The organism is Parashewanella sp. 2304DJ23-3, from assembly GCF_056591695.1.
Genome location: NZ_JBWQOH010000001.1, coordinates 1,095,759 through 1,153,429 on the forward strand (window position 1 = coordinate 1,095,759; position 57,671 = coordinate 1,153,429).

At 40.1% G+C, this 57,671-nt stretch carries 46 protein-coding genes, 1 tRNA gene and 1 riboswitch (2 of these 48 cut by a window edge); of the genes, 19 read left to right on the forward strand and 28 right to left on the reverse strand.

Features of this window, described 5'->3' with window-relative positions; all coding sequences use genetic code 11:
* Together hemB and AC1EU2_RS04845 are read left to right on the forward strand one after the other, a co-directional pair.
* Positions 1-41, forward strand: partial view of a porphobilinogen synthase gene (hemB, locus tag AC1EU2_RS04840; RefSeq protein ID WP_480296855.1) — the 3' end only. Its footprint begins 970 nt before the window's first position; 41 of the gene's 1,011 nt are visible here — the last part of the coding sequence; the start codon falls outside the window, past its left edge; its stop codon occupies positions 39-41.
* Between the two features lie 195 nt (positions 42-236).
* The gene (locus AC1EU2_RS04845; RefSeq protein WP_480296856.1) at positions 237-593 is read left to right on the forward strand and encodes a cupin domain-containing protein; all 357 of its coding nucleotides are present in this window, start codon (positions 237-239) and stop codon (positions 591-593) included.
* Positions 594-621: 28 nt separating this feature from the next.
* Here the strand turns inward: AC1EU2_RS04845 and metF are convergent, their stop codons facing one another.
* The 3 genes from metF to metB form a co-directional block, all read right to left on the reverse strand.
* Entirely contained in the window at positions 622-1,518 is an 897-nt protein-coding gene (metF, locus tag AC1EU2_RS04850; protein ID WP_480296857.1) for a methylenetetrahydrofolate reductase, read from the reverse strand.
* 286 nt (positions 1,519-1,804) lie between these two features.
* The gene (gene metL / locus AC1EU2_RS04855; protein ID WP_480296858.1) at positions 1,805-4,192 is read right to left on the reverse strand and encodes a bifunctional aspartate kinase/homoserine dehydrogenase II; all 2,388 of its coding nucleotides are present in this window, start codon (positions 4,190-4,192) and stop codon (positions 1,805-1,807) included.
* Positions 4,192-5,355 (reverse strand): cystathionine gamma-synthase, encoded by a 1,164-nt coding sequence (gene metB / locus AC1EU2_RS04860; RefSeq protein WP_480296859.1) that lies wholly within the window; start codon positions 5,353-5,355, stop codon positions 4,192-4,194. Before metB ends, metL begins: the two co-directional genes overlap by 1 nt.
* Positions 5,356-5,550: 195 nt before the next feature.
* On the opposite strand from metB, the gene metJ reads away from it, so the two are divergent.
* Genes metJ through AC1EU2_RS04890 form a run of 6 tightly spaced genes read left to right on the forward strand, consistent with a single transcriptional unit; the run spans position 5,551 to position 10,184 of the window.
* Positions 5,551-5,865 (forward strand): met regulon transcriptional regulator MetJ, encoded by a 315-nt coding sequence (metJ, locus tag AC1EU2_RS04865; RefSeq protein WP_129948567.1) that lies wholly within the window; start codon positions 5,551-5,553, stop codon positions 5,863-5,865.
* Positions 5,866-5,898: 33 nt separating this feature from the next.
* Positions 5,899-6,384 (forward strand): SprT family zinc-dependent metalloprotease, encoded by a 486-nt coding sequence (locus tag AC1EU2_RS04870; RefSeq protein ID WP_480296860.1) that lies wholly within the window; start codon positions 5,899-5,901, stop codon positions 6,382-6,384.
* A 47-nt stretch (positions 6,385-6,431) separates the two neighbouring features.
* Positions 6,432-7,193, forward strand: coding sequence for an endonuclease (locus tag AC1EU2_RS04875; protein ID WP_480296861.1), 762 nt, complete (start codon positions 6,432-6,434; stop codon positions 7,191-7,193).
* The gene (gene rsmE / locus AC1EU2_RS04880; protein WP_480296862.1) at positions 7,190-7,918 is read left to right on the forward strand and encodes a 16S rRNA (uracil(1498)-N(3))-methyltransferase; all 729 of its coding nucleotides are present in this window, start codon (positions 7,190-7,192) and stop codon (positions 7,916-7,918) included. Before AC1EU2_RS04875 ends, rsmE begins: the two co-directional genes overlap by 4 nt.
* Positions 7,919-7,938: 20 nt before the next feature.
* Complete coding sequence (gene gshB, locus AC1EU2_RS04885) at positions 7,939-8,889, forward strand: glutathione synthase (protein WP_480296863.1); 951 nt, start codon at positions 7,939-7,941, stop codon at positions 8,887-8,889.
* Positions 8,890-8,891: 2 nt separating this feature from the next.
* Positions 8,892-10,184 (forward strand): alkaline phosphatase, encoded by a 1,293-nt coding sequence (locus AC1EU2_RS04890; RefSeq protein WP_480296864.1) that lies wholly within the window; start codon positions 8,892-8,894, stop codon positions 10,182-10,184.
* 54 nt (positions 10,185-10,238) lie between these two features.
* On the opposite strand, the gene AC1EU2_RS04895 is transcribed toward AC1EU2_RS04890, so the two are convergent.
* The 5 genes from AC1EU2_RS04895 to AC1EU2_RS04915 form a co-directional block, all read right to left on the reverse strand.
* Positions 10,239-11,603 carry a hypothetical protein gene (locus tag AC1EU2_RS04895; protein ID WP_480296865.1) on the reverse strand — a complete coding sequence of 455 codons (1,365 nt, stop codon included), beginning with the start codon at positions 11,601-11,603 and terminating at the stop codon, positions 10,239-10,241.
* A gap of 79 nt (positions 11,604-11,682) precedes the next feature.
* Positions 11,683-12,420: a DUF481 domain-containing protein gene (locus AC1EU2_RS04900; RefSeq protein WP_480296866.1), complete on the reverse strand. Its 738-nt coding sequence runs from the start codon at positions 12,418-12,420 to the stop codon at positions 11,683-11,685.
* A gap of 104 nt (positions 12,421-12,524) precedes the next feature.
* Entirely contained in the window at positions 12,525-13,328 is an 804-nt protein-coding gene (locus AC1EU2_RS04905; RefSeq protein ID WP_480296867.1) for an ion transporter, read from the reverse strand.
* Between the two features lie 102 nt (positions 13,329-13,430).
* A complete protein-coding gene (locus AC1EU2_RS04910; RefSeq protein WP_480296868.1) occupies positions 13,431-13,553 on the reverse strand; it encodes a hypothetical protein in 123 nt (40 codons plus the stop codon).
* On the reverse strand, positions 13,546-14,175 hold the full coding sequence (locus AC1EU2_RS04915) for a YidC/Oxa1 family membrane protein insertase (protein WP_480296869.1): 630 nt from the start codon (positions 14,173-14,175) through the stop codon (positions 13,546-13,548). The genes AC1EU2_RS04910 and AC1EU2_RS04915 overlap by 8 nt, the downstream gene beginning before the upstream one ends.
* Before the next feature lie 28 nt (positions 14,176-14,203).
* On the opposite strand from AC1EU2_RS04915, the gene AC1EU2_RS04920 reads away from it, so the two are divergent.
* Positions 14,204-14,800 (forward strand): hypothetical protein, encoded by a 597-nt coding sequence (locus AC1EU2_RS04920; RefSeq protein ID WP_480296870.1) that lies wholly within the window; start codon positions 14,204-14,206, stop codon positions 14,798-14,800.
* A gap of 50 nt (positions 14,801-14,850) precedes the next feature.
* Here AC1EU2_RS04920 and fba read toward each other — a convergent pair whose 3' ends face one another.
* The 5 genes from fba to AC1EU2_RS04945 form a co-directional block, all read right to left on the reverse strand.
* A complete protein-coding gene (gene fba, locus AC1EU2_RS04925; RefSeq protein WP_205000504.1) occupies positions 14,851-15,921 on the reverse strand; it encodes a class II fructose-bisphosphate aldolase in 1,071 nt (356 codons plus the stop codon).
* A gap of 328 nt (positions 15,922-16,249) precedes the next feature.
* On the reverse strand, positions 16,250-17,425 hold the full coding sequence (locus AC1EU2_RS04930; RefSeq protein WP_480296871.1) for a phosphoglycerate kinase: 1,176 nt from the start codon (positions 17,423-17,425) through the stop codon (positions 16,250-16,252).
* 37 nt (positions 17,426-17,462) lie between these two features.
* Positions 17,463-18,500 (reverse strand): erythrose-4-phosphate dehydrogenase, encoded by a 1,038-nt coding sequence (gene epd / locus AC1EU2_RS04935; protein WP_480296872.1) that lies wholly within the window; start codon positions 18,498-18,500, stop codon positions 17,463-17,465.
* Between the two features lie 168 nt (positions 18,501-18,668).
* Positions 18,669-20,660: a transketolase gene (gene tkt / locus AC1EU2_RS04940; RefSeq protein ID WP_480296873.1), complete on the reverse strand. Its 1,992-nt coding sequence runs from the start codon at positions 20,658-20,660 to the stop codon at positions 18,669-18,671.
* A gap of 248 nt (positions 20,661-20,908) precedes the next feature.
* Positions 20,909-23,965 (reverse strand): hypothetical protein, encoded by a 3,057-nt coding sequence (locus AC1EU2_RS04945; RefSeq protein ID WP_480296874.1) that lies wholly within the window; start codon positions 23,963-23,965, stop codon positions 20,909-20,911.
* 315 nt (positions 23,966-24,280) lie between these two features.
* Here AC1EU2_RS04945 and metK point away from each other — a divergent pair, with 315 nt between their 5' ends.
* Positions 24,281-25,432, forward strand: a complete 1,152-nt coding sequence (gene metK / locus AC1EU2_RS04950) for a methionine adenosyltransferase (protein ID WP_480296875.1) — start codon at positions 24,281-24,283, stop codon at positions 25,430-25,432.
* A 33-nt stretch (positions 25,433-25,465) separates the two neighbouring features.
* Here the strand turns inward: metK and AC1EU2_RS04955 are convergent, their stop codons facing one another.
* Positions 25,466-27,421 (reverse strand): hypothetical protein, encoded by a 1,956-nt coding sequence (locus tag AC1EU2_RS04955; protein WP_480296876.1) that lies wholly within the window; start codon positions 27,419-27,421, stop codon positions 25,466-25,468.
* A gap of 237 nt (positions 27,422-27,658) precedes the next feature.
* Here AC1EU2_RS04955 and AC1EU2_RS04960 point away from each other — a divergent pair, with 237 nt between their 5' ends.
* Both AC1EU2_RS04960 and AC1EU2_RS04965 read left to right on the forward strand, forming a co-directional pair.
* Positions 27,659-28,879, forward strand: a complete 1,221-nt coding sequence (locus tag AC1EU2_RS04960) for a sensor histidine kinase (protein ID WP_480296877.1) — start codon at positions 27,659-27,661, stop codon at positions 28,877-28,879.
* Positions 28,872-29,396, forward strand: coding sequence for a response regulator transcription factor (locus tag AC1EU2_RS04965; protein ID WP_480296878.1), 525 nt, complete (start codon positions 28,872-28,874; stop codon positions 29,394-29,396). Before AC1EU2_RS04960 ends, AC1EU2_RS04965 begins: the two co-directional genes overlap by 8 nt.
* A gap of 29 nt (positions 29,397-29,425) precedes the next feature.
* Here the strand turns inward: AC1EU2_RS04965 and AC1EU2_RS04970 are convergent, their stop codons facing one another.
* Together AC1EU2_RS04970 and AC1EU2_RS04975 are read right to left on the reverse strand one after the other, a co-directional pair.
* Positions 29,426-29,632 (reverse strand): hypothetical protein, encoded by a 207-nt coding sequence (locus AC1EU2_RS04970; RefSeq protein WP_480296879.1) that lies wholly within the window; start codon positions 29,630-29,632, stop codon positions 29,426-29,428.
* 26 nt (positions 29,633-29,658) lie between these two features.
* The gene (locus AC1EU2_RS04975; RefSeq protein WP_480296880.1) at positions 29,659-29,829 is read right to left on the reverse strand and encodes a hypothetical protein; all 171 of its coding nucleotides are present in this window, start codon (positions 29,827-29,829) and stop codon (positions 29,659-29,661) included.
* 196 nt (positions 29,830-30,025) lie between these two features.
* Here AC1EU2_RS04975 and AC1EU2_RS04980 point away from each other — a divergent pair, with 196 nt between their 5' ends.
* Positions 30,026-30,934 (forward strand): hypothetical protein, encoded by a 909-nt coding sequence (locus AC1EU2_RS04980; protein WP_480296881.1) that lies wholly within the window; start codon positions 30,026-30,028, stop codon positions 30,932-30,934.
* An 81-nt stretch (positions 30,935-31,015) separates the two neighbouring features.
* On the opposite strand, the gene AC1EU2_RS04985 is transcribed toward AC1EU2_RS04980, so the two are convergent.
* Positions 31,016-33,070, reverse strand: a complete 2,055-nt coding sequence (locus tag AC1EU2_RS04985; RefSeq protein WP_480296882.1) for a TonB-dependent receptor — start codon at positions 33,068-33,070, stop codon at positions 31,016-31,018.
* A 352-nt stretch (positions 33,071-33,422) separates the two neighbouring features.
* Here AC1EU2_RS04985 and AC1EU2_RS04990 point away from each other — a divergent pair.
* A tRNA-Leu gene (locus tag AC1EU2_RS04990) sits at positions 33,423-33,507 on the forward strand.
* A gap of 141 nt (positions 33,508-33,648) precedes the next feature.
* Here AC1EU2_RS04990 and AC1EU2_RS04995 read toward each other — a convergent pair.
* The 3 genes from AC1EU2_RS04995 to def all read right to left on the reverse strand — a co-directional run bounded on the left by AC1EU2_RS04995 (position 33,649) and on the right by def (position 36,097).
* Positions 33,649-35,151 carry a hypothetical protein gene (locus AC1EU2_RS04995; protein ID WP_480296883.1) on the reverse strand — a complete coding sequence of 501 codons (1,503 nt, stop codon included), beginning with the start codon at positions 35,149-35,151 and terminating at the stop codon, positions 33,649-33,651.
* 43 nt (positions 35,152-35,194) lie between these two features.
* A riboswitch (cyclic di-GMP riboswitch) is annotated at positions 35,195-35,278 on the reverse strand.
* Between the two features lie 74 nt (positions 35,279-35,352).
* Positions 35,353-35,565, reverse strand: coding sequence for a hypothetical protein (locus tag AC1EU2_RS05000; RefSeq protein WP_480296884.1), 213 nt, complete (start codon positions 35,563-35,565; stop codon positions 35,353-35,355).
* Between the two features lie 19 nt (positions 35,566-35,584).
* Entirely contained in the window at positions 35,585-36,097 is a 513-nt protein-coding gene (def, locus tag AC1EU2_RS05005; RefSeq protein ID WP_480296885.1) for a peptide deformylase, read from the reverse strand.
* Positions 36,098-36,323: 226 nt separating this feature from the next.
* Here def and AC1EU2_RS05010 point away from each other — a divergent pair, with 226 nt between their 5' ends.
* Together AC1EU2_RS05010 and AC1EU2_RS05015 are read left to right on the forward strand one after the other, a co-directional pair.
* On the forward strand, positions 36,324-37,550 hold the full coding sequence (locus tag AC1EU2_RS05010) for a DNA cytosine methyltransferase (protein WP_480296886.1): 1,227 nt from the start codon (positions 36,324-36,326) through the stop codon (positions 37,548-37,550).
* 59 nt (positions 37,551-37,609) lie between these two features.
* Complete coding sequence (locus tag AC1EU2_RS05015) at positions 37,610-38,191, forward strand: protein-tyrosine phosphatase family protein (RefSeq protein ID WP_480296887.1); 582 nt, start codon at positions 37,610-37,612, stop codon at positions 38,189-38,191.
* A gap of 24 nt (positions 38,192-38,215) precedes the next feature.
* Here AC1EU2_RS05015 and AC1EU2_RS05020 read toward each other — a convergent pair whose 3' ends face one another.
* Positions 38,216-42,319 (reverse strand): hypothetical protein, encoded by a 4,104-nt coding sequence (locus AC1EU2_RS05020; protein WP_480296888.1) that lies wholly within the window; start codon positions 42,317-42,319, stop codon positions 38,216-38,218.
* A 374-nt stretch (positions 42,320-42,693) separates the two neighbouring features.
* Here AC1EU2_RS05020 and AC1EU2_RS05025 point away from each other — a divergent pair, with 374 nt between their 5' ends.
* On the forward strand, positions 42,694-44,016 hold the full coding sequence (locus AC1EU2_RS05025) for an OmpH/Skp family outer membrane protein (RefSeq protein ID WP_480296889.1): 1,323 nt from the start codon (positions 42,694-42,696) through the stop codon (positions 44,014-44,016).
* A gap of 159 nt (positions 44,017-44,175) precedes the next feature.
* On the opposite strand, the gene AC1EU2_RS05030 is transcribed toward AC1EU2_RS05025, so the two are convergent.
* The 7 genes from AC1EU2_RS05030 to AC1EU2_RS05060 all read right to left on the reverse strand — a co-directional run bounded on the left by AC1EU2_RS05030 (position 44,176) and on the right by AC1EU2_RS05060 (position 55,386).
* Positions 44,176-45,291 carry a site-2 protease family protein gene (locus tag AC1EU2_RS05030; RefSeq protein WP_480296890.1) on the reverse strand — a complete coding sequence of 372 codons (1,116 nt, stop codon included), beginning with the start codon at positions 45,289-45,291 and terminating at the stop codon, positions 44,176-44,178.
* A 9-nt stretch (positions 45,292-45,300) separates the two neighbouring features.
* Entirely contained in the window at positions 45,301-46,326 is a 1,026-nt protein-coding gene (locus AC1EU2_RS05035; RefSeq protein ID WP_480296891.1) for a methyltransferase, read from the reverse strand.
* A gap of 184 nt (positions 46,327-46,510) precedes the next feature.
* Positions 46,511-48,760 (reverse strand): PAS domain-containing protein, encoded by a 2,250-nt coding sequence (locus tag AC1EU2_RS05040; protein ID WP_480296892.1) that lies wholly within the window; start codon positions 48,758-48,760, stop codon positions 46,511-46,513.
* A gap of 95 nt (positions 48,761-48,855) precedes the next feature.
* Positions 48,856-51,981, reverse strand: a complete 3,126-nt coding sequence (locus AC1EU2_RS05045; RefSeq protein WP_480296893.1) for an efflux RND transporter permease subunit — start codon at positions 51,979-51,981, stop codon at positions 48,856-48,858.
* Entirely contained in the window at positions 51,981-53,177 is a 1,197-nt protein-coding gene (locus AC1EU2_RS05050) for an efflux RND transporter periplasmic adaptor subunit (protein ID WP_480296894.1), read from the reverse strand. The genes AC1EU2_RS05045 and AC1EU2_RS05050 overlap by 1 nt, the downstream gene beginning before the upstream one ends.
* 241 nt (positions 53,178-53,418) lie before the next feature.
* A complete protein-coding gene (srmB, locus tag AC1EU2_RS05055) occupies positions 53,419-54,642 on the reverse strand; it encodes an ATP-dependent RNA helicase SrmB (RefSeq protein WP_480296895.1) in 1,224 nt (407 codons plus the stop codon).
* 39 nt (positions 54,643-54,681) lie between these two features.
* On the reverse strand, positions 54,682-55,386 hold the full coding sequence (locus AC1EU2_RS05060; protein ID WP_480297079.1) for a tRNA1(Val) (adenine(37)-N6)-methyltransferase: 705 nt from the start codon (positions 55,384-55,386) through the stop codon (positions 54,682-54,684).
* A 225-nt stretch (positions 55,387-55,611) separates the two neighbouring features.
* Here AC1EU2_RS05060 and brnQ point away from each other — a divergent pair, with 225 nt between their 5' ends.
* Both brnQ and AC1EU2_RS05070 read left to right on the forward strand, forming a co-directional pair.
* The gene (gene brnQ / locus AC1EU2_RS05065; RefSeq protein ID WP_480297080.1) at positions 55,612-56,916 is read left to right on the forward strand and encodes a branched-chain amino acid transport system II carrier protein; all 1,305 of its coding nucleotides are present in this window, start codon (positions 55,612-55,614) and stop codon (positions 56,914-56,916) included.
* A gap of 276 nt (positions 56,917-57,192) precedes the next feature.
* A protein-coding gene (locus tag AC1EU2_RS05070; protein ID WP_480296896.1) for an MFS transporter crosses the window boundary here: on the forward strand, positions 57,193-57,671 show its beginning. It continues 868 nt past the right edge of the window; the window shows 479 of its 1,347 coding nt (coding positions 1-479); its start codon is at positions 57,193-57,195; the stop codon falls past the right edge of the window.

Genomic DNA, 57,671 nt, shown 5'->3' on the forward strand with positions numbered 1-57,671 from the left:
TTGCCAAACGCGTCGCTCAGTGGCTGAAAGAAGAGAAATAGTTTCTTAATAACTGTGGTATTGCCTCAACCAGCAATACCACATTAATTATTCCAATAATTTCTTGTTGTTCTACGACATCCACGCTAAACCATTACTAATACTGACTCTAGTGATTAAGTACTCTACCCTGCCATCTCGGCACAAGAGAGAAAAGAATCACTGTAATGAGCAATAACTCTCAAGAGGATCACGTAATGAAATTAGCCACGTTATTTTTGCCACTGTTTGCCGTTTTATCTTTTCAGGCCTCAGCCCACTCAAATTGCCAAACTCATCGACACACTTTCTTCGAACAGCAAGATGTAAAGTCTTGGAAGACGACACTCTGTGAAAGTGGCCACCTCGAATATCACACCCATCAAACTGCTCGAGTGATTATTCCCAAACAAGATGGAACGATAAAAATCCATTATCAAGATGGAACTTCAAAGATTATCCCTTTAAAGAAAGATATTCCCAGTTATCTCCCAAAATCAGAAGGGTTGAAGCCGCATCAAGACATAAACCTAAGTGGTCATGATATAGACCTATTAGTTGTTGAGATCAAATAATGATGATGCTGAACCCTTTATTAAATAATTAAGCCACTTTCTGCGGACGAATGCCCAGAGTATGACAAATAGCGTATGTGAGTTCTGGGCGATTCAGTGTATAAAAATGAAAGTCTTTAACCCCTTCTCGAGCCAATACTTTCACCATATCAATAGCGATGTTTGCTCCGACTAATTGCCTTGTTTCAGGGTCATTATCTAAACCCGAAAATTGATGATGTAGCCAATCAGGGATTGAAACATTGGTGATGCCTGCAAATTTTTTCAATTGCTGAAAATTCGTTACTGGCAATATCCCCGGTACAATTTCAACTTCTATTCCAGCCGCAGCGCAACGATCTCTGAATCTAAGATACGTTTCAATATCAAAGAAAAATTGAGTAATCGCTCGTGAAGCACCAGCTTCAACTTTCCGCTTTAGGTTGACCAAATCCGATTGGGCATTCAAAGCATCAGGGTGGACTTCAGGGTAAGCAGCCACAGATATATCAAAATCGGCTACAGAGCGCAGTAGAGCCACTAAATCAGAAGCATAACGCTGTGGATTCTCGTACCCCTCAGGTATATCTCCCCTCAATGCGACAATATGGTCAATGCCAGAATTCCAGTATTGCTTGGCTAATTCTCTTAATTCACAGTCATCGGCATCAATCAATGTTAAGTGCGGAGCTGCAACTAAGCTCGTCTCATTCTGGATACGTTCAATCACATTGTGGGTTCTATCTCGCACGCCACTCAATGCTCCATACGTTACTGAAACAAATTTTGGGTCCAAAGGTGATAAACGCAGAATAGACTTCCAAAGCATTTGCTCCATCTCTGAGTTTGCTGGAGGAAAAAACTCAAACGACACATTGATGTCACCATTATGCTCAGCAAGATTTTGATTGAGCAACGATGAGTGTTGTGCATGATGGAATGCCATAATCTACCCTATGTTAAAGTTAAATGGACGTTTAGACGTCTAAATAGAAATATGACGGAGAATATTGATGATGTCAAGGTTATTTTTTAAACGTTTATTCAATTAGTGTTTCTGATAATTCATAAAAGAAAATAGACCATTATCAAAAATGGGTACGAAAAAGCATAAGGAAGGTGCAACCATTGGAGAATAATCAATAGGGAAAAATAACGCTTTGTAGGAAAACTTGAGCAGCTGTATAAAATAGAGGCCTACTCTAATCAGCCTCTACTGGTTCTTTATACAATCAATCTAGCATTAAGTCTCGGCAAATTTGTACGAGATCGGTCTGAATGGCAGCAGCAGTCACCTCTCGACCAGCACCGGGCCCTCTGATGATCAGTGGCGTACCTTTGTAAAATTCACTTTCAATGACAAAGATATTATCGCCAGGCGTTAGGTTTGCATAAGGGTGTGTGTTATCAACTCTTTCTAAAGCCACCTTTGCGTTAACTGAGTTATTATTGAGCTCAATCTTGGCAATATAACGCAATACCTTTTGTTGGCTCTGAGCTGCAGCCCATTGACCTTTGATCGATCCATCGATTTCATCAATACGCTCAAGAAACTCTTGTTTAGAGACGTGCACGAGATGTGCTGGGACCAATGATTCCAGCTCAATATCACTGAGCTCTAGATTCATTCCTAATTCTCGAGCCAAAATTAACAACTTTCGCTGCATATCTCTGCCGGAAAGATCATCTCTAGGATCTGGCTCTGTAATGCCTTGTGACTTGGCTTTTAATACGAGTGATGAAAAAGGCTCACTGTCGTCATAATGCTCAAACAGCCAACACAGAGTGCCTGAGAATATGCCTCCTACACTATGAATATCGTCACCACCATTTTTGAGCTCAGCCAATGTCGTCTGAATTGGTAGCCCTGCACCACAGCTCGCATTATAACGCCAAAACAGACGTCGACTTTGCAACTGATATTTCAGCTCTTTATAAAACGTAAGTGGACCTGAACCCGCCAACTTATTTGCACTCACAAGGTGAATGCCACGCTGTAAAAACTCTGAATATTTTAAAGTTAAGCTGGCACTGGCGGTAATGTCCAAAACGATAAGTTCATCGTAAGTTAACGCATCTAATTGAGTTAAGAGTTCATCATATCGCCAAGGCTGTCCATGCTGATTTAAGTTATGCTCCCAATTTGACAAATCAATGGCGCTATCTGAAACCAAACAATGATTCGTTGATACCAAACCTGCAATATCTAACTTAATTTTAAGTTGTTTTTCGAGCTTTAAAAAACGAGTCTTAAACAGTTTCGTCCAAGTTTTACCGATATTGCCTAAGCCAAATACCACAACACCGAAACGTTTCTTAGCTGCAGTACAGCGTCGATGAACTTTAAAAGATAAACTATCAACTTCAGCTTTAGGTACTAGCGCAACCAAACTGTTCGAATCTTGAAAAATTGGCTTTGAATGCCGAGTTAATAACCTCGAAAAACCATGGCGATGCTCCAACGAGTCTTGACTCACTAATGCGACTAATCCAAACCTTGACGTCACACTAACCTGAGTATTTTCACTACAAAGTGGTTCTAACAACGTTAATAACTTCGCTTTATTCTCCGTCGTAGTTGCCAGCTCAAACTTATTATTGGTATGAATCCACCAGGCAAGTGGGCTAACCCCATGCTGCTCCAACATCAAATGAATACTTTTAGGCTCTAAATCACTTTGTAATTGGAGTAATTCAACTTGTGGCAGACTGGTGATCACTGGCTCACATGCAGCGGCACTGTCAGGTTCAATTTGAGTGTATTGAGTATGCGATGCAAAACTTGATCGAACAGCCAACCGAGCATTACTACCAAAAAGCGGTTGCAGTGTTCGACTGTGAAGCACAGGGGAACCTAATTTAGCAAGCCGATCAGCTTCACTTAAAGACAAAGACGCTAATAATTTGGCATCCGTAATTTTATTGGGGTCAGCATTAAACACCCCTTCCACATCGGTCCAAATGGTAATTTGTTCAACATCAGCATAGCTGGCTAATAAGCTCGCACTGTAATCTGAGCCATTGCGACCTAACAGCAGAGTATTACCTTCAGCGTCACCACAAATAAAACCAGTAAAAATTAATCTTGTTGCAGGGTTAAGCTCAATAACTTGTTGAACATTGAATCTGGATTCATCGGTTTTTACTCGGGCAACAACATCGTTTTCAGCGAGCAGAACTTTACGACTATCAATGGCTTTAGAGGCAACATCATTTTGTTTTAAATAAGCGGCTAACAATCTTGCAGACCAGACTTCACCAAACGCAACAAGCTGATTTTTATCGTATTCTGTTAACTGTTCTTGTGACAGCAAGCTCGATAGCTCCATACCGTCGGTCGCCAAACGCTCACGAAATAATTGAGCATTATTGTTATCCAATAAATCTTCAGCTAGGTGTTGTTGATATTCAATCAGCTCCTGTAATGATTGCAGCCATAAACGGCGACTGTGCTGAAACTCTAATAACTGATAAAGCTTGTTGGTTGATTTACCCGCTGCAGATACAACCACCATATCATTGGCATTTCCTTGTGTGAGCAAAATATGCGCTACACGTCGGTAACCGTCAGCATCTGCTAAACTTGAACCGCCAAATTTATGTAAGTGACTAATCGTCATTAATCCTTGTCTCCGAGTAAAACTGTATCTAAAGCTTGTTTCAAATCAGTAGCTAAATCGTCACCATCTTCGACGCCAATCGATAAACGGATCAAAGTCGGCTTAATGCCCGCCTTCACTTGTGCATCATTATCCATAGAACGATGAGTCATTAACGCAGGAACACAAACTAGACTCTCTACACCACCTAAGCTTTCAGCAAGCGAGAACAATTGTAAACGATGTACGAATTGAATTAGAGCATTATGATCGCCTTTTAATTCAAAACTTACCATGCCACCAAAGCCACTCTGTTGTTTTTTGGCGATTTCATGACCATTGTGGTTTTCAAGCCCAGGATAATAGAGTTGTGAAACAGCATGATGTTCACTCAGTATGTTAACAACTTTCTTTGCATTTTGTTCGTGCTGTTTTATACGAAGCGGTAACGTTCTCACGCCTCTTAGTGTTTGGTATGCGTCAAAAGCACCACCTGTCAGCCCTAATGTATTTCCCCACCAGCATAGGGTTTCACTAAGATCATCCGTCTTAGCTATCACGGCTCCACCAACAACATCACTGTGACCATTAATATATTTAGTGGTGGAATGAACAATGATGTCAGCCCCTAAACATAATGGCTGCTGTAGAAGAGGCGACAAAAACGTATTATCAACCACAAGTAATGTATGACTTCCTTTGATCATATTAGCAACCTTTTGAATATCAACAATCCGAAGTAATGGGTTACTTGGCGTTTCAAGCCACACCATTTTGGGTTGCTTAGCTACCGCAGACTGTATTTGTTCGTCTTGGGTTTGGTCGATAATTTCGAGCTTAAAACAGCCCTTATCAGCAAACGCTTTAAATAAACGTAAGCTTCCTCCATAGCTGTCATGAGGAACGATCAGCAAGTCGTGCGGTTTGAGTAATTGCAGCACCAGAGTGATGGCGGACATTCCGGTATTGGTGATGATAGCGCCAGCCCCTTTTTCAAGCTTAGCGAGAGTATCAGCAAGTAACGTTCTGGTTGGGTTACCACTTCGGCTGTAATCAAACTCCCTTGGAGATAACCCACCATCAAAACAATAATTCGTTGATAGGTGCATTGGAGGAACAACAGAGCCATACTGAATGTCTGTTTCTAAGCCGTTTCTGACTGCTATTGTCGTTGTTGATTTCACCTGTCGCCTCAAAACCAAGGATGTCTAGACGTCTAGACTAGTTTTTATTCAACCACTGGTCAAGAAATATTAGCAGTATAGACTTCTAAAAGTTTGTCTTAACCATACAATTAGTGCAATAATTTGACTGTGAGTTTTTAGGCTTTAAAATTTGCCGACCTCGAATTATTTATTAGCATCAATACAGGTGAGTCAATGACTAAATGGAATGGAGAATATATCAGCCCTTACGCTGAGCATGGAAAAAAGAGTGAGCAAGTAAAAAAAGTCACTGTCTCAATTCCATTAAAAGTATTGAAAGTACTGACTGATGAGCGAACACGCCGACAAGTAAATAACTTGCGCCATGCGACCAACAGTGAATTACTTTGCGAAGCGTTTTTACATGCCTACACAGGCCAACCTCTACCGAACGATAACGATCTATCAAAGACTCAGCCTGACAGCATTCCTTCGGAAGCCAAAAAGCTCATGGAAGCAATGGGGATCGAATGGGAAGAGATGGAATAACCATCTCTTTCAAATTGACCTGCATTAATTACGATGAGCCAATGGCAACAACAAGCGATAGATAAAGTTGAATATTGTTATCAAATTGCCGAGCAACAATTTAAACGACCTTTCCCTCGCCCAGAAATATCCTTTAAATTGCGTGGTAGAAGCGCTGGTATGGCTCATCTTCAACTGAATAAAATTCGCTTGAATGCCAGCATGCTCGAAAGCAACCAGCAAGACTTTATTGATGAAGTCGTTCCGCATGAAATCTGTCACTTACTTTGCCATCACGTTTTTGGACGAGTAAAGCCACATGGCATCGAATGGCGCTCAATGATGCAAACGCTTTATAGCCTCAAACCTAAGACAACTCATAGCTTTGAAGTACATTCTAGACCACAAACAAAGATCGCTTATCAATGCGGTTGTGGTGTCGTTGAATTAGGCATTCGACGTCACAATAAAGTCATCCGTAGTCAAGCCCAATATCGATGTCGAATTTGTTCTAAAACTTTAAAATTGCTAAACCTCTGATAAGAGCATAAAATTTAATCACCTTAAAGTCGTTTTCGGTAGCCGTTATGCCGTCTAATAAGTTTATTACAGCTTTTGCTGTATGTGCTGTCGTAGCACTCAGTTTTACCAATCAAAGTTATGCCACTGATCGTCCAACATCATTTTCTCAAGCAAAAACACGTTTAACCAAGTTATATCCCAGCCAATTAGAACCAAAAACGTTTTATTGCGGTTGTGAGTTCAATGCAGATTCAAAAAAGTGGGATCCAGACCTAGATTCATGCGGTTATAAAGTGAGAAAGCAACAAACTCGAGCGAACCGCATCGAATGGGAGCACATTGTTGCTGCTTGGGATTTTGGTCACCAACTGGGTTGTTGGAAGACAGTCGGAGACACTTCAGCACGCGCTAATTGCACCAAAACCAGTGATGACTTTAATATAATGGCTTCTGACATGCATAACCTAGTGCCTGCCATCGGCGAAGTTAATGGTGACAGAAGTAATTACTCTTTTTCACAATGGACCTCTGAAAAACCTTCTAACCCTCAATATGGCCAGTGCGATATGATTGTCGACTTTGCAAACAGCCGTGTTCAACCACCTGAATACAGTCGAGGTGCCATTGCGAGAACATACTTGTACATGAGCGAAACATATCCTCGCTATCGTCTTTCAAGTAAACAATTAAACTTGTTCAATGCATGGAATAAAATGTATCCTGTTAAGCAATCAGAATGCATACGAGATAACGTCGTTGCAAGCATTCAAGGAAACCATAACCATTTTGTTTCGGATGCTTGTGATGCCAATAATTTTAGTAAATGAGAATACCAAGAGTTTATCAGGCCGGCAGCTTAGCTGTTGGCCAAAGTACTTTATTAGATGATGATCCTGCTGCCCATATCGGGCGAGTTTTACGAATGCACACAGGAGATAAAGTCTCCCTCTTTAACGGTGATGGTCACGACTATCTAGCCGAAATCATTGAAGCTTCGAAAAAAAATGTTTCAGTCCGCATCATAGAAGCGACGGAAAACCCAACTGAATCTCCATTAAAGTTGCACCTAGGGCAAGTAATTTCTCGCGGTGACCGCATGGATTTTACATTGCAAAAATCGGTAGAACTTGGCGTTACCACTATCACTCCCCTGTTTTCAGAACGATGCGGTGTCAAACTCACTGGCGATCGCTTAGCGAAAAAACAACAACAATGGCAAAAAATAGTGCAGAGTGCTTGCGAGCAATCAGGCCGAAGTGTCGTACCTGAAGTTCGTCCAGCCATATCACTTGAAGCTTGGTGTGCCGAAGAGTCAGATGCATTAAAATTGAACCTTCACCCAAGAGCCAACCACGGTATCAATGGCTTAACACTTGAAAATAATAGAGTACGTCTTCTTATTGGTCCTGAGGGTGGTTTATCCAAAGAAGAAATTGATATGACTGAACAATATCAATTTACCGATATTTTACTGGGCCCTCGTATTTTACGAACTGAAACAGCCGCTTTAACGGTCATAAGTGCACTACAACTCAAATTTGGCGATCTGTAAGATCTAAAGGAACTATAACAATGATTAAACTTGGCATCGTGATGGATCCCATTCAAGATATCAATATAAAGAAAGATTCAAGCTTTGCTATGTTAATGGCAGCCCAAAAACGTGGTTACCAACTGTATTACATGGAAATGCAAGATCTTGCACTCGTCGATGGTGATGCTGTGGCGAACATGAAGCCGTTAACCGTAACAGATAACGCTGAATCATGGTTTGAACTTGGTGAGCCACAAAATAATGCGATGGCAGATCTTGATGTTATTTTGATGCGTAAAGATCCACCATTTGATACCGAATTCATCTATGCCACTTACATGTTAGAGCGTGCTGAAGATAAAGGTACTTTGATTGTTAACAAGCCACAGAGTTTACGTGACGCCAACGAAAAATTATTTACAGCATGGTTTCCGGAGCATACACCAACAACACTTGTGACCCGAGACAGTCAACGTATACGTGCGTTTTACGCTGAACATGAAGACATCATTTTAAAGCCATTAGATGGTATGGGTGGCAGTTCAATCTTCCGAGTAAAACCAAACGACCCAAATCTTGGTGTCATCATTGAGACATTAACTAACCATGGACAAACCTATGCCATGGTTCAAGCATTTATTCCTGAAATTACCGAAGGTGATAAGCGCATTTTAATCGTAGATGGTGAACCCGTTCCTTACGCACTGGCTCGTATCCCACAAAACGGTGAAACTCGCGGTAACCTCGCTGCAGGTGGTAGAGCTCAACCACAACCACTGTCTGAAAGTGACTGGAATATCGCACGTTCACTTGGGCCTGAGCTAAAGAAGCGCGGACTCATTTTTGTTGGTATTGACGTTATCGGTGATAAGCTAACTGAAATTAATGTTACTAGCCCAACTTGCATAAAAGAAATTGAAGCCGCTTATGACGTAAGCATTACGGGCATGTTATTTGATTCAATAGAAACTCGGCTTAAAGAGAGATAAAGATGCTTAATCAAACCATTAAGGGACTTATGGCGATAGCATTGCTAGCGCCATTGAGTGTATTAGCCGCGAACGAAACACCTACAGAAACACCAAAGACACCAAAGAATATCATTTATATTATTGGTGATGGTATGGGGCCAGCCTATACCACGGCTTATCGTTACTACAAAGACAACCCAAATACTGAAGAAGTAGAAACCACTGTCTTTGATCGCTTACTGGTTGGTATGGCTCGCACAGCTCCAGCTAGAATGAGTGGTTATGTTACGGATTCTGCTGCCGCTGCAACTGCACTTTCTACTGGGGTAAAAACCTACAATGGTGCGATTGGTATGGATACCGATAAACGCCCAATGGAGACGCTGTTAGAGAAAGCTAAGAAAGATGGTAAAGCTATTGGTATCACGGTGACATCACAGGTAAACCATGCGACACCGGCTAGTTTTTTAAGCCATAATGAAAGTCGTAAAAACTATGAGCAAATCGCTGAAGATTACTTGGACTCTGGCGCTGATGTGATCATGGGTGGCGGTCAACGCTACTTTGATAAAAGCTTATTAGCTCAATTTAAAAAGAAAGGTTATCAAGTTTTAGAAAACTTCGACAAGCTCAATGATGTACACAGTGGTAAGGTACTTGGTTTATTCGCTGACGTTCAACTTCCTTGGGTGATTGATAACCCAAATGGTCATCAGCTGAGTAAAATGACGCAAAAGTCATTAGAGCTATTATCACAGCATAGCGATGGCTTTGTTTTACTTATTGAAGGCAGCATTATCGATTGGGCCGGACATGCCAATGATATCGCTACCACCATGGGTGAAATGGATGAATTCGCTCGCACGTTGGAAGTGGTTGAAACCTACATTCGAAAGCACCCCGATACCTTGATGGTTGCTACAGCAGATCATGACACCGGCGGTCTAACTGTAGGAGCCAACAATAAAAAATCTTGGAACCCTGACGTACTTCATAAGATCAAAGCCAGCCCAATGACCATTGCTAGACAATTGATCTCTCAAAAGCAGTGGAAAACAGGTTTTGCGAAGCTCATTGGTTTTGAACCTAAAAAGGATGAATGGAAAGCGCTATCTAAAGCTCATACTCAAGATGAACAACACTTCGCAATGGCCATCATTGATCTTGTAAATAAACGCAGTAACACTGGCTGGACAACAGATGATCACACTGCTGTTGATGTTCAAGTCTTTGCAAAAGGTCCTGCATCACAATTGTTTGTAGGCTCACAAGATAATACTGAAATCGCTGACACACTTTCATCTTTACTATGAACCTTATATCACCACTCAATTTTGCGAGTGGTGATATTCTTCAACCGATACGCATTAAGGTATTTCAGCCTCAGTAACGCTGATGATTTCTTCCCGATTAAGCGTGACTTTAAATCTCCGGTACACCTTTTTAGAATGGTGATGCTTTTCGACCATAATCAAATTGATCTGGTACCTTCTCTCTACGGGCTTTACGTCTATTTCACCATTTGATTGACTATAAAGTTTGGCTTTTCCTTTTTGCAGATATTGAATAAAGGGCAAAAAACTAAACTGAATTTGCTCTTTAATTTCTTGATAACCTTCAGGGAAATCTTTAGCTGTCACATTACTTTGTAAGCGGTAAAATAAGGTTTGAGACTCTATCCTATTCTGCACATGTCTCATGCTCAAAATGGTTTTAACAGGGTCAGGTACCTCACTATGTCTTAGATATTCTAACCAAATTTTTTCATTGACCATCACTTGTTTGTTCGTCGTATCAATGAGCTTTCGGCTCCACTTAGGTCGGCCTTTCTGCACGCTTCTCCACAAAACATCTTTAACGTCATCTTTAAAGATTTCTCGCAAGCCATAAATCAGCGCCATTGAGATCACAAATGCGATGGTCAAATTACTGAATTCATCCTTAGCTTGTAACACGAGCACGGTAATAAATAACATCACTAAAGCCATAGCCATACCCGTCGTTATTCGCTTTAATCCTGAGCCTAATACCTTCAACTCTTCTTTTAATTCCACTCCTTGCTGAAGAACACGTCGAATGAGGATCATCTTGTTAGAGATTCGATTGGGGTTTTTAATGGTCTTTTTGGTGTTGTATTTAAGCTCTGCACGATGCTCAGCTTCTTGAGCACAAAATGCTAAAATTTTGCTTCTCTGTTTTAGTAACATGGCTGAGTCATTGTGTTCTGAGATAACTTTTAAGAACAACTGCTCACAAAACCAAGACAAGTAATTATCTGCTTGGGCAAAGTAACTGTTTCGTCTTTCGTCATCAGGCCTTAAAGTGCGAAACTGTGCAAGTAGATGTTTGGTAGAGTCTAATAACTGTTTTTCTCCAGCTTTATCACCCTCCGCTTCTAGTGCCTGATAAAAGTTCGTAATGTCATTTTCAATGGCGGTGGTTATTTGATACATAATCAAATTTAAATGCAGACGATAGTCGCCGTTTATCCGCTTTTTAAGCTTTTCAAATTGCCCTTCTAAATTAACGATATGTTGCTCATCTGAGCTATAGAAACGTTTACTACGAATAGACCGATAAAACACTTGTTCTTCACTCAGTGTTTTTGGACCAATACGCATTTCTTTAGGCAGAAAAAAGAAGAGTTCGAGCTCTTTGTGTTCTGATGATGACAGTACTTGGTTGATTCCAAGATTAAGGTTATCGAGCTTTATCAACTGCACTTGCTTCACAAGCCTACCTCTTAAAACAGTATGGAGGTGTGCTTATATAAGCACACCTATCGGCTTAAGTGTAGTTGATAAAGTCAGGCTAGAATGAGTAGAGGAGAGTCAGTGTCGTTTCAGTATCAGTGCTTTTAACGTTGTCGAGTGGTTCGCTGTTATAGCGTACAGTCACACCAAACTTCATCGCTAGAGAATCAACGACTTTGGCTGTGATTGACGTGTCTAATCTTGAAATAATTTTATTACCAAAATCGGATACTAATTTAGAGTTAAAAGTCGATGAATCACTAACTCTTTTCGTGTATTCAATGACAGTATGAGCAACTAACGTTGTATCTGAATTCTCATTAGTTTCAGTTCGCTGTTCAGGGGTCAACCTTTGGTAAATGTAACCAGGGCCAATTTCAGCTCTGAGCATATCGCCGCCATCATCGAAAAATTTATGACCATAACCTGCAGCTGTAGCCACCTGATAATCAAAGCCTCTAAACTCATCAACTTCATAACTCCCATTAGCAAATAGGTAATTATTTTCATCAAACTTATAGTTACCTTGAGCCCCTAATTGATAACGCTTAGCGGTAACAGCTTCATCATCTTTTGTGTATAACCCCTCGATGATGTACTCATTTTCCCAGTCTTCTAACTCATGCTTTAAATCAGCTTTAGCTTTAAACGAAGAAGTTTGAGTATTACCCGTTGTAAACGTTGCACCTGCTTCAACGTTACCCCCAAAGGTAGCATCTCCTTTAACCCAACTATCATCAGCCATTGCAGCAGAAGACAATACACATAAGAACGAACAGACAACTAAGCGCTTCATATTATTAGATTACCTTGTTTGTTAAAAATATTGCACAGCTTAAATTTTACACACAACTTGTCAATACTAACTTTCAACTGCTGTACCGTATCTGAAGAAATTTATTATCTTTTTTCTAATAAATGCTTCAATTCCTGGATTTGCTGCTGCAAATCATCCATAGAGACTTCTTTTTTAGCTTGTGCATCTTTCGTTTCTTGGCGAAGGTTTTGACGCTCTTCTTCAAGCACATTCACCACAATACCGATAATCATGTTTAAAAATGCAAAGGTCGTTAGAAAAATAAAAGTCAAATAGTAAATCCAACTCAATGGATACACTGCCATGGTTTCGTACATGACATCGGTCCAATCTTCAAAGGTCATCACACGGAATAATGTCAGCATGCTGATGGAAATATTACCCCATAAGACGTCATTGATATTGGCAAACACTGAGCTTCCAATTGCCGCATAAATATAGAAAATAATAAACATCAACAACATCACGTATGCAAGTTGAGGCAGTGCTTTTAATAGCGAATTCAACAATAATCTCAATTCAGGGATCATCGACACCATACGCAGCACTCGGAATACACGAATTAAACGCCCAACAATTGCAAGTTCACTGTTTTCAATTGGCACTAAGCTCAAAATAACAATCAAGGTGTCAAAGATATTCCAACCCGATTTAAAAAATTGTGATTTTTTCTTCTCGCCTAAAAATCTGACACTGATTTCGATTAAGAAAAATAATGTGATGCCAAAATCTAAGATACGCATGGTTTGATTAACGTAATCAGGTAATTGATAGGTTTTCACCCCTATCATCAACGCAGAAAAGATGATGATGCTGACGACAAAAAACTCAAAGACTTTGTTAGATCGGATTTTATAGAAGCGGGCTTGTAGGCGGCGAGTGTTCATTGTTGTAGATTTTATGTCCAGTTAAAATAATTAAATCAGTATGATATAGAGCAGACTCTCAGATGCAATCATGTTTACACTTTTCTTTAATATACTCAGGGCTTAATTCTCGATCTCATCTATCAGTGCTTGATATCGTCCAGGGTAACTTTCTTTATCAATCTGTCTTTTTACATCAAACAGCTCTTCCAAAGAGTATTGGCTATAATCAATCTCTTTAACCATTTATCAGTATTCTCTTTGAATAAATCAAGTTGGCTGTGAAGGACTGTATTGTGCTCACCAGTGTTGACGTTCCCCAGTACAGTCCGATAACTGAAGAAAAATTCAGTAAACTCACCAAGCAAATCCCAGATACAACAATTAACATCAGATAATTCACTGATTCAGCGGCAGAAGGCATTAAGTACATGGATAAGCCTGTAAGCAAAGCAACGACAAGGCTCAGTAATACATCTGATCTAGCAATATCTGAAATCCAAGCAAACTTCCCTGCCAAATTGGCGCCGTTTAAAAACTGGAACATACCAAAACCTACGAGACCTTGGCTAAGTATATTCATAACACTCGTTTTATTTACAAAAGAAATATCGTTGTCTTTATAGAGTTGCATCATTTTTTGCGACATCAATTTCGGGTCTGATTGATATTGCTTTTTTAGCTTATCAATTTCTGGTTTGATTTTAGTAAGCTTCTGTCTTTGCTTAATCCCTTGCACGATTGCAGGATATGAAATCGGTAACAAAAGCACTCTAATCAAGGCGGTCAAAGCGATGATCGCTAATCCAGTCGATAATGTTAAATCCGATTGAAAAAAGGTAAGTCCTATTTCAAATATCCAGCTCATCAATAAATCCATTTTATTAAGACATAATATGTCAAACTACTTATTGTTCGTAATATTGTCAATGGTTGTTTGCTCATCCGCTGAATTCGAGTTTTCAATCATGGCAGTAACGTCTACTCTACCGACCACCCTTAGACCCATTTTAAGTAATGCAATACGGTTTGCCCCAGCGGCTGCCGCAATACCAGCAAGGTTTAATCACAGCTATCAAAACTCAGGGAAAACAGTTGCATTTTTTGTCTCCAGTTTTTCAGTCCCTGAACTAAAAGAGAGAATGACTGACTATGTACGAAACCACACTTCATTAAAAAAACCATTAAGAGTTGTTTGTATTCAGGATACAGAACACAAAGATGGTTTTTCAATCAAAGAACAAAGTGCAGATAATATTGCGATGTCTACAGCTTTCAGAGAGACCTGCTTACTCACCCAAGCATCAGATGACGAATTCGTTACTTACTTATGCAACGTGTTATCCATAGCACCTGGCGCAGCAGAAGAATGCACACCAAAAGAAAACACCGTCGTTAAAGATAAGGGAAATGTGTACTTGAAGCAGGGAAGCAGTGAGTCAGGCAGGCCACAGAAGCAACCAACGCTTGACGACTATGCCGAAGGGCAGTAATAACAAAAAAGCCCGCTAGAGCGGGCTTAAGTTCAATTGGGTCAATAAGATTACATGTTGTTGATCTTAGGATCTAACTCACCAGATTGGTAAGACTTATACATTGCCTGTAATGACTTAGTCTTGATTTTAGACGCCATCCCCGCCGTACCAAACGCTTCATAACGCTGTGTACAAATGTCGGCCATAGCGTTCATTGAAGCCGTTAAGAATTTACGTGGGTCAAACACACTTGGGTTTTCAGCCAAGAATTTACGTACAGCACCAGTAGATGCTAAACGCAAGTCAGTATCGATGTTAACCTTACGAACGCCGTGCTTGATGCCTTCTACGATTTCTTCTACTGGAACACCGTAAGTTTCAGGCATTTCACCACCGTACTGGTTGATCACTTCTAACCACTCTTGCGGTACTGAAGATGAACCATGCATAACAAGGTGAGTGTTTGGAATACGAGCGTGAATTTCTTTAATGCGGTCGATACGCAGTACGTCACCCGTAGGCTTCTTAGCAAACTTGTAAGCACCGTGGCTGGTACCGATTGCGATAGCTAACGCATCAACGTGAGTATCAGCAACAAAACGTGCCGCTTCTTCTGGTGTAGTCAGCATTTGATCCATGCTTAAAATGCCTTCTGCACCAACGCCATCTTCTTCGCCAGCTTGACCAGTTTCTAGGCTACCTAGACAACCGATCTCGCCTTCTACAGACACACCGCAGGCATGAGCGAAAGCAACCGTTTTACGAGTTACGTCTACATTGTATTCGTATGAAGCTGGCGTTTTACCATCCGCCATCAATGAGCCGTCCATCATGACTGATGACATACCCAACTGAATTGAACGCTGACAAATATCAGGATCCGTTCCGTGATCTTGGTGAATACATACTGGAATATCTGGATACTGCTCAAGTGCAGCATTCATTAGATACTTCAAGAATTGTGGGCGGGCATACTTACGAGCACCCGCAGATGCTTGTACGATTACTGGGCTGTCTGTCGCTTCAGCTGCTTGCATAATTGCACGCATTTGCTCAAGGTTATTCACGTTAAATGCAGGTACGCCATAGTTATGCTCTGCTGCGTGATCCAATAACTGTCTTAGAGATATTAATGCCATTTTTAGCTCCGTTCGTAGGGCAATCGAGTGTTCAAGATATAAGTACCCGACCATAAATTTCTTAAGATTTTATCGCACTCATATTCAGCACTCTACGGCGTTGCAACTCCTTGCCATAGCGACGACTATGACTCGTCATTGCGCCTTGTATTGCACTAAATCTGAACACGATAATTGTCAAAGAACTTATCGTCAGCTACTTAGTTGAAACACACGCTAAGTTTGATGTCTTAAATTCTTCACGTTCCTCAATCGAGTGAGGATTCATTGTTATTCTTTTTATTGCCACTCCTGCATAAACAAGAGTGGCTGAACTCACGAGAGTGACTTACGCACCACGCGATTCAAGCATGGCTACCGCTGGAAGTTCTTTCCCTTCGAGGAACTCAAGGAACGCACCACCACCGGTTGAGATATATGAAACTTTGTCTGCGATATCATATTTATCAACAGCCGCAAGCGTGTCACCGCCACCAGCAATTGAGAATGCATCTGATTCAGCAATGGCTTGTGCAATACGCTTAGTACCTTCGCCAAATTGGTCAAATTCAAATACACCTACTGGGCCATTCCACACAATTGTGCCAGCTTTTTTCAGGATTTCTGCTAACGCTTCAGCACTGTCTGGGCCAATATCGAAGATCATTTCTTCGTCTGTTACTTCTGCCACATTTTTCAGTGTTGCTTCAGCTGTTGGGCTGAATTCACCTGCAACCACAACATCGGTAGGAACAGGAATGTCACCGCCACGGCTTTGTGCGTTATTCACAAGACGGGTTGCTTCTTCGACTAAATCAGCTTCAAAAAGTGATTTACCCACTTTATGGCCCGCCGCTGCGATAAAGGTATTAGCAATACCACCACCGACAACAAGCTGGTCAACTTTAGTTGATAGGCTTTCTAGAACGGTTAGCTTAGTTGAAACCTTAGAGCCACCAACAATTGCCACCATTGGACGTGCAGGGTTATCTAATGCTTTACCTAGTGCGTCTAATTCACCCACTAATAACGGGCCAGCACAAGCAACAGCTGCATGTAAGCCTACACCGTGTGTTGATGCTTGAGCACGGTGAGCCGTACCAAATGCATCCATTACGTATACATCACAAAGTGCTGCCATTTTTTTAGAAAGTGCTTCGTCGTTTTTCTTCTCACCTACATTGAAACGTACGTTTTCGAAAATAACCACTTCGCCTTGCTTAGCTTCAACACCATCGAGGTAATCTGACGCCAAAGATACATTGCACTCTAAAGCATCATTCAAATAATTAACCACTGGCTGCAGTGAGAACTCAGCATTAAACTCGCCTTCAGTAGGGCGGCCTAAGTGAGACATTACCATTACTGCTGCGCCTTTTTCTAACGCTAGCTTAATCGTCGGTAATGCTGCACGTAAACGCGCATCACTGGTCACTTTACCGTCTGCAACGGGTACGTTTAGGTCTTCACGGATAAGTACACGCTTACCATTGAGATCTAAATCTGACATACGAATAATTGCCATTTTTGTTTCCTATTTAATCAATAATTCTGTTGGAGTACTATTCTATGCCGACTGTTTTGCCTGAACCATTCACTTGAGACATGCAGAGAGCGGTATCGAGCATGCGATTTACAAAGCCCCACTCGTTATCGCACCACAATAATAATTTCACTAAATGACCATCACTCACTCGAGTCTGAGTACCATCAACGATGCTTGAACGAGGGTCATGATTAAAATCACACGAAACGAGTGGTTCATGGGTAAAGCCCAGCACGGCAGAAAAACGTCCTGTTGCCGCCGATTCTAATACATTATTAACGGTTTCAATATTGACTCGTTTCTCAAGTGTGACCGATAGATCAATTGCGGTCACATTTATGGTAGGAACGCGAACAGAAATGGCTTCAAATTTATCTTCAAGGTGCGGCAATATACGCTCGATACCACGCGCAAGTTTGGTATCGACGGGAATAATGGATTGCCCTGCAGCGCGGGTACGTCTTAAATCATCATGATAAGCATCAATCACCGGCTGATCATGCATCGCTGAGTGAATCGTGGTAATGGCACCACTTTGTAAGCCAAAATGCTTATCCAAAAGATCAATCACTGGCACAGTACAATTGGTAGTACATGAACCATTGGACACCACGGTATCCTTTTCAGTGAGCATATGCTGGTTGACACCATAAACAATCGTTGCGTCAACGTCAGGCGTTGATGGATGACTGATCAACACTTGTTTTGCGCCAGCTTGAAGATGAACCGCACATTCGTCTCTAGTCTTAAGTACACCTGTGGCTTCAAAAACTAAATCGATGTCTAACGCCTTCCAAGGCAACTTGCTGGCATCAGATTCGTGCAGCAACTTAATGTCATCGTTATTAATTTTGAGAATATCGCCGTCATGCTCAACGGTGCCGGGAAAGCGGCCATGAGTGGTATCGTACTTGGTGAGGTGAACCATCGCTTCAGGTTTTGCCAATTCATTAATGGCAACTATCTGAATCTGATTGTTCTTACCTGATTCATACAGGGCACGAAGCAGTGTGCGGCCTATTCGACCATAACCATTGATTGCTACTCGGATCATCAAATCAGTTATTCCTTTATTAATACCAATGAATATACGAACAATCTCACTAGTACTACTCAACTTTTGTAAAAAAAATCGGCCTGCATACGAATGCAGGCCGATTATATAGATTTGTGTCACAAAAGTTTAGTTTTTAACGTAATTATCAAAAACTAAAAACTTTGCTTATAAAGCATTTGCTTTTGCAACGACATTTTCAACAGTGAAACCAAAGTGCTTCAACAATACTCCACCTGGCGCTGATTCACCGAAAGTCTGCATACCCACGATTGCACCGTTCATGCCTACGTACTTGTACCAGAAATCAGTATGTGCTGCTTCAATAGCAATACGCTTGCTTACAGCTGCTGGTAACACATGTTCTTTGTACTCAGCTGATTGCTTATCAAACTCAGTTGTCGATGGCATAGAAACAACACGTACTTGCTTACCTTGAGCGGTCAGTTCTGCCGCAGAATCTAATGCAAGTTGAACTTCAGAACCGGTAGCAATAAGAATAAGCTCTGGCGTCCCTTCGCTTTCTTTAAGAATATAACCACCTTTGGCAATATCAGCCACTTGCTCAGCATTACGAGCTTGTGCAGCTAGACCTTGACGGCTAAAGATCAATGACGTTGGTGCATCTTGACGTTGGATTGCAGCTGTCCACGCTACCGCGGTTTCAGTTGCATCACATGGGCGCCATACAGCCATATTTGGCGTCATACGCAAGTTAGCAATTTGTTCGATTGGCTGGTGCGTTGGGCCGTCTTCACCTTGACCAATTGAGTCATGGGTGAATACGAAGATGTTTTGAATGCCCATCAACGCTGACATACGTACTGCGTTACGTGCGTATTCCATGAACATTAAGAAGGTTGCGCCATAGTTCACAAAACCACCGTGCAATGACAGTCCGTTCATGATGCCACCCATACCGAATTCACGTACACCGTAGAAGATGTAGTTACCGTCAGCATGTTCTTGAATGCCTTTAGAACCAGACCAAAGCGTTAGGTTAGAACCCGCTAAGTCAGCAGAGCCGCCCATTAATTCTGGCATCATTGCACCAAATGCACCGATGGCATTTTGTGACGCTTTACGAGACGCAATAGATTCGCCTTTCTCTTGGCAATCTTGAATGTACGCTTGTGCTTTTTCAGCAAAGTCTGCTGGTAAATCACCTTTAACGACACGACGCTCGAATTCTGCCGCTAATTCTGGGTGCGCTGCTTTATAAGCATCAAACTTAGCGTTCCACTGTGCTTCACGAGTGTTACCCACTTCTTTCGCATCCCAACCCGCATATACATCAGCTGGTACGTCGAATGGCTTGCTGTCCCAACCTAAGAATTCACGTGCTGCTGCAATTTCTGCATCACCCAGTGGTGCACCGTGACATTCGTGAGAACCTGATTTATTTGGACTACCAAAACCAATTACCGTTTTAGTACAAATCATAGTTGGCTTGTCAGTGATCGATTTAGCTTGTTCGATTGCAGCTTTAATGGCTTCAGGGTTATGACCGTCAACATCGGCAATCACATGCCAACCGTAAGACTCAAAACGCTTAGGTGTGTCATCCGTAAACCAACCATCGACTTCACCATCGATTGAAATGCCGTTGTCATCCCAAAATGCGATTAATTTACCTAACTTTAACGTACCCGCTAATGAACATGCTTCATGAGAAATACCTTCCATCATGCAGCCATCGCCCATAAAGCAATAGGTGTAATGATCAACCACATCATGACCGTCACGGTTGAACTGTGCAGCCAAGGTTTTTTCAGCAACCGCCATACCGACAGCATTACTGATACCAGCGCCTAACGGGCCCGTTGTCGTTTCAACACCTGGAGTGTAACCGTATTCTGGGTGCCCCGGTGTTTTAGAATGCAACTGACGGAAATTTTCAAGCTCTGACATTGGTAGCTCATAGCCACTCAAATGTAATAAAGAATAAATCAGCATTGAGCCGTGACCGTTAGAAAGAATAAAGCGATCTCGGTCTACCCAGTTTGGGTTATTTGGGTTGTGTTTTAGGAAATCATTCCAAAGCACTTCTGCAATATCCGCCATACCAAGTGGTGCGCCAGGGTGACCAGATTTTGCTTTTTGAACTGCATCCATACTCAAGATGCGAATGGCGTTTGCGAGTACTTTACGGGAAGACATGCTCTCTCCTGCTGAGGGTTATATGACTGCCATCCGGATCAAGATGGCGAAATTTGGTGCGTATTTTCGCTTATGCGCAGTTGTGAAGCAAATGATAATTGCGAGTTATGTCACAGTAGATAGCAGAAACAATGTTTGCTTTTAAATACTAAGGTATTTGGCTTACTGAAATATTACATTTTAAACACATAATTTCACCCTAATACTCAACATTTTTTTTCAAACTCATCGACATTAAACAAATCGGTTTAGACGCCAAACGTAGCGTGAAACAAATGAGGTTTGACTTCAGACAACTTTTGTTTAAAAGCGGTTGTTATAAATTTAGAGTCCAAGCCGTTAATCATTTTAATGACATCTTTAATATTTGATTCATCACTCATATCTGCCAGTCTTCCGCAAGCTTCTGTCAATTGTTTCTCATGATTTAACACATTATCTCGGCTGACACGTATGCTGACTATTTTCATAACTGCTCGTATAGCGTCGAACATCAACCCTGAACACTCATCGTTAGCAGCGAGATCTCTCAAATGATGAATAAAAACGTCATCACTTTCGTAACAACCTCTAATTAGAGTCAAAAATTCGTAAGTCCTTACCGCTGGCACTTCAGATGAATGAAGGTATTGCATAAGTGGTTTTGGACTACCGGTAAGATAACCAACACAGACTGGAATATGCTGTTTAAATTGTGGCGTCGCTCTTTCCACTAAGCTCATTACTAATTTAATGTTATGAGGAACACTAGGGTCTAATAATCCAACCAGTTCAAATCGGTCTACCTTGTCTTTAGCTTTTAAGTTAAATCGTTGCCGAGAGAGTGCGACTTCCTGTTCTAACTTTCCTAACTGAATTTGTTGTTTCGCTTCGTCGTCAATAACGCCCTGCAGTTGCTCAAAACTTTCTGGTTCGATTGCTACGTGACTAAAATACTGACTTGCAGCTCCAACACCTTTATCTTGCAAGAGCTGTAAAAAATCAGCGGCTGATATGACTCTATTCATCACTAGTGGGTACTTATCACTATTATCAAAAATAAATTCAATACACTCATTTGACAGTAAAGCGATTAATTCAGTTTTAGAGCAAACGTCAAACAGTTGAGATATTTTCACCATTTGCTCCGGTTCTGCCATTGCCTGCAATAAATGTAAAAACGCTTTTTGAGTGTTTATAGGTGACGAGATTTGAAGCTTTCCTAAAATCGCTCGCATTTCTTCGCTATCAGATCTTATCAAAAGCTCATTCCATACACTTTCACCAATCTCTGTCGGCAGCGCCAACATTTGTACTTTTAACTCTACGGGTAATTTGTCCCATTGCTCGGCGATAGTTTCAAATTGCCCGTCACTCATGACTTCTCGCATCAGTAATTGTTGAGCCTCATTTAATCGAGTAATTTGACCTGCACTCATACTCGCTTCCACTTGCCTTAGCATATCGACACAAGCGAGCGATTTTTCGGATTGTTTAAACGTTTTCATCATTGACTCAACGGCAGTCAACGACCACCTTGATGACATACAAGCGTTCGATAATAGGTAGTACTGATTTTGTCTTGTTAATAACTCAGGCACACACTCTGCAATGGTTGCCATTGATTCAGCACTTTTGCCTACTCTACTGCTTACTAAATCTTGGAGTTCTGCGAGTTCTGAAAAATGAGAAACCTGAGTTTTCACTTGAGACGCCAGATCTTTAAATTGCTCTTTTTTATCTGGTAATAGACTTAATAGTGCATTTAGAAGAGGTTCTTCACATACCTGCTGACATTCGGTTGAAATAGACTGAAAGAGTATTAATGCTATTTCGGGTTGAACTTGCACATTTAGTTTGCCCAACAGTTCCAAAGAATTTTCGGTTTTCAGTTCTGCCAAAACCTTTTGTTGATTTTCAATAACTGTTTTTAATAATTCAGGATCGTTAGCATCAGCTATGAATGAGCATAACACTTGCTGAAACGCTTGTTGTTCCAACGCTGTAGCATTCATATAAATAGATTCCGCCAACTTTGGATCTACGCTAAGCAGTTCATTATAAACAGACTGACTCACACATCCAGACAGGTTAACCTTAAGTGAAGTAGCTAAGGAAAGAGTATCTCGAAGAGATGTTGAAACTCCTTTTTGGGTTGCAATTTCACATCGTTCAACTTCTTGCTCTACTAGCGCTTTGCAAATCGACTCTTGGGCAAAGCGTGGTAATTTATGAATGCCATCTTCGATATTTGGAGATGCTTTCAAGTGACGCATAGTTAAGGGCTGAAGATTACCGCTCCATCCCATTGGTTCAGCTTGTAAGCTGCATACAAAGTCAAATGCACAAGACAAGCTCTCAGGACTGTGTTCAGATAAGCGAGCAAGAAATGTCAGTCCACTTTCAGGGGTAATCGCATAAGACGTTTTCAAACCTTCTATTTCTGCTTTACTTATTCTACCCTCGAGTAATTCTTCACTGATATCTCCACTAATAAGCTGTACCAGTATATCTGTTGGCAACCTCATTAATTGTGATGGTAAATCATCTGGATATTGATCGATAAATTGTCGCACAGTTGCTATATCAGAAAGCGACAATTTTAATTGAAAGTGATTATAGAGTTTGCTTGCAACGTTTAGATTAAACTCAGCTCTCAAATCACCAATAGGCGATTGCTTTTTAAAGATTTCTTCAGCTAAAAAGCTTGGTTTAGTATCTACGAACTGAACGCTTTCTGTAGAGGGTTTGCCCTCACTCGTAGCACATTCTGGAAATTGTTCACCCCGAGCATCGCTACTCATATCGACATAGGCGTTTTCCACTACTTGTTTAGGCTCATGAAAACTTTTTACAGCTTCACTACTTTCTTTCAGTTTGGTCTTATAAATCTTAAATAATTTTTCGCGATGTTCTTCTTTTAAACCAACATCGGAAAGCGCTGAATTTATAGCCACATCATCCTCAGTTTGATTTAGTGCTCCTTTAAGGAACTCTAAAGAATCAAGAACATGTTCTGGAGAATCACTTTGAATCTGAGATAAAAATAAAGTCTTAGCATAATCAATCTTGGCTTCACTTTCTGAATCTTCACACCCAATCCCAACAAGTCTTTTTAACCAGGCGCCTAAACCTTCTTGTCTGAATTTTAATGAATTACCTTGTATCGATACAGTAAAGGTCTTTGAGCCAAATACTCCTTGCCTTGTTCTCAATGTTAACGATTGATTTTCTTTGAGCAGGTCAATATCTGATCCAGTTACTGTATGTTTAAAATTCAATCTCGAATTAGTTGGTATCTGGTCAACATAACTTGAAACACCCATAAACAACCTCAAAATTATAGCGATCGAGTTCAGTAAACTGACTCCCTTAAACTTTGTTGTTCTATTTTATGCCTATAAACATATGCTAGCAGTGAAGCGAAAATGAAATATATTTGATGTTGCTTAATGACGCTTTTTTTACTTCATACAATCCCAAAGCAATTCAATAATGTAACGTAAACCGAAATTAAAAGATGAAAATTGATTTTACTTGAACTAGAATAGACGTCTAGATGTCAAAGCCTCTATTAAAAGTAGGACTATTTACTTTTATTATTGAAGCTGAGTTAACCCACTTACAGAGATTCCCCAACTATGGCAAAGCACTTGTTTACTTCTGAGTCCGTATCAGAAGGTCATCCAGATAAAATCGCCGATCAAATTTCAGACGCTGTGCTAGATGCGATCCTAGAGCAAGATCCTAAAGCTCGTGTAGCGTGTGAGACTTATGTAAAAACTGGCATGGTCATGGTTGGCGGTGAAGTTACCACTTCAGCTTGGGTTGATATCGAAGAATTAACACGTAAAACAGTCCGTGAAATTGGTTACACCAGCTCAACGATGGGTTTTGATGCCGACTCATGTGCAATTTTGAACACCATTGGTAAACAGTCCCCTGATATTAATCAAGGTGTTGACCGTCAAGACCCTAGTGAGCAAGGTGCAGGTGATCAAGGATTAATGTTTGGCTATGCAAGTAATGAAACTGACGTTTTGATGCCTGCTCCAATCACTTATTCTCACGCATTAGTTAAACGCCAATCAGAAGTACGTAAAGATGGTACTTTGCCTTGGTTGCGCCCTGATGCAAAAAGCCAAGTAACTTTTGCCTATGACGAAGGAAAAATCGTTGGTATTGATGCAGTTGTTCTTTCAACTCAACACGCAGAAGACATTAAGCAAGATGATCTTGTTGAAGCGGTGATGGAAACCATCATCAAGCCAGTTTTACCTTCAAAGTGGTTGAATAAAGAAACCAAATACTTCATCAACCCAACAGGTCGCTTTGTTATTGGTGGCCCAATGGGCGATTGTGGTCTTACTGGTCGTAAAATTATTGTTGATACTTATGGTGGTATGGCACGTCACGGCGGTGGTGCGTTTTCAGGTAAAGATCCATCAAAGGTTGACCGTAGTGCCGCATATGCTGCACGTTATGTCGCAAAGAACATAGTTGCTGCGGGTTTAGCTGAGCGTTGTGAAATTCAAGTTTCTTACGCTATTGGTGTTGCTGAGCCAACATCTATCAGTGTTGAAACCTTTGGTACAGGTAAAGTAGCGGAAGAGTTATTGATTGACTTAGTTCGTCGTCACTTCGATTTACGCCCATACGGCTTAACAGAAATGCTAAACCTTGAGCGCCCTATTTATCAAGAAACGGCAGCTTACGGTCACTTTGGTCGTGATCAATTCCCTTGGGAAGCGACAGATAAAGCAGAAGCATTAAAAGCGGATGCTGAACTGTAATTAAATAATATGTGGGTAAGGGTTCAAGTACACTTACCCACTAACTTTTCTAGTATGCCATTTAGGAATCTTCTCTTGAAACCCTGCTGCTTTTAAAACTCTTGCAAGTTGATTATTAAAGTCATCAATACCTTGAGCCTCAATCATTCTTCTTTCTGACATACATCCCTCTAAAACATCTGCAAGTATTGGATTTCTTTTAACCATTCCAACCAAGTACTCATCATCATGAAGATGCCAATTAAGCCTCAATGTTTCACGTAAAGCTAAATGCATTTCAGTAATTTGAAATGGTAATACTTTACAATCACAAAGAAAGACTAGTTCTTGAGGAATATCTTGTGCTGAAACAGACTCTAACAATGCTAATGAAATACGCACTACTGCCATTTCATGCGTTTTTAAAACACCTTCTTCATCACCAATAAGCGCTTTAATCGTTCCTCTTGCTTTCAAAAGTTGAATTATGAATGAATGATCTCCATTGCAAACACTATAGCTCATCAAATCAAACAGATCTGCTGTTCGAATCCAGTTTGCATTACTTTTTAATGTTCTAGCTAAATGAGGAGCATTTGTTATTAATTGCGTATATTTACGTAACAAACCCATGTATTCTTCATCTAACACTAAAAGCCCTTTGGCACCACAAACTTGATAAAAATCTTTTATTTGTTCCGCAGAAAATCTCTTTATATTGTCATTTAAGTAACGAAGGTATGTAACAAAACCCTTTGCATATGACGGTTCAAATCGCATTGCCTCTAAGACATATGTCATTATTTTGGGGTCACGAATAATTCTGACTAAATGCTTAAAATCTTTTTCTGTCAGAATCAAATTAAGCTGAGATGTGAACACTTCGAATAACTTGGAATTAAAGGCATCACCATTATCATCAAGGAAGCCTGAGTTGATGCAACGTTTAAGAAATTTAAATAAATCAGCGGGATTAGTTGTATTTCTAATGGCTTCCATCACCATAGGGATACTTCGAAAAGCATGTAGGCATTCAAAATCAACTTTGTTTAAGTCTTTAACCGTTAACTTACGCTCCCCAGTTTTACTACTAACCACTCTAAAAAATAAATGTTCCATCTCTTCTATATGTTCAGAAGTGTCTTTCTGACTTGTGCTGAACATATTTCCCCAATGCTGATGAGACCGAGAAACGAAGAAAGGAGCGATCCACTGCTTTATTTTGTTATTCATTACTTCTTTGGAATCATTGTGATAGATTGAGATAGCTTTAGTAAGGTTAAGGCAAAGCTCCGACTCTTTTTCTTCTGTTATTATTCTAAGTAATTCAATGTTGAACTGTTGAAGCACCCTTATAGGAGAGCAGTAGAGCTGAGCATAATGCAGAAATTCTTTTAACTCAGCTGGCTTTAATGAAGTAGAAAAGCTAGAGAACCAGCTCTGCGACTTCTGAATTTCTGCTTTTTCTAATCCAAGCTGATGTGCAATCTGATTTTTTAGCAACACCCGTTGATTTTTATCTACCTTTTCTACTAAGTTTTTTTTGATTAAAAAAGAAGACAAACAACCTTCTAGAACTTGTTCGTTCACTAATTTAACCAATTCAGAGAGTTCTGCCTTAGCTGCATTTAGAGTGAGTAACACTCGTTCTAAATTACAATCCCTAACCCCAATACCACCTTGCTCAAATGAAATATGTGTGATTTGTCTAAGCGCGTTTTTTTTAACATTTAGAGGAATTTTAGGATCTGAAAGCAACTCTTTAACTTCTTCGGTCTCACTTTCTAGACAATCAATGAAGCCTCCATTTGCACTTTCAAGCGCTTTGTTAAGTACGGATTGTGCACTGCTAATTAAAGACTCAAGCTCTCTATCTTCTGATGCATCGATATCGAAATTTGTTGAATTCAGTTTCGAAGGACTGGTTTCTGTTGATTCTTTAGGGGCATTTTTATAATAACAAAGGGAGTGTCTTGCTTTTTCTCTTCCAACTAAAGTTTGCATGGACATGGCTTACCTCATTTCAAACCTTAAGCCAAAGGTATTAATGCTAAAAAAATGTTCTATTCCGAATAGTTACCTTACAATTTATCAAATTCTGCGAAGCTGTTCATTGCCTCAAAATTAACTCTTATTAATAAACAGCTTCAAGAAGATTAACCATACATTGTTTGATTTATCTCTTTATTATTTGCGGTAATATCCTTTACTCTAGTTATGCCAATATCCGCTAAAGGAAAGAAACCTTTGAAAGAGTCACAACTGGTTGAACAACTGATCTACCCTCGATATATAGGCTGGCTTTTAAGAATCATTCTTACCTTTTTTGCAGCAGATACTTTTGGCTTGGACATCACTTCAGCACTGTTAATTCCATTCCTTGTATTCGAGCTAGTATACCTCGCTGCCAGTCACCATTTTTTTTTAAAATCGAATAAGTTTACTGAGCGCTTATTTTTATTATTGTTACTTGATAATTCATTTTGGATCATATGGCTATCGCTCACTGGAGGAGCGACAAATGCCTTCGTCTCATCGCTATTAATCCCAATTGCAATCGCTTCTATTGCCTTACCCAGTTGGAGTGCAATTGCGATTAATATCATCAACTGTTCAGCTTATAGTTTGATGTTGTATTTAAAAGAAGAAACTGGGCATATGGCTCATATGGATATGAGTGCACATTACATTGGCATGTGGCTTAACTTCATTCTCTCTGCACTTGTTATCAACGTGAGCCTGACGTTAATTAGCCAAAAACTGAGAAAAAGAGACAAACAACTGAGCTCGTTAAGAGAGTCACAATTACGTCAAGAACAAATCGTCGCATTAGGCGCATCTTCAGCACAAATGGCCCATCAACTTGCCACTCCATTGTGCAGTATGCGTTTATGGTTAGAGGAACTCAAAGAGGAGCAGAGCGATCAAGCCATTGAAGAGCTAAACAATAGCCTGACTCGTTGTGAACATAGCTTACAAGAGTTAAGGCTCGCAACCGATGCTATCAGAGATGGGAAAGTACATTCCGTTTCAGTGAAAACATTCGTCGAAGATATTCAACAGAAAACACAGCTGCTTTTGCCCGCCGTTGAGGCAAGCTGGTCTTACGGTACAATAACTTACGAAACCATCAATGTTGACCAAGGCGTACTTCCTGCAATTTTAACGCTGATTGATAATGCCCAGAAGGCTAGTATTACCGGCATTAAAGCACCAAAAGTTAATATTTCATCAAGAACAGACGAGCAATATTTATATATCGACATACGAGATTTTGGCCTTGGTATATCAGATACGGTAAAATCAAACTTAGGAAAACGTTTTATTAAAAGTTCCAGCGGTCTTGGTGTCGCATTAGCATTAACACATGCCAGCCTAGACAGAAATGGCGGTCAACTCACATTAGAGCAACACCCTGTAAATGGTTGTATTGCTTCAGTAAGGTATCCATTAAGTACAGATGAATAAATTACTTATTATTGAAGATGACAAAAGTCTCGCTCAGGTTTTACAGAAACGCTTAAGCGCTCATGGTTTCGACATTGAAAAATGTCATGACAAAACCCAAGCACTGTTGCTAGCCAGAAAATGGTCTCCTACGCATATTCTGTTAGATATGAAACTGGATACCGACAATGGTTTAAGTTTGATTCAGCCGCTAAAACAAACAGTACCAGAAAGCATATTAGTGCTACTGACAGGGTTTGCGAGTATCGCTACAGCCGTTGAAGCCATTCGACTTGGAGCTGATAATTATCTAGCTAAACCAGCTGGCACTCAAACCATTCTCCAAGCATTGAATATGGAGTCAACTGATCTTGAAGAGCTGATAGAAGAACAACCCATGTCAACGAAAAGAGTAGAGTGGGAGCATATACAACAAGTACTCACGGCAAATAATGGAAACGTATCAGCAACGGCAAGACAACTCGGTATGCACAGAAGAAGTCTACAAAGAAAGTTGGCAAAGAAACCTGTTAGTTAAGTTAGAGTTTGCTTTAAGGGCTATGCGCTTCAATGAGCTAAATGTTTTTTAGGAATACGGTTGGAATAATTATAAAACCCTTCTGATGACATATTAATTCCCATAATACGAGTACCATAGCTTTTATAATTATCAGCATAACCAAGAATCATCAAATGCAAGATTTGAATTCTATCCTTGCAGCAACTCTCTTTTTTAGCACTCAAAGAGCCAGCATGGAAACTAATATTTAACATTTTGAATCGACCATATCTAAAAACACTCACTCTAGAGCTTGCGCCATAAGATAGATACACTCACCTTTAAAATGTAAAACTTCGCTCACTGCAGAACTTACATGAACCGTTTTACTTCCCCAGCACGCATGCTGAGCACTAATATCTGTGACTCTAAAAACATTAAAGTCAGCATTCGCCAAGCCAGTGCTGAACATCGCTTTACCGGCACAAATTTTGTTAGCTTTCTTACCTAGAGGCCGTATATGGTCTCTAAGCAACTCAAAATAACTTTAAAATGTTTTTATTGGGTAGTATTTCTTAAACTCAGCAGAATTTAACTCTGCATTAAGGCCTGGTTAACTATTACTCACTTATTCTACGTTAGGTTTATTTGAAAAGTGAAAGTTAATTATGGAAACTGGTGGTGTATCTAGAGTTAACCCAGATAGGGAACCAGTAGAAGGCCCCCCTGAAGCTCAACGCTCACTCATCCACCTCGCTGGCGAACATTTTGAATATGAAGAGGTTGAAGCTGATAGAGTTTCAGGAGGTAATGTTAAAAGTTTTCAGGGAGCACCTGCTACGTCCTCAACAGAGTTACCAGCTAGGCAATATACTGTTACTTCACCAATAACTATAGAACAGTTACAAAATGGTGTATATGCGATTGGATTGTTATCCCACCTGAATAAATCTTGCGGTTTCGAAACCTTAGAATCAGCCATACGTAGCTCACCTGAAAAGCTTGCTCTGCAAAAAGTGATAAATAATATCCAAAAAGCAAAAACTGACCGTCAAAGTTATTTTGCAGCATTTATTAATACCATGTTTGATGAATTAGGCCCTAAATACGAGTACACACCAGAGGATGTATTCCGGAGTATTTATAAAATCCTTGCATGTAAAGATTGTACTTTAACTATTGATGCTGGAATGGCTCTAATTTCACAAGCCAACAAAGTGAGTTTACCTGAACCTAAGGGTAGTCAAATGAGTAAAGCTGTAGCTAAACGTTTTTTAAAAGTCAGCTCTGATGTTATTGCGCTTTTTAAAGATAGGTTGAATGAGATGCAGTTAGACGATTTCCAGTTAATTGCTAAATCAAAAGGATTTATAGATATATCAACCTTAAAAGGTTTTGATGAATCTAAAACCTCATTTGAAACTCAAAGAGACACAATCCTACGTAAGTGGTTTCAACATCATAGTGATTATGGTCTTCCCATTGAAACTGCAGTATCTCAACTCTTAGAAGCCATGAAAATGATAAACTCTCATTCAATGACTACTGCACTAAACCGTTACACACTTCCGGCATAAAAAAGAGCTGGCAATGCCAGCTCAAGTACAGCGGAGGAGCTTTTAAACTCGCATCAACACAATTTCTATTTCGAACGTTAATTACCAGCTAATCAGTACTGATGCCCAAATTTGACGACCATAACCCGGTAGCCGTTCGCCTACTGCGATATCAGATCCCATGGCACGATTTACACCACCTAAATGATCTGCGTATTCTTTATCAAGTAAGTTACTGACACCTGCTTTTACTAGCCAGTTATCGTTTTCATAAGCAGTAAGAATATCAACGACACCATAACCTGCGGAAGTTTGTTCTTTTTGGATATTCGAAATTTTATCTTGTTTCGCCGCACCTCTAAGTACTAACTGACTGCGCCAAGCGTTCTGTTGCCAATTCAATGCAACTTGACCACTTAACGGCGCAACACGATATAAATTGTCATTTGTATCTGTACGCTCACCTCGTGTGTAAGTCGCATTCATTGTGAGACGCCAGTTTTCATGTAAATCATAACTCGCATCCATGTCCATGCCGTAAAGTTTCGCATCTGTGTTTGCAAACATGAGTGGGTCGTCATCACCCATCATTTTTGCAACCATCTTGGCTTTCATATCAGTCAATGGCACACCTTGTACGTAACCATCAATTTTTTGCCAGAAAACACGAGGACTAATCGTGAGCTTGTCGCCTAGATAATCAAAACCAAAATCAGTCTGGTAAGCCGTTTCTAAATCTAAATCGACATCGCCAATATAAGTGCGCCCATCCGCTAAGCCACCAGTTGCCTGCATTGGCACCCAAAGGTAACGTTGTTGATAGCTTGGACTTGATTGTTTACGAGCGACACTTGCACGCCAATTTACCGTATCACTCTGCTTATAAAGCCACTGAGCAACTAAATCGACACCAAATTGGCTGGTGCTTTTATCTTGTGCATTGAACTTGTCCATCAAATACTTGATGTTTGGGTTCATCATCGCCATTGAGTGACTAACATCACCGGCATCGAAATTATATTGTTTACCTCGAACACCAAGCTTAACTGTATGAGCACCAAAATCTTGGTGCCATTGACCGTATGCACTAATAACTTGGCTTTCAACATCCTTAAAGTTGTCGACAATCATCATTGGATTATTAGGATTGGTAATTAACGAGTCATGCATACTCTGTTGATAATCAAGACCAAACTGCCACTGCTCTAATTCAAATGCAATGGCTGCATCAACACCCGTGCTGTCAGCACGATTATAACGAGCCATCATTGGGTTCATAACAGGACGAAGTAAACTATTACTCATACCGTGGCGGGCATTTTGCCAACCAATATGCCAGTTCATTTGCCCCCAATCGAACTCTGACTCACCTGCTGCTTTAACCCTATCTGTATCAATGAAATCAATATCCATTGGCAACGCAGGACTTGCGGAGTCTCCAGTATTGACACCTTGATAACTTAACGTAATTTGATGATTTTGAGTGATTTGATTTAAATATTTAATACCAAATTGTTGTTTGTCATATACCGATGGCACAATCTCTCTGCCAGCGCCATCTTCAACTTCACTGTTCCCTTTATTCTGCTCAACATGCAACAACAGCGCTTGTGATTTCCAGCCGATATTTGTTAATGCACCAAGTTGTGACTGACTACCATTAGCAGAATACTGACCTAATAGATGACTAAAGTTATGTTCAATTTCTGGCCCGATCGTATTTACTTTTAAGCTGCCACCAATCGTATCAATACCACTACTCACTGGGGCAATACCACGAGTCATCTCAATGGATTCTGTAGTTAACTGGCTACCATAACTTAACGGGGCATCCATCGCATTTGGACCTGCACCTGCTAACGTGAGGCCGTCAACACTCGTAGCAATTTTGTCTCCGTATAAGCCACGATATTGAGCAATTTTACTGACTGGACCATTAGCATTAACATTTGCGCCCGGAATCGACTTAAGAAGATCGGCCAAATCACTCGTTGGAATCGCATAATTTGGGGTAGCTACAGAGTCGGAGTCCACTCCTGTTTGCTTAGCAACTTGACCTTTAACAACAATTACTTCTATTGGATCAGCATCAGCCCAAGAGGCACCACTGACTGCATACATTGAAATCAACAAACCACTTAAAACGTTCAAACGCATGTTACAAACTCCCTAAATATTTGTAGCTGAATTTTGCGCCTACCCTGTCTTTATCACAATACAAATGCGACAAAGTGCGACACTATGTCGCACAGCTTTTGCTTTTATAATCAGTAAATTAAGAAAGGCACAATGAATAGGTGGTGAACTTGACAATGGTCAATTCAATTTAGAGAATCTTATAAGATACTAAGCTACTTTCATTTATGAAAACTGATGAAATGACGGATTTTCAGCCGCTTAAACTCATTTTTCACAAAACAGCAATGAAACCACTTGCCATTAGCTAAAGGCTGAGTATAATTCCGTTCCATTGTTGAGGCTTAACCAGCACAACAAACTAATCAAAGATGCCGGAGTGGTGGAATTGGTAGACACGACGGATTCAAAATCCGTTTCCTTCGGGAGTGACGGTTCAAGTCCGTCCTTCGGTACCATTTTTGATTTTCTCTATATGAGAGACAAACCGACTTTAACGTCGGTTTTTTTGTATCTGATAACAACTCTTAAAAGCGATACCTACCTCGACTAACTCAGATATTTTCAGCAAAAGTAGGTATTTTTAAAAGTTTTAACGATTATTCTGACGCAGACGTTTCAATTCTTAGATTATAAAGATCAAAGCCATTACCATTAACAACGTAACCAGAGTAATCTTCAGAAATGAGATTAGACGTGTCCTTCACTTGAATTTTTGAAATTGCACATTGAGCGTAAGCGCCATCAAATGCAAACTCAAAATCTTGATTGGTAATCACCGACTCTTCGTTATCTACAGCGTCCTGACTCTGATTCGCTAATAAATTCCAACCATTTAGTGCTTCGTTTTCACAACGTACTAGTTTAACCTTCACAGAAGCTTGTTCTGCATATTGCTCGAAAGCTCTGTTACCGTATGTTACTTCAGCTAAACGTAGCGTTTTGCCTTCAGCAGGGCATGCCGCTCTAACATTATTTCCACGAAGTTTTAAGTTAACTTTACCCGCCATACCTAATGACAAAAAGCTACTGTCTGCTGCACTAAAAATATTTTCTTTAGTACTGCGGTTTGGATCATTAGAAGTGTTTGCTCCTTGATTCCAAACAACATTGGCTTCATTTAGATTACAGCCCATCATTTCTGGTTCAGTGTCACCCGTTAAACACTTACGTAATTTTTTACTATTTTGTGGATAATATGAACGGCACTCTTCTAAGCGAGGGTTGTCGGCAACTTTTTCAACAACAACACTATCAATCAAAATACCATAGCTGTCAGGATAACCGCTGTCCTTTAACTTGATCGCAGTAAAGAAACGGCTAGCGGTAAACGGAATTTGTTTAACTTTGAAGCCATCTTCTAGTGGTTCACCTTCAACCTCTGTTAGCGGTAACTTATGCTTCTCTGAGTTAATGCGAACGATGAGATCTCTATAAGCTTGTTTCTGGTTTTTAACGCCAAACTTTTCATAGTTGTAATCACGCTTTTGATATTTCACGGTGAGCATGTATTCAGCATTTGGTACCGTTGAAATAAAGGTACGCATTTTTGACGTACCAACAGCAACACCTGCTGGGCAACCTGCAGTTCTATGGCTATCCATTTCTAAAACATTACTGTTTGAATCAACACCGTAAACTCTTGCATTGCCCACTTCCATTTGCGCATCACAAGCATTCATGCGTAGATTGCGCACTAATTGTTTACGATCTTTACGGTTTTTTGTTGCTTTAATCACAGCCCACTGTTCAGGGTACATTTTCGCTAGTGTTTTATTGGTCCATTGAACGTCAAATTGAATTTTACGGTTCCAAGGTTTACCGTTTTCATTATCAGTTGTGAAGAGGGCTTTGATTTCAGGGTTCAACTTGTCAACCCCGTGCTCTTCTAATAAGTCACGGATATCAAGATCATCAATTAAACCCCAGTCACCTCGGTAAGTAGAGCGATCATACTGATCATGATAACGCTCAAAATATTGAGAAGCGATTCTGGCATCATCTTCAGGATTAGCCACTTCAGAAGCCACAGAAGTAGAGCAAAAGCCTGTAAGTAACGTAGCGATAAGCGCACTCATTGGTGCGTTATTTATAAAACTCATTTCACATTCCTTGTTTCGGGAAAAGTTTTAATAAAAATTAAAACTCAGCAGAGCAGCCCACTTATCAATTTGATGGAGTGCTGTCACTTTGCGTCCTTACTTTTCAGTAAGTTTGCCCTTTGAGTCGTTTGTAAGCAGCTGTATTTTATGGTTATAAATAAGATTGTCAATGACAGTTCAATGATATAAATGTGTGAGTTTTTATACAGATTCGTCACGGAAATGTGACAGTAGAATGGGAGTTAATTCCGCAATTAACGTTTGAGAGCGTTCTAGGGCTAATTGGACCCAGCCATCCGTTCCCATCACTTCAAGTGAAGTGGCTTCAACTTTATTTGAAATCAGTGATAAGTAGCCGCTTACTCTAAAAATACCTTGAGGAGTATGAATGCGGCTAATGTGAAACTCTTCCATGATTGATAAATTCGTTAGGCTATTTTTGTTTAGCCATTAACTTAACGTATTTTTTTACCTTTTTCATTGCCATTTGCTGTTTCAATGAAGATAGATAGTCGATAAATAAGTTGCCATGAAGATGGTCTATTTCGTGTTGCATAACGATAGCTAAAAACTCATCACTGCTGACAGTAATTTCCTTCCCATTACGATCTAAAGCTTCAACCGTTACTGAAGTAAAGCGTTCAACTTCCGCATAATAATCAGGTACTGATAAACAACCTTCTTGCCCTTTGGCTTTATCAGAGCCAGCCGTAACCTTAGGGTTAATCAACACTAATGGATCATTGCGTTCATCCGAAATATCGATAACTACAACAGCGTACTCAGAACCAACTTGCGTTGCAGCAAGTCCAATCCCATCATCAGTGGAATACATGGTTTCGAGTAAATCATCAATTAACGTTTGTACCTGCTTCACATCTGTAACAGGCTTTGCAACTTGCTTTAATCGCACATCGGGAGCAGTAAGAATATCAAGAACAGCCATGTATTTAGTAATTACTCATCGTTAAAATAAAGCGTGAGAGTATAATGGTTTCTGTTGCGTACATCATTTTTTTATCGTCATTATTTACTTTAAAAGCATTCAGTAGTAACAAGTAACTCACCTTAGTGAGCCAATGCAATGATAAACTGTCTTGCAATATAAAGCCGAAACTGTTGAACCGTATCACCGTTGGCATAGAGCATCATTAGGAATAATAAAAACTTACATGAGTAACAGTAAAAAATTACTTTCTTTATTTAGTGGTTGTGGCGGCATGGACTTGGGCTTTGAGGGCAACTTCACCGTCCCTAGCGCCTGTATTAATTGGGATATGCACCCAAATGAATGGTATATCCCCCTTGATGAACATCGAGTAAAGCTAAATAAAAACAGCTTCGAAACCGTTTTCGCCAACGATATACTCCCTTATGCTGAAGCCGCATGGAAAACCTTTTTTAAAAGCCAAGGTAAAGATGTTGAGCGCATTTTTCACACCACCAGCATTGTCGAATTAGTTAAACGTCATCAAGCGGGTGAACAAGTCTTCCCTGAGAATGTTGACGTCGTCACCGGTGGCTTCCCATGCCAAGATTTCAGCGTGGCAGGAAAGCGAGGTGGATTTCAGTCTCACAAAAACCATAACAATAAAATTGACGGTGAAGTCTCCAGTGAGGAGTCTCGCGGCAGTTTATATTTATGGATGCGCCAAGTGATTGAAATCACAAACCCTAAAGTGTTTGTCGCAGAGAATGTAAAAGGTTTGATTTCACTGGGTGACGCCAAACGCATCATCGAAGAAGACTTTAGAACTGTGGGTTCAGGTTATTTAGTCGTACCTGCAAAAGTGCTTACTGCAGCAAATTACGGTGTTGCTCAAAATCGTGAACGAATTATTTTTATCGGTTTAAATAAAGCATTCTTAAAGCCTGGGATCATTGCTCGAGTTGAAGCAGGCGAGATTGATGTTTACCCGCCAAAAACTCACTCAGCAGATCCTACTGAACTTCAGCATCATTTTACAAAATCAAAGCAAGTGTTTGCGAACCTAAAGGAGCCAGAGGCCACTTTAGATCCTGCACAAGCAAAGTATTCAAAAGCGAAGTACTGTAAAGGAACACAAGGGCAAACAGAAGTGAACCAAGAAGGGCTAGCACCAACTATTCGTGCCGAGCATCATGGTAATATTGAATATCGCCGCTTACGTGCTGAATACGGTGGTAAAAATCATGATGAGTTGACACAAGGGCTTATTGAACGCCGTTTAACGGTTCGTGAATGTGCCCGTATTCAAAGTTTTCCAGATGAGTATGAATTTGTTTTTACCAAGAAGAATCATGATTACTCTTTGTCCGCCTCAGGTGCTTATAAAGTCATTGGTAATGCAGTGCCTCCCTTGATGGCCTTTAACATTGCTAAACACCTAGAAAATATATGGGATAATATTTTCGATTAAGCGGTGATTCAGCTTGGCAAGGTGATAATTACAATATTTATTTGCCAAGCTTATATGTTATGTCGATCCAACGATCATCGAGCTGTCCGAACTTACATTCTTCTACCACCGCTTATGCTCACAAGCCAGCAGTAACACATAATCGTTCCCCTTTAACGGTTGAAAGCATACAGCAAACGGGTGTAGTAAACGTATTTCAGCCTGCCCCTTTGAAACAACACTTTTCTACGGGGCTGATAAACCAAAGGACGTATGAGTTACTGCACAAAGCAGGTGATGTTGTGGTACTAGATTTATTACCCATCAGTCAACACACAGCTGAAAGTGAAAATAAACATGAACAAAATCTCGCCCAATTCTATAACGTTCAATATGTAAATATCCCCGTTTCCGGGGAGAGTGACATTACATTAGAAAATGCTAAAAAAGTGAGAGGGTTTTTCTCAAGTCGTGACAATAAGACCATTGTCATTCATTGCAAGTCAGCAAATCGAAACGGAGCAATGATGGCTTTAGCGGCTTTTGCATGCGATGGTAAAGATAAAGAGGAGGCCATCTCGATTGGGGAAGCATGGGGCCTAAAAAACCTTAAAAGTAAAGTAGAAGCAGTTATAGATCACGAACACTCAATAAAGCAATAGTATGAGGAAGTATCTTGTTTCCCTCTACTTTTTGTACTTTTTAGCTACGTCAGAGTTTGGATATTCATGAAAACTAAGCCAACCAAGTTTATCTTCAGCTTCTGCTCTGAGCTTTGTATACTCCCAAGCTAACGTTTTTATATCTCTTTGCAGATTGAATATTAACAGTCTTTGTTCTTCGTCTGCGTCTCTCTTTGCTTGCTGCTGTTGTCTTATCTCAGAGCCCATCAATGCACCGTTACTTTTTAACCTATTGAGAAACTGTTGTTTTAGACCCAAATCATTTCGTACCTGATCTAAAGCAGTATTCTGATTTTGGCCACTTGTTCCATACGCATTGATACTTCCCAATGTTAAGAAACACTCAAGCACAAGATCGAGTTTTTCTACAGATGTCGAAAATGCGGCTGCATACTGAAGTGCATTGATCTCCCTATGACCTGACTCTGTTAACAATATCGCACCACTCCTTATAATGGTTCGGCATGTAGATGCGGGGGTACCTGCATTCGTAAGTGCAATTTCAAGCGGATTTGGTATCTTTTTATCAAACTTTACCTCACTAAGTTCACTTAAATTCCATATCAAATGAAATACAGCCTTTCTAGAATTATATGCCGCACAATGAAGAAGTCCTTGTCCTTTCGAATTAGTTGAACTAACTTTTGCGCCACAATGACGCAGCGCATTAACACAATCATAGTCACCATGCATCGCAGCGTATAATAATGGGGTATTACCATCCATTCCTTTTGCTTCCAATAGTTCAGAATTGCCTTTGGCAATAGCTGCTACTGCTTTGGACTTAAAATGCTTGATGACAAATTCAAATGGATTTAAATCTAAATGGTGATAACGTAGTTTTGGATGTTCGCTACCGGGTACAAGGCTATGAAACCTTTGCCGAGTTTCTAAATCAATTTTCCTTTCAATCATATAAGTAATAGCTGACTCAAACTCATTAAGTAAAGCAAGATCTAATGCTGATAAGCTGACTGAGTTTTTACTTTCTAATAGCTCTGTTTTTCTTTTTTTCTCTCCAAAAACAGGTTGCTGCAAGCGAGCATCATAATCAGCAAGCACCTTCATAAACATTTGAGAACAGCAACTTTTCGCTGCTTTATGTACAATACTCTCTTGTCGCCTTTCATCTACAATACTAGACAAATTCGTATAGGGCAGCAGCTTTTCATATCCCGCGATAAAGCCTCCTACAACGCAATGGGCAATTGCTTTTTGCCCTTCGGGACTTACAAAATTGGGGTCGGCTTTACGAAGTAACAGTAGGTGAAAAAACTCTATATTTTTTATTTTTGCTGCCACGATAAGCGCACCATCTTTTAGTGGCTGCGGGCATTCTTTCCAGAAGTCTATATTCACCTCTGATATCAGCTGCATCAGGTAAAAATCGGACTCCGTTTCACTTAAGCACAAAGGCACTCTTACCCTCTGTGTTTCAGTATAAGTAGGTTTAGTTTTATAAAGCTGACGAGAACACTCTAATGACTTATCACCAATAAAAGGTCTGTTGTCCTCAACTGTTTCTCTTCCCCAAACAAAGTAGAAACTTTGTAACAAGAACCTTAGCAGTTCAGGCTCGGCTCTCATTTGAGACTTACAAAAATCTTGTGCGTCGTCATACCATCTGCACTCAGTGACCATTCTATTCGTCACTTCTCTATGATTATTATCACGAATTTGTCCTGAAATGCTCAGTTTATTTATGCGCAATAAAAGCTGAAGAAAACATTCGCTCCTTTTAACAGAAGAGTCAGATTCAGCTTTTTCTATATTTTGAAGATCCCTTTTTACGGTTTTCGATAACAGTTGCTCAAGTGTAGGATATAGAGCATGTTCTGAGCTCACGGGAAGTGCATCACACAGACTTTCTGGTGTTAAAGAACCATCATTCAAAAACTGGGTTAACTTTTGTTCGATATCTAATACGCACTTTTGACACACTCCTGATAGTTGATATTTAAGACACCGCATTGCAATAACCTGAGTTAATGCTTTAACTGAAGTGGCATAATAAACATCTGATTTGGTAGATTTTATATATTCCATTTTTAACCAGTTGAGCGTTAAAGCAAGCAACTCAGGCTTATATGAACTATCCAATAAACTATTTTTAAGATAAATGCTTTCTGAAATTGAGGTATCCTGTTTATAGAGCTTTGAGAATACTGCACAACATCGTTCTAATCTTTGCTGTTTAAAAGCATCACACCCAGAATAAACATTATCTCTTAAAGTTTCAGCCAAGCTTTTTATGTCCTTGTTCTCAACCTGCTCTATACCCTGCAGAACAACTTCATTTCCAATTTCCCGCTTTAACTGCTTATAACTCAAATTTTGCAGCTCACTCTCTGAATAAGCCCAATGTTGTTGTTTTTGTAATTTTGCTATTTGTTCTATAACTCTTTGTTTAACATAAGATTGAATTATTGGATTTTGATCCTCAAAAGAGGACTCGCCAAGCAATGTGTTTAATTCTTGGATTGACTTGGTTTTTGTGATGGCCTGCAAGCAAACATCACGCTTATCCCTTTCATCACTTATCACTGCATTGATCACGGATTCATAAGTTAATTCAGAAACTTCGTTGTCTGAAGAAATGATATACCACACCCCTAATAACTGACACAGTTGCTGCTTCAGCTCTTTATCAGTTTTGGAAGGGGTAACAAGATAGTAACGCTGGTAATTTTCAGTCGAAAATTGAGCATCAGTAAAAACTTCTAACTCACGAATTAATGCAATTTCTCCTTTGGGTTTTACAGCTTCACTTTCACTTATTTGTTCTAAGAGCAAAGTAACTTGTCGACGGCTTGAAAACCAAGTCGATTGGTTTTCCTTTAGTTTTTCCACAATTTGCAACACGTTTTTATTCGAATCACATCCAAGTTGCTGCTTTGGTGGTTTAGCATCAATATTGCCGCACAATTTCGCCAAGCGAAATGTAGCCCAAGCATATTCTTCATCAGTTAGATTTTGAGCTTTAAGGTATTGCTTCATTTGTTCAAAAATAAGATTTCTAACTTGTCGTAATGGTTCGGAATAACCTTTTCGTTCGCAGCTCAATGTCAAAAGAGCGAGGTTGCCGTTGGGATACTCTTCACCTGTACACCACTGAAGTATAGCTAACCGCTTGATATAAAGCGGGATGTCAGAGTCAGATAATAACTTTACTATTTTGGTATAATTGGCCTCAAAGTCAGCTAATGTTTCTTTATCAGCTTTTTTTAAATCCAGCTTATTCATATTCATACTCAGTATTTTGAGCTTAGTGATATAAACTTGCCCGATATCCTTTGGTGGTTTTTCAATCAGACGAACTAAATCTCGACACACTCCTTGTTTCATTTCAAAAGGAGCTACTTTTATGGTTCCTTGATCGATCAACATAAAACTTGCCAAGAACTCATTATTTATTTCATCCTCTAGGAGAGGCCCTTCTAGCTCGGTCGATATCTCTTCCTGGGTAATGCTGCCTGAATGAGCTAAACTTGCACGAGCTGAGGAAGTAAGAGGTTTCTGTTGCTCAGGAAGCTTGCCATCTACATAATGGCTATCGGTCATTTGGTCGGAAGGTGAGCTTTCATCACTGCCATTTTCTATCGGAGGCATTTGCTGTGGTTTCTCTATCTCACTTAAATCTTCAAGACTCTCTGATTTTTCGGTTACTGATAATGCAGAACCTACCGTCCGTCTGAGCCCTTCTCTACTAACCCCATTATCTTCTTCAAAAGAAGTATCTATATCAGATCCTTGAATCGATGTTGGTTCTATGGGCGTTTTCTGTCCTTCGCTGCTAGATTTGTGTTGTTGAGTTTTTTCAACTTCCTGAGCACAACAATTATTGTCACTATGTTCTAATTCAGCCTTATTTATTTTTGGGGTAAACTGGTGATCAGTTAATGTTTTATCACTCTCTTCATTATCACTCCCTAAAAACTGATTCATTGCCTCAGCTGTGGTATGACTAACGCTATGCGCCTCTTTTGACTGCAAAAAATTAATTTCTTGTAATGAGAAGTCATGACCTTTTACAGCCTGATTGATACCAAGGAGTTCTTGAGCCGATGCTTCATTAAGTTCACGACCAGCTAAAGTAGAAAGTGTCATTAGTGGTGTTTCTAAATTGATTTAATTGAATAGTAATATCTTATTACCCAACAAGTGCTGAACAAGGTGTTATTAGATATACTTAAATGGCTATTGTTATACTAGAGTCAGTGAAAGCTCAATATCATTACATTCTTTCTTGAAATAACTTTAGACGTCCCCGTTTGTTTATCGTTACTGCACCACTAAAGAGCGAACCTAAAGCAAATAACAATTTATCGCACATCATATCTTAATAGCTCTAAAAAGATTTCTTTAGTCATAAAAACTTAACGATTGGATATTGTATAAAATAATTGCATTTGTGGATTAATTACTCTAAAGTGCGCGTCTTGAAAGGATTAACTCATTAGACCACTTGTAAAGGATTACAAATGAAAGCCACTAAATTACTGATAACTGTTGTCACAGCTTGCACTTTATCAGCTTGTTTTGCGCCTTACCCAGATTCAGGAGCAATTGTTGGGTACGAATATCAAGTTGAAGAAGCGACGAGAGATGCATCGGTCTATTCTATTTCAGAAGATGACTTTTCTGACTGGCGTAGGAGCTTAAAGAACCATGACTTTGAGAACCTCACTCTTTCAGCACTTGCCGAGCTACGTAACACTTATATCGACAGTGATAGAGTACTCAGCTACCAATCAAACTCACCTTATTTTCTTGATAAAAACTTAGACGAAGAAGACCTTTTTGAAATTGAGAGGTCACTTAATCAAGACAAAATCAAAGAACTTGATGGCAAAATTGCTACGGCAAAAATCGAGCAAGAACAATCCAAAGTTAAAGAAGCAGAAATTGACAACATTGCTCATGAATTTGACAAACAAATTCAAGAATTACAAAACCAAGATGTAAAAGCTCAAAGCGACTTTCAGACATTACAGCAGACTATTGCGACTCGGTTCGACGAAATACAAACAGCTCAAACTGGCCGTCCTAGTCGTCTTTCGAGACAAATCTTGCGCAAAAACCACTTTGTCGTATTAGATGCTTTCGAAGGCTTCAAAAATTGCCAAGAGCAAGTCACAAGTATGAACAAGCATGAGAATTATCAATATAATGTTTACGCAGAATCTATTGATTTTAAACAAAAGCAAGTTTGCCCTTACTTTCAACTTCCAGCCCACAGTGCAAAACGCAAAGCTAAGCTTTTTCAAGGACTAACAGAAGAGGATAAGAATACCATTCGCTTAGCTAGTCGCACATTCGTTACCCAACAACTAACAAGCGATTACGTCAAAAGTGAGATAGCAAATGTTGAAAAGCGTCGAACGCAAAAAGCTAAAGAACTGAATTTGAAACACGGTTTATATGTTGAACGCCCTAAGAATTCTGACAATATTCAAGCATCAATCAACGAGTGGCTTGAGACCAAGGAGCAATATGAACGTCTTTCAGACAAAGAGCTCACAGCAAATATGGCGCAAGCTCTGAGATACCAGTTAGAAGCATCCCAATTTTACTATGATAGCTCTAGGTTGTTTGACAGTTTAGACAAAGTATCTGATGTGCAACCTGATGGCAGATTCGAATTAGATGGCAATGAAAAACATCATCTTATTATCGCAAATCATAACTATAGCAATAAGTTCTACTCGCTTATCAGAATGAATGAATTTGAAGGAAAAGATAAAGTCATCGTCAACATCAAGTATGCGTTCGATTTTCATCAACTCAAGCAGCTAAAACTTTAAATAAATTTTCGAAACAACTACCAGACAATAACTTATTGTCTGGTAGTTGTTTTATGCAAGGCTGCGCTTGTGCGGTTTGGTTATTACCGACATATAAAACTGTCGTTACTTCGTTTCCAAATAAACAAGCGATAACGCAGTAGAAATGACCAATTTGCCCTAGCTTTGTAAAATTTTGAGAGGCAACGACATCAATTCATCACCCATCATGGCGCAATACCAAATGATCCCAATGAAGCCTGCAACAGTTAACAAATACCAGATAGCAGAAAAGATTTGCCCGTAACGATCGAGCGGTAAGAGATGACTTTGGTGTCTAGCACGCCATTCAAACACAATTTCGATTGAACCAATTGCCAGCAAGAAACCAAATAATGTTAAGCCGAAATAATAACAAATGACGACACCCAACATTGCGCCAGCAACACAAATGACTAATCCCGTGACACTGTTCATCGAGAAGCTAATACTTTTAATCACGTGACCACCATCCAGTGGCAATATTGGTAGCATTTGAAATAGATTCAATAGTGCACTTAACGACGCTAAACCCGCAAAGAATATATTGTCGGTAACCATATACCCCAGCAAAAATAGAGCTGACAACAACAAACCAAAAGTGGGTCCCATAATGGAGATCACCACGTCTTGCCAGCGAGTATTTACCTTCTCATCACTGAGTGCCATCCCTCCCATAAATGGGATTAAATAAAACCCTTTAGTTTTCATACCAAAGTATTTCATGGCCTTAACATGACCATACTCATGCACGACCAAACAACCAATTAATGCTAAAGCAAACTGGAATGAAAAAAGCCACGTATAAGCCGCCAAGCTTGCACCTGCCAATACTACTTTAATCACTTTAGCGCTTTTAAGTAGCTTTAAACCCAGTGAAGCCAAACCGATTAAACCGGGTTTACGTGCTTCTTTTCTCGGTGCTACTGGCGTTTGCTGCTCAATATCCTTGGTATTTCGCTCACCATTTTCAATGAGCTGATCGTCCACAAACAATTGGTAATCAATATTAAAGGGTTGCCATTTAACATCAAACTCAAGTTTAACGTTAATCACTTGAGGCTCAACGCTGTGATCTTCAACACCAATTTGCGGTTGCGAAGTCAGTTCAAACTCATGTACAAACTGACCTTCATTTTGTTCATCTGCGTTACGGCCAGCTACAAGTTGGTTATTCCAAAAAATTTGCTGCCATCCTGCAAGAGAAGCTTCTAACCTTAACGGTTTCCCTAAGCAATCGATATTCAATAGTTCCATTGGTTTGCTCTATTTCCTATTGAGATAAATTTTATATTTATTGTTTTCAGCACAAACATTCACGTCGCCAAAATTGGTAGCAATCACTTCTGAATATGGAAGATGACGATTTGCCACGATTTGGAATACACCACCTTTCTTGAGAGAGTCAGCACTATTTTTCACAAAGCGCTCAGCTATATCTGTGGTTGCTTTCAGTCCATCATGAAATGGGGGGTTAGAGATCACAGCATCAAATTTACCTTCGACATTCGAGTAACCGTCTGAAGCATAGACATTCGCTTTAAATCCATTTGCCATCATGGTCATTTCACAAGACGCTAATGCCATCGCATTAATATCAACACAATCGAGTTGAAGCTCTGGGTTTTCTTTTAGTAAAGCTGCAGTAATCACACCTGCACCACAACCAAAATCTAAGACTCGCCCGTTGAGCTTTGCTAGGTTCTCCAATAACAACTCTGTGCCTTTATCCAATTGTTTTTGACTGAATACACCAACAAGGTTACAGATTGTTATTTCACCTTGAGGTATTTGCAAGTGGTACTCAGTCACCCAATCTTTAAGCTCCACTGGCGGTGCTTTACTTTCCAACTCTGAAGCATAAAGCAGACAGTGTCGGGCATTATCTATTTTATTCGCCGTTGAAAAATAGTTGGGCAGTTGTTTCGGAACCGATTTCACCCCACCTTTGTTTTCACCAACAATAAACAGCTCACCACCTTCTAATAAATGATTTGCGGCCAGTTGATTCAGATACTCTGCGAGAGGTTTAGCTTTAGGATAGTAAAGGACAACGCAATCAAATGTCTTTTTATCTGACAGCTGATGACCGAATTGGCAATCGACTTGTTCAGATTGATGATGTTTTACGGCTAAATAATGGTTGTAGTCTAAAGCTAATGAAGTGATGTGCTCTGCGGTGTGCTTTAACTCATCGAGTAACTGATCAGACTCATGGTTAAGCAACAATACGCTCTTATTCTTAAAATATTCTTGATTTCGACAGATCAATTGAGAAGGATTGGTTAACACACTCGCCTCTGGCTTAAAGAAATAACAGCGGAATTATATCACCGATAATTATTGAATATCGATTTTGAAACCTTAGACAACAAACTCATCTATCACAGTACAATCAAAATAATCTTAAAACCTAATGTTTAAAATATTTTAATTGAAGGTACTCAAAGTAATTAGCGACTTTATGGCCGCTTAATTAAGAATTAACCATCGAGACTGAGCGAGTATACGCCTGACAAATATTATGTTCACCATTATGCTTAGCACGTTTGAGCGCCACTTCGGCATTATCCATAAATTGTGAAAACGTTTGTCCTTCGTGATAGACCACGAGCCCTACACATACTCCATCAGACAGTCCGTGTTCATTGAGCCTCTTCATGATATCCAATGCAAACTGATGGGCTTCGTCAGCACTCGTATTTGGCAATATCACCATTAACTTACCTAATTGCCATTGCGCTAATTGATACGCTTTTGGCAATTCAAGTAACAAGCGCATTTCTATATCTTGTTGACGCTTTTCAAGTTTATCTCTGTCACTGATGTGGCTGAACACGCCATCAGGCGTTATTTCCATGAGCATCATACTGGAATGAAGTCGCTTATGACTGTCAAGACTTTTAAAGTAGCGCTCGACGTCTGAATAACTGACAAGAATCGCACTTCTGAACGGAATTGATTCTCTGACTTGAGGACTGCTTTTGCCCTTTTTGATTGGCAATAATGTACAAATAAGATGCTCGTTGTCAGAGTTTTCAGCCGTATAATTATTCAATAAAATATCCACATTGATAAAACTGCCATCGGCAAGCATCGATAAGTGCCCTTGCCAAGAACCTTTTAATGATATCTGTTGTTGGATTTGATTCCACTGAGGTTCAATCTCAGCGCCAAAAAGCTCGATTAAGGTTTTATCTGTTGCGCCACCTAAACGTAGGAAACTATCGAATTGGTTATTCACTTTGATGAGGTGACCACGAGTATCGATTAAAGCGACAGGGATTGCCGAGTCAGACAACTTCTTTAACAAATATTCACGCTCTTGAGATTGAACGAGTGCACTGTTGTCATTGAGATTGATAATGGCAAAACCCTGCTCTAAATACTGGGAATCTGGAGCTATTTTAGCGTCAACATCAACCACACCAGACCCATACTGGCGCAGGTCAAACTTTCCTGACCACATTTTCTGAGCAAGAAACTCATCTCTTAATAATTGGAAGTCATCCGATTCAATATGGAACACTCGAGCCAAAGTACGTTCAATGAGCTTGTCTCTTGAAATATTCAATATCGATGCTGCAGCGTTATTGGCTACAACAATACGCCCGTTCTCCCCAGCGATCAGTACGCCATGATTATCATTGAAAAGACTGTCCACCAATTCAACATTATAGCCACGGGCTCGCTTTTCTAGCTTAAACAAGTGCCCTAAAATAATCACGGCACCAGCAAGGATCGTCAGTAAGGAAATGGCGATAATCATCAACTGTCGCCAATGGGCAAAACGAGCAACAATGCCTTTGTCTAAGACAAATGAGACCAAATAATAATCTCTATCAATATTATCTTGTGCGGTTAAATCGATTTTTAAAAACACAAACGTCGCATCAGTACTATGAAACTGGCCGAACTTGGTCAGTACGATTTCACGCCAAACTTGAGGAAGCGCTTGTGCAAAGCTGCCTCCAATCCCGATTTGAGCCTGTGCCTGTTGTATTTTTTCAATACCACTACCGGTATATAATGCCCCTTGTGCATCAAGCATAATAAACGATGATTTATTCATGCCGATATCTGGTTTTATTCGCTGTAAGGTACTGTTCAACGACATAAACGTCACTAGAAACCCTTGTTTCTTAGCCGACGGATTATCAATCCAAGACACTTGATACCAATAAGGTTCAAGACGACCATTTATGGGAGCAAACTTGATATCTGAAGTAAAAACATTATTGCCACTGTATGCGGTTTTGTTATTGATAACCTCAGCAGGCAGGCGAATGATAAAACTGTTAGTCGAACTGGAAGTAACTAAATTACCTTGAGTATCAAATAAAGCAATTTCCAATAGATCAGGAATGTTGGCAGTAAGGTTACTCCAGCTCTTAAGCATATTTTGCTTTTGTTCGGCTGATGGCGATTCAAGATAGTGCGTTAACGACTCACTCTGAGCAAACGTCCTTGTACGAAACTCTTGAAAACTTACTTTGTCAGAGAGCATGGTTCCAAGTGTTTGTAACTCACCGTATCTCTGTGTTGCCCAATCATTTTGCAAACGACGCTCACCGACATTGATAATGACATTCGTCAATAAAACCATCCCTAATAGCAACATAATCAACTGACTTGCGAGCGCAAGCTTACGTTGATAAGACCAATTAATGCCTTGAGCTGAAAAGAGTAATGATTTGAGTTGAGGAATTGTGCCGTTTGTCAGCATGGGTCTGCAATATATTCGAAACTTACAAGCATCTTAACATATAACCTTCGAATTGCAGTCGAAAAGAAAGGGAGCAAACACGCCCCCTTTGATACTTAAACCTGCTTGGGCTGCCACCACCAATGAAACACCTTAGAAGATACTCGCTTTATGTCTTCTAAAATAACATAGAGAGACGGCACAAGAATCAGGGTAACAAAAGTAGCAAACAGAATACCGAAGGCGAGCGATACAGCCATTGGGATCACAATCTTAGCCTGTAAACTGGTTTCTAACATGATGGGCGCCAAACCAATAAACGTGGTTAACGAAGTTAAGATGATGGCTCTAAACCGACTCACGCCCGCTTCAATCGCGGTATCTTTAATGGATAACCCTTGCTTTCTGGCCTTATTAATAAAATCAACCATGACTAAAGAGTCATTCACAACAACCCCCGATAATGCCAAGATCCCATACAAGCTGAGGATATTAAGCGGAATTCCTATCAACATGTGACCAAACACGGCACCGATAATTCCAAACGGGATCACCGACATAATGATCAATGGTTTCGAGTACGATTTTAATGGAATCGCCATCAGTGCATAGATAGTGAACAGAATAAAGAAGGCCCCTTTAAGCATGGTATACAAGGCTTCTTGTTCATCTTTACTGGCACCGTCTAAGGTAGTAGAAATGCGCTGATACTTTTGTGCAAGTACCGGTAAAAACTCTTTCTGGATTTCCCCGGTAATTTTCGAGGGTTCAGCTTTCGTTTTATCTACGCTAGCAACGACCGTAATCGCTCTCTTGCCATCAACACGATTAATGGATGAAAAAGATTCCCCGGTCTCGATTTCAGCGACATTGCTAAATGGAATCGCATCACCTTGAGGCGTACGGATCATCATACTCTCTAAATGACCTAACGTTTTACGCTCTTCAGATGGGTAGCGCACCATCACTTTGACTTCTTCTTTATTACGAAGAATTCGCTGGGCTTCATAACCATAGAAACCGTAACGAACTTGCTGTGCTAAGTCAGACAAGCTCAACCCTAAAGATTCAGCTTCAGGTTTAATGTTTAAACGAATTTCTTGGCTTCCTGACGATAAATTATCGCTGATGCCGTATACACCTTGGTAAGTCGCCAGTTTTTGTTTCAATTCAGTGGCGGCTTTACTCAATTCGCCCAAGTCTGTTGCCGTCAATCTGAAGGCAATATCACCACCGCCACCTGCGCTGGTGCTGCCATTCATATCCAGCTTTTTAACGGCCACAAAGTCAGGCAATTGGTTACGCCAAACTTCGACAATCTCATCGCTGGTCGCGGTTCGGTCTTCACCTTTAGTTAATTCAGCAAAAATAAAGGCATTAGTACGATTATTCATATCAATTTGCGAGTGCAATAAGACTTGTTCACCGTATTGGCTTTCTAGCTGCTCACTTGCACGATACAAAGCATCTTCAATTTCTTGCACCACTTTTAAGGTATGAGTTTCGGCAGTGCCATTTTCCATCTCCAACTGAACTTGAACAAAGTCAGACGGAATATTTGGGAAGAAAACCCAACGCACTTTTCCGCTTTCAATTAAACCATACGTCACAACAAGTAAACCAATAAACGTCATTAATACGCTATAACGTACATTAACGCACTTACTGATGAATGGGCGGTAAGTCTGTTGAATGAAGCGCTGTAAGCCATGGTTAAATTTATATTTTATGCGGCTAAACGCATTATTCGGTGCTTTTTTTGGTCTCATTTTCATGTGTGCCAAATGCGCAGGAAGAATCCATTTGGACTCCACTAACGAAAACGCCAAACACAAAATAATCACCAAGGCTATCGACATTGGAATCACACCAAACGGCCCCGGTGTCATCAACATTGGAATAAACGCAACAATCGTCGTTAACACACCAAAGGTTGCAGGCATCGCAACTCGGTGAGCACCTTTAATCACATTTTCAACCGAGTGACCATGAGACTCGATTTCCGTATAAACACTCTCACCAATCACAATTGCGTCGTCGACCACAATCCCCAGCACCAATAAAAAGCCGAATAAGGTAATCATATTTAATGTCAAATTGAATGGATCAAATGGCATCAACAGCAAAGTACCGAGAAAACAGATTGGGATCCCTAACATCACCCAAAAAGCGAGTTTTAAATCCAAGAAAAACGCCATCAATAAAAACACCAATAAGGCACCCATTACCATATTGGAGATCATCATATTAAGACGCCCTTCAAGGTAATGCGTTAAGTCTCCCCAATAACCTAAAGTGACAGCTTTTGGTAAACTGGCTTGCTCATCGGCAATGTATTGTTTGACTTGGTTGGCGATGGTTACTGCGTTTTGATCATCAATACTTAAAACTTCGATAATTGCTGCGGGTTTCGCATCAAAACGAGTATAAAAAAGCCCTTCTTGGAAGCCGTCTTTAATGCTCGCTACCTGCGGTAACATAATGCGACTACCATCTGGCTGGGTTGCTACAACAATGCGCTCAAAGTCGCTTTGTGTATAAGCTTGCCCCTTGGTTCTGAGTAAGATATCGCCATTTTTCGCTCGAATCGCACCACCGGGTAAATCGACCGAAGAGTTCTGCACTGCCTGTGCAACATCAACAAAGCTTAAGCGGTATTCTTTCAGTTTATCTTCAGAAACCTCAATACCAACTTCATAATCAGGCATACCACGGAGCTTAACTTTGGTCACAGCTGGCAGGTTGGCTAAATCATCACGAACTTTTTTAGCAAACTCTTTCATATCCGCTTGGGTCATTTCGCCAGAAACGGAAACCCATATGACATTATTCTCCGGCTTTTGACGGTAAATATTCGGTTTTTCAATGTTGGCAGGAAAAGTAGCAATGGCATCAACAGCCAATTTAACTTCATCCATGACATCTTGAACTTCATAGCCAGAGGTCACTTCGATATTGACCGAGCCGACGCCCTCGCCCGCTACGGAAGTCATTTTTTCGATACCGGAAATATCTTTAATGGCTTCCTCAATTTTAATAACAATGCCTTCTTCAATTTCCTGTGGTGCCGCACCAGGGTAGGCAACCGAAACATTGAGGTAATTGAGTTCAAATGTCGGAAAAATTTCTTTGTTGATCAATTTTGCACTGAATAAGCCACCAATGATCAACACCCACATTAATAGGTTTGCTGCAACATTATTATAGGCAAACCAAGCAATAATCCCTTTTGGCTTGTCCATTAGTTGTTATCCTGTTGCGTCTCTTTGGTGGTATCTTTGTTGCTTTTTTCACCGAGAACTTCAACCTCTTGGCCATTAGCTAAACTGGTGAATTGTGTCAGTGATACTCGATCTCCTGTTTTGAAGGCATTTTGAATATAAACATTCTCAGCATCACTACGGACGGGTAAAACAGTACGCATTTCAATTTTGTTTTCAGCAGTCACAACGGCGACTAAACCGTCACGAACAAGGTGTCTTGGCAGTTTGACGGCTTGAGAAACGACTTTACCGGTAATTTTTGCATCAAGGAAAGTACCGAACTGTAAGGGTAACGTTTGTTTTTGTTGTTGGATGTCTCTTTGATAAGGGTCTTGAACTTCTGCAATCAAGTAAGCCATTCGGCTTTTTTCATCAACAATACCTTCACTTCGCGTAATACGGCCTTGCCAATGCTGATAGTTTTCACCCGACTGACTCATCAGGTCAACGTCCATATTCGGCTTCATTAAAGACTCTAAATGAACAAGTTCATGAGTTGAAATTGGCAATCTTATCTCTGCAATTTGAGTATCAAACAATTGACCGATTTCACTGCCTGTTGACACAAACTGCCCTAAATCAGCACTTCTTGCTTTAACAATGGCATCAAAAGGCGCTGAAATAATCGTTCGTTCAAAGTTACGCTTGGCTTTTTCTAACGCCGCTTTCGCTGCTTTAACATTAGCTTGCTCACGCTGCAGTTGCGGTTTGCGTAAACCAAGACTTGGTGGAGTACCACTGTTGTAACCTTTAAATTCGACTTTTGCGACTTCACCTCGAGCAATTTCCTCATCGAGAGACGCTTGAGCTTGAGCGAATTGAGCCTCGGCTTGAAGTAAATCTGCATGGTAATCAGCCGGATCAATTTTTGCGAGAACATCCCCTTTTCTCAAAAAACCACCGCTAACAAACACAGGTGAAAGCTCGATAATACGACCACTCACTTCTGCAACCACTTTTGTTTTATATTTTGGTTGTGCGACGCCGTAAGATGGAATCATTAACGCTAATGACTGTGGCGATATCTCCATGACTTCAACAATTGGCAGCGCCGGTTTTTGCGCATCTTGTTTTAATTCTGGCTTACTTGGATTTAATAAAATAAAAACGATTACTGAAAAAATGAAAATCAATAGTGGTGACAAGCGTCTTAACCACAAAGTGTAACTACTCATGAGGCCTTGTTATCCTTCTCAGGGCGAAATCTTGCTTAAATTACCAGAATACTTGTTAATAAAAAACGACTAAATGTTAATAACATTGTAATAAAATTTATAATACTAAAGTATTAGTTTTTGTGAATGTATCATTTGTAAATAACCACTCACGTGATGAGCAGTACTTTTGTTGGATTTAAGGTATTAAAAAAGGCCACCGAGGTGACCTTTCATCAATACATCAATAAAGCGACAAAATTTATTTTTTCTTCTTGCGTGCCTTAGCTTTCGCTTTCATCTTAACTTTATCTTTTTTCTTACCTGGGGCTTTGGCTTCTTTATTTTTTGGTCTCAAGCCATCGATCATACGACGCTTTAGTTTCTGCTCAGTATAGCGCTCAATCTTATTCAGAATCCGAACATCATGCGCTTCTATCAACGAGATTGCCGTTCCTTTGGCTCCCGCTCTTGCGGTACGGCCAATACGGTGCACATAGATATCTGCAGTGCGTGGCATATCAAAGTTGATTACGTGCGTAATACCTTCAATATCAATACCTCGCGCTGCAACGTCAGTACAAAGTAATACATTCACTTCGCCCTTGGTGAATCGTCCAAGCGCTTTGAACCTTTGTTTTTGTTCCATGTCGCCACGTAAAAACGCCGCTTGAATTCCTGCTTGCTGTAACAAGCCCTCAAGACTTGCAACCGTCTCACGAGTTTTACAAAAAACAATCGTACGCTCTACTTCTTCTTGTCTTAGCCAAAACGTCAATAAATCAAATTTATGTTGTTTATCGTCGGCTAAATGTACCCATTGATGAATTTTGCCTTTTTCTTTTCGGGTCGGGGAATCAATATCAACCCGAATAGGATCCGTTAACAGCTCATCAGCAAACCGAGCGACACCACCAGTGGAAAGGGTTGCCGAAAACAGCATATTTTGCTTACAGCCATGGGCTTCAAGTGCAATACTTTTAACGACATTAGCAAACCCCATATCAAGCATGCGGTCAGCTTCATCAATGATTAGCAGCTCTACATCTTCTGCGGTAAAGTTGCCTTTATCTAAATATTCTAATAAACGACCTGGTGTTGCGACTAAGATATCAACATTGTCTTTTAACGCTTCTTCTTGCGGAGCGTACGGAACACCACCAGTAATGATGTTTATATCTAAATCTAATGAGTTTGCCAAATGTGTGGCATAACGGTGGATCTGGCTGGCTAATTCACGCGTTGGAGTCAGGATAAGCACACGAGCTTGGCCGGTAAAATTTCTTGGAAAATCGATGATATGCTGCAAAGCAGGCAATAGGAAACAGGCCGTTTTACCCGTTCCTGTTGGCGCCATAGCCATAATATCTCGCTGCTCGAGCGCATAAGGAATAACTTGTTTTTGAACACTCGTGGCCGATTTATGTTCCATTCTTGCCAGTGATTCTAGCAATTCAGCATCTAAATCAAATTCATCAAAGTTCATTATTTTCATTCCAAGCAGCAGATTAGGCGGCGCATTATATTAGAGATTCAGATAAAAATCTTTGCTAAGTTCGATCATTTCATCAGTATATTGATTTTGTTTATCCCTTAGTGTCAAAGGGTCAAGGAATCGAGTGGGCTGTTCTGCTCGACTTAAACTGAATAGAACTCGACGTTGTGCGCTTCCTTCAACAGGAATAACGGCTTTCACGGCACTAAGATTTAAGCCACTCGACTCGATAAGTGAAAAAAAATCATCTGCGACCTCTGTCGGTAAAATAAGGCTCGCTGTACCATTATCTATTAATAACGTTTCAATCGCATTAATGAGATGTTGATGACTCAACGTATTAGTATGCCTTGCGTCAGCACGGCTTTGTTGCTGAGTCTGTGGTCCAGACAAAAAATACGGTGGATTACAGATAATATGCTCAAACTTGGCATCATGCTGAGCAGCATAATGAATAATATCGTCTTGAATCACCTCAATTCGGTGAGCCCAAGGGCTTTTTTCGACATTCGTTTTCGCGGCTTTACAAGCTTGTGAATCTAATTCAATGGCGACAATACTAGCATGACTCCTTTGCGCACTCATCAAAGCTAATAAGCCACTTCCACTGCCAATATCAAGAATATTTTTGGCCTGAGTGAGTGATGCCCATGCGCCTAATATGACAGAGTCGGTGCTCACTTTCATGCCACATTGGCTATCGTCGATATGAAATTGTTTAAAACTAAACGGCATAAAAATATCACTTAATAGAAAGGCGAGATTATAGCGGGTTCTTCGATTAAATAAGAATACTGTGAGACGTGTCAATTCCGCACGTTTTCAACTGAACAAGGTATACAATTTTACCATTGTTTTGCCGAAACTCTAGCCAAAGGCTTTTTTTTACCTTAAGTTATCAAAAAAAGATATTACAAAAACAAAATAACAGTTAAGAGGTTTGTAGTGCAAAACAAACAAATGAGTCTTGGAGATACCTTTGGCCTAGGGTTTATGACCTTTGCATTTTTTTTAGGAGCAGGTAACCTAATTTTCCCACCATTTGCAGGCATGTTAGCCGGTGAAAACATGTCTTGGGCAATGATGGGCTTTTTAATTACTGCGGTTGGCCTTCCACTCTCAGGACTTATTGCTGTAGCACGAAGCAATGGAAGTGTGATGAAGTTTTTACCTCCCGTTGTAGCCACCATCATCGCCATTGCTATTTACATCATTATTGGCCCTGCGTTTGCCGCACCAAGAACGGGACTTGTGGCCTATGAGATTGGGGTAAAGCCATTTTTAAATGATACCTCTGCAATGATATCACTCGGCGGTATAGACCTAAATTATAGCCAAATGCTATCTACACTTTGCTTCTTCACTATTGCACTATTTTTGGCTTTATATCCTGGCAAGTTGCTCGACAGTGTCGGTAAAGTGCTGACACCATTACTCATCACTTTGTTAATTGTATTATCATTTTCAGTCATATTCTTCCATGGTACGCCGCCCTCGGTGCCAACTGGGGAATACCTCAATACCCCTTTAACGAAAGGGATTATTGAAGGCTACAACACCATGGACACGTTAGCCTCGCTCATGTTCGGTATGTTGATCATTGATGTTTTAAAGAAAAAAGGCGTCAGCGATCCTAAATCTCAAACTCGCTATTTAGTGAGAGCTGCGATTATTGCCGCAACGGGTCTAGCTTTCGTTTACATTTCATTGTTCTTCTTAGGCGCTTCAGCAGGAGAGCTCGCAGACGGAGCAGAAAACGGCGGTCAAATTTTAACAAATTATGTTGATGCTGAATTTGGTTATATGGGTTCTATACTGTTGTCAGGAGTCGTTTCTCTGGCCTGTTTAACCACCGCAGTAGGCTTAATTGTTGCTTGTTCTGAGTTCTTCGAAGATCTAATACCTGCTTTTTCTTATAAGCCTCTAGTGGTTTTCTTTAGCATTATTTGTGCGATTGTTGCCAATGTTGGGTTAACTCAGTTAATTGAAGTAAGCATTCCGGTACTTGTCAGTATTTATCCTGTCGCCATTGCTTTAGTTGCTATCACTTACATTACGCCAAAGTTGAATAATCCAGAGTTATCACATCGCATCGTTGTGGGTGTAGCACTGTTGTTTGGTATTGTGGATGGGCTATCTGCTTCTGGATTTGATATTCATGTTTTCGATTTCATGCCATTGTTTGATCAAGGCCTTGCATGGTTGATTCCGACCATGATCGCCATGTTTGCTTGCTTAACCCTACCATCAAAGAAACAAGGGTAATCTTACATCTTCATAAATCTGGCGTTATTTTAAATTTTAATTGAATAGCGCCTTTTTCTACTTACAACTCGTTCATTCTGCATACAGCCAAGGAATATATAATTACTATTGATTATTGACTGCGCCTTGCTTGTCTATCACCCAAGGTATAAGAGCATTTTATTCTTCAGGCAGTAAATAACACACATTATTCCGATTAACAGCCAAGCTAAATGCTTTGCTAATGGCTTCAATGATCGGCAGAGCATCTATCTGATTGAATGAGAGAACTTACCTATGCCTGAGAAGCAAAAAAGTTCATTAGTTCCAATGCTCATTATTGGCTTACTCTTTTTTATATTTGGCTTTGTTACATGGCTGAATGGCTCCCTCATTCCTACGCTACAAATTGCATTCAACTTAACCCCAAGCCAAGCCTACTTAATTTCAATGGCTTTCTATATTTCTTATACTGTCACAGCGTTGCCTCTATCTGTGGTACTCAATCATACTGGCTACAAATTTGGTATGGTCATCGGCTTTCTATTAATGATGTTAGGTTCAATAATTTTTATTCCGGCAGCACAGATGCGTTCATTTGAGATCTTTTTAGCGGGTCTTTTTATATTAGGTTCCGGACTGACCATTCTCCAGACTGCAGCTTGTCCTTATATGGTGTTGCTCGGAAAAAGAGAAACGGCTGCTGTTCGTATTTGTTTCATGGGGATATTGAATAAAGGAGCGGGCATTATTGCCCCTATCGTATTTACGTCATT

Bases quoted from the DNA above. Each gene is read 5' to 3' on its own strand.
- AC1EU2_RS04845 (WP_480296856.1), top strand. From the start codon at position 237: ATGAAATTAGCCACGTTATTTTTGCCACTGTTTGCCGTTTTATCTTTT.
- metF (WP_480296857.1), bottom strand. From the start codon at position 1,518: ATGGCATTCCATCATGCACAACACTCATCGTTGCTCAATCAAAATCTT.
- metL (WP_480296858.1), bottom strand. From the start codon at position 4,192: ATGACGATTAGTCACTTACATAAATTTGGCGGTTCAAGTTTAGCAGAT.
- metJ (WP_129948567.1), top strand. From the start codon at position 5,551: ATGACTAAATGGAATGGAGAATATATCAGCCCTTACGCTGAGCATGGA.
- AC1EU2_RS04870 (WP_480296860.1), top strand. From the start codon at position 5,899: ATGAGCCAATGGCAACAACAAGCGATAGATAAAGTTGAATATTGTTAT.
- AC1EU2_RS04875 (WP_480296861.1), top strand. From the start codon at position 6,432: ATGCCGTCTAATAAGTTTATTACAGCTTTTGCTGTATGTGCTGTCGTA.
- rsmE (WP_480296862.1), top strand. From the start codon at position 7,190: ATGAGAATACCAAGAGTTTATCAGGCCGGCAGCTTAGCTGTTGGCCAA.
- gshB (WP_480296863.1), top strand. From the start codon at position 7,939: ATGATTAAACTTGGCATCGTGATGGATCCCATTCAAGATATCAATATA.
- AC1EU2_RS04890 (WP_480296864.1), top strand. From the start codon at position 8,892: ATGCTTAATCAAACCATTAAGGGACTTATGGCGATAGCATTGCTAGCG.
- AC1EU2_RS04900 (WP_480296866.1), bottom strand. From the start codon at position 12,420: ATGAAGCGCTTAGTTGTCTGTTCGTTCTTATGTGTATTGTCTTCTGCT.
- AC1EU2_RS04905 (WP_480296867.1), bottom strand. From the start codon at position 13,328: ATGAACACTCGCCGCCTACAAGCCCGCTTCTATAAAATCCGATCTAAC.
- AC1EU2_RS04910 (WP_480296868.1), bottom strand. From the start codon at position 13,553: ATGGTTAAAGAGATTGATTATAGCCAATACTCTTTGGAAGAGCTGTTT.
- AC1EU2_RS04915 (WP_480296869.1), bottom strand. From the start codon at position 14,175: ATGAGCTGGATATTTGAAATAGGACTTACCTTTTTTCAATCGGATTTA.
- AC1EU2_RS04920 (WP_480296870.1), top strand. From the start codon at position 14,204: ATGTCAAACTACTTATTGTTCGTAATATTGTCAATGGTTGTTTGCTCA.
- fba (WP_205000504.1), bottom strand. From the start codon at position 15,921: ATGGCATTAATATCTCTAAGACAGTTATTGGATCACGCAGCAGAGCAT.
- AC1EU2_RS04930 (WP_480296871.1), bottom strand. From the start codon at position 17,425: ATGGCAATTATTCGTATGTCAGATTTAGATCTCAATGGTAAGCGTGTA.
- epd (WP_480296872.1), bottom strand. From the start codon at position 18,500: ATGATCCGAGTAGCAATCAATGGTTATGGTCGAATAGGCCGCACACTG.
- tkt (WP_480296873.1), bottom strand. From the start codon at position 20,660: ATGTCTTCCCGTAAAGTACTCGCAAACGCCATTCGCATCTTGAGTATG.
- AC1EU2_RS04945 (WP_480296874.1), bottom strand. From the start codon at position 23,965: ATGGGTGTTTCAAGTTATGTTGACCAGATACCAACTAATTCGAGATTG.
- metK (WP_480296875.1), top strand. From the start codon at position 24,281: ATGGCAAAGCACTTGTTTACTTCTGAGTCCGTATCAGAAGGTCATCCA.
- AC1EU2_RS04955 (WP_480296876.1), bottom strand. From the start codon at position 27,421: ATGTCCATGCAAACTTTAGTTGGAAGAGAAAAAGCAAGACACTCCCTT.
- AC1EU2_RS04965 (WP_480296878.1), top strand. From the start codon at position 28,872: ATGAATAAATTACTTATTATTGAAGATGACAAAAGTCTCGCTCAGGTT.
- AC1EU2_RS04970 (WP_480296879.1), bottom strand. From the start codon at position 29,632: ATGTTAAATATTAGTTTCCATGCTGGCTCTTTGAGTGCTAAAAAAGAG.
- AC1EU2_RS04975 (WP_480296880.1), bottom strand. From the start codon at position 29,829: ATGTTCAGCACTGGCTTGGCGAATGCTGACTTTAATGTTTTTAGAGTC.
- AC1EU2_RS04980 (WP_480296881.1), top strand. From the start codon at position 30,026: ATGGAAACTGGTGGTGTATCTAGAGTTAACCCAGATAGGGAACCAGTA.
- AC1EU2_RS04985 (WP_480296882.1), bottom strand. From the start codon at position 33,070: ATGCGTTTGAACGTTTTAAGTGGTTTGTTGATTTCAATGTATGCAGTC.
- AC1EU2_RS04995 (WP_480296883.1), bottom strand. From the start codon at position 35,151: ATGAGTTTTATAAATAACGCACCAATGAGTGCGCTTATCGCTACGTTA.
- AC1EU2_RS05000 (WP_480296884.1), bottom strand. From the start codon at position 35,565: ATGGAAGAGTTTCACATTAGCCGCATTCATACTCCTCAAGGTATTTTT.
- def (WP_480296885.1), bottom strand. From the start codon at position 36,097: ATGGCTGTTCTTGATATTCTTACTGCTCCCGATGTGCGATTAAAGCAA.
- AC1EU2_RS05010 (WP_480296886.1), top strand. From the start codon at position 36,324: ATGAGTAACAGTAAAAAATTACTTTCTTTATTTAGTGGTTGTGGCGGC.
- AC1EU2_RS05015 (WP_480296887.1), top strand. From the start codon at position 37,610: ATGTCGATCCAACGATCATCGAGCTGTCCGAACTTACATTCTTCTACC.
- AC1EU2_RS05020 (WP_480296888.1), bottom strand. From the start codon at position 42,319: ATGACACTTTCTACTTTAGCTGGTCGTGAACTTAATGAAGCATCGGCT.
- AC1EU2_RS05025 (WP_480296889.1), top strand. From the start codon at position 42,694: ATGAAAGCCACTAAATTACTGATAACTGTTGTCACAGCTTGCACTTTA.
- AC1EU2_RS05030 (WP_480296890.1), bottom strand. From the start codon at position 45,291: ATGGAACTATTGAATATCGATTGCTTAGGGAAACCGTTAAGGTTAGAA.
- AC1EU2_RS05040 (WP_480296892.1), bottom strand. From the start codon at position 48,760: ATGCTGACAAACGGCACAATTCCTCAACTCAAATCATTACTCTTTTCA.
- AC1EU2_RS05045 (WP_480296893.1), bottom strand. From the start codon at position 51,981: ATGGACAAGCCAAAAGGGATTATTGCTTGGTTTGCCTATAATAATGTT.
- AC1EU2_RS05050 (WP_480296894.1), bottom strand. From the start codon at position 53,177: ATGAGTAGTTACACTTTGTGGTTAAGACGCTTGTCACCACTATTGATT.
- srmB (WP_480296895.1), bottom strand. From the start codon at position 54,642: ATGAACTTTGATGAATTTGATTTAGATGCTGAATTGCTAGAATCACTG.
- AC1EU2_RS05060 (WP_480297079.1), bottom strand. From the start codon at position 55,386: ATGCCGTTTAGTTTTAAACAATTTCATATCGACGATAGCCAATGTGGC.
- brnQ (WP_480297080.1), top strand. From the start codon at position 55,612: ATGAGTCTTGGAGATACCTTTGGCCTAGGGTTTATGACCTTTGCATTT.